Below are 57,671 nucleotides of genomic sequence, written 5' to 3'. Positions count from 1 at the left end.
GTCACGAAATGGTCGAGGACACCGCTTTGCGGCGCATCACGCTTCCCGAGGACATCGCCGCTACGGTCCTCTTCCTGGCTTCCCCCGCCGCCCGCGGCATCACCGGGACCGTGACGCACGTGAACTCCGGTCTGATTCTCGAACCGTAGCCTTCACCGACCCTCCGGTTCCACCAAGTTCGCGGCGTACACGTTCCCGAAGGCCTCACGCCTCCCGAGGCGTCGCGTGTGATGCCGAGCGGGTCGGCCAACACCCGGGCGACGACCTGGCCTGCGGCGCCACGGACAGCGCCTCCGGCGGCGAGGGCTGATGCACGGATGTCGGGGGTGCCGCCCCGTATTTGGCTGCCGCCCCGGTCAAGCGCCGCTCGGACATGCGGGATCGACCAAGGGGCCAACCGGGCGTGCGGGCCGCCGAGGACAACGGCAGCCGGGTCAAGCAGATTGACCGCGGCGACCAGCGCGGTGCCCAGGCCTTCGCCGGCCTGGCGCACCGCGCGGTGCGCACGGTCGTCGTTGCTTTCCAGCCGCCGTAAGAGTTCCGTGACAGCAGTCGAAATCGGCTCCGAGGCACGTGGTTTCGTGCCGACATCTACTGTACGCAGGGCTGCGGGGCGCGGAGCCGGGGCCCATCAGATCGCAGATGAGGCCGGCGTGGCCGCGACGACCTCGGGACGGGCATAGTGCATGGCGGCCGCGCCGAACAGAATCTCCAGCCCAACTCCGGCCGGTGTTGGCGTCGCCGAGTCCAGCGGTTGTCGCAGCCCTGCGACCGCGCAGGGCTGCGACGGGTCGGCTCTTACCCGTAGTGGTGTGTTCCCGGCGTTGCGAGGAAGGTGCGGCCGTCCGGGAGGGCTACTTCAGCCTCGGTGCCGGGTGGGACGGTGACCGTGAGGGCGAACCGGCCGTCTTCGATGCGCCAGGCGGATGTGATCGTGCCGTATGGGGAGTCGAACTGGGCTTCGGCCCAGGTCAGTCCGCCGCCCGGCGTGGGGGCGATCTGGAAGCGGCGGTAGCCCGCGGTGTGCGGGTCGGGGTCGGCGGGTGGACGGATTCCGGCGATGCGGGTGTGGAGGAAGGAGATGACGGCGCCCTTGCTGTAGTGGTTGAGGGACGCGTGCGGGCGCCCGTTCTCGTCGATGCCGTTCCAGTCCTCCCAGATGGTGGTGGCGCCCCGGTTGATCATGGTGAGCCAGGACGGTTCGGTGTCCTGGAAGAGGAGTTCGTAGGCGACGTCCAGGCGCCCGGCGTCGGCGAGCACGGGCAGCAGGTACGGCGTGGCCAGGAATCCCGTGCCCAGGTGTGTGCCCGCCTCGCGGATGAGGCCGACGAGCCGGTCTGCGGCGGCTGCGCGTTGGCTCTCCGGCACCAGTTCGAAGGCGAGCGCCCGTACGTAAGTCGCTTGTGTGTGAGGTGTCAATGTCCCGTCTGCGGCGATGAACTCGGCGCGCCAAGCGGCCAGTACGTTGTCGGCGAGGAGCTGGAACCGCTCGGCGTCCTGGTGATGCCCTGTCAGTTCCGAGATGCGCGCCAGCAGGGATGCGGAGCGGTACAGGTATGCGGTGGCGACCGCGCCTTGGTCGACGGTGCGGAAGTCGTCGTCCACGGCGCCAGGTTCGGTCCATTCGCCCCAGTGAAAGCCCGCGTCCCACAGGAACTGCTCGTGGGGTGCGGGGGCGGGCCGGGCGGCTGCGCGGTCTGGGTGGCGCCGGGTGCGGGCGCGTTCGGCGGCGAAGTCGACCCAGCGGACCATCATCGGCCGAAATTCGATGAGTGCGTCGAGGTCGCCGTAGACGCGGTACAGCTCCCAGGGGACGATGACCGAGGCGTCGCCCCATGCGGAGGAGCCGGCGAACATCTCCAGGATTTCGGCGGGGAGGTGTTGGACGGCGCGGCCGCCGGGGTCGGGGGCGAAGTTGCTGAGGCAGCCGTCGTCCCATTGGTCCGCGGCGAGGTCGCGCAGCCACTTGACCGAGAATCCGGCGACGTCGTACAGGAAGGCGGCGGTGGGGATGTAGAGCATCCAGTCGCCGGTCCAGCCGGCGCGTTCGCGTTGGGGGCAGTCGGTGGGGATGTCGCACGCGTTGCCGCGGAAGCTCCACACCGCGATGTCGTGGAGCCGATTGATCCGGTCGTCGCTGCAGGCGAAGTGCCCGGTGCGACGCAGGTCGGTGTGCACGACGACGCCGGTCACGTCGTCCGTGGCGAGCGCGCGGTGGGCGCCTTCGACGCGTACGTACCGGAAGCCGTGGGTGGTGTGCCGCGGCTCGAACACCTCGTCGTCGCCGCCTGCCGAGACGACCCGATCCACCTGCCCCGCGGGCAGCGGCTCGGCGGTCAGGAACTCCTGGCCGCGCAGATGATCAGTCGTCACATCGCCGTCGACGCCGAGTGCTTCGCCGTGCGTGAGGGTCAGCTCATCCCCTGCGGGGACCGCGGCCCGGACCCATCCGTTGATGTTCTGGCCGAGGTCGACGATCTGAGCGCCGGTCTCCAGCATCCTCACCGACGCCGCGCGCAGTTCCTCCACGCGCCGCACGGGGGGTGCGGGGGAGTCGGTGAGGCGAGCCCACTCGCCGTACAGCCCCTCGGTCACGACCGTCGCCTTGGCCCACGACGACGCGTCGAACTCGGGCGCGGACCAGCCGGGGACGCGGCGCCGCAGGTCGTGGCTCTCGCCGTCCATCAGGTCCGCTGCCTGGATTTCGGCTGCGTAGGTGGTCCAGGAGCCGTCGGTGCCGATGACCGTGACCGAGCCGTCGTCGTGCACGGCGTGCAACTGGCAGAGCAGCGCGGTGCGTTCGCCGAAACTGTCGGCGATGCGCATCGCACCGGCGCGGCCGCGGAACCAACCGTCGGACAACACCGTGCCGAGCGTGTTGGCGCCCTCGGCGACCAGGTCGGTGACGTCGTACGTCTGGACCTGGAGCCGGTCGCGATAGGCGGTGTATCCGGGCGTCAGTTCCAGGTCGCCCACTCGGCATCCGTTGAGGAATGCCTCGTAGATTCCGTGCGCGGTCGCGTACAACCGGGCGAGGACGACCGGTGACGGCACGGTGAAGTCGCGGCGCAGCAGGTACGCGGGCCGCCGTCCTGCCGGAAGTGGCGCTCCGCCTTCGTCCGGTTCGATCCACTGCGCGACCCAGTCGTTCCGCTCCAGAAGCCCGGCCTCCCATGACGAGGGCGCGGACCACTCGCTCTCGCCCTGGTCGGTCCACACCTTGACCTGCCAGACGACCCGTTCGCCGGACCGCGTCGCGGGCCCGGCGTAGGGCACCAGGACGGACTGGTCCGAATCCACGCGGTCCGAATCCCACGCCTCGGTGCGTAGCCGATACGCGAATTGGCGTGACGCGCCGTCAGGCAGGCGCCACGACAGGCGAGGGCGCCGTACATGCAGTCCTAGTGGGGCGTCGAGGTGCTCGACGCGCAGACGACCGGGGCGGGTGGTGGAAAGGGGAGTCGGCTCGATCGGGGTGTTGGGCACGAGGATCCTGCCTGCCGAGATGTCGAATTGGGGGACGGCTTGGCCGTGGGCGCGATGCGGCCATCTTCTGGACGGCGCCTCCTTTCGGCTGCACCGAGGTTGCGCGCGCTACCTTGCGCATCATAGCCATGCTGACGACGACTCCCGCAGAGTATTCGCGTAACCGATACGCAGGTGGTTTGTAGGTGCCTCAGGCACGAGGCTGACCCCTCCCGCCTCGTGGGACTCCGCCATGACCGGGTTGGTGCGATCGACGTCCAGTACCGCCGAGAGCGCCAGTCCGCGACAACGCTGCAGGTCAACGCGCGGACGCTCGCCGCCTTGAGGGCCGAGCGGCGCAAGCTTCGCGAAGAGCGTGTTCGGAGCTTGCCGGAAAAGCGGGCGCCGCACGGGTAGCGCGTGCAACCTATGGGAGCTACGCTCCACGCACTCCGATAGTCAACCCGCGCGACGCGTAAAGCCTGGGCAGTACTACGTCGTCTTTCCATCCCCTTCGCACTCGGTCGATTCCGATGCTCGACTCACCCGCCATGGTTCGGCGGTTGCGCGCCCCCGGCTGACAGGAACTCCCGGAAATGGCCCGACATCGGCCGCCTTGCGTGCGTCCGGTGAGTAGGCCCCGCATCGCGCACCGATCAGAAAGGACCACCTCGTATGTTCGCACCGCAAAGTGCCAGAGGGCGCGCGGCGATCGTGCTCGCCGCGGCCGCCGCGCTGATCGTGACCGGCTGCACCGCCGAGAAGAAGGACGCGCCGCCGAGCGCCTCCGGCGGACCTGCCGCGCCGCCCGCACCCAAGATCGCGCCGGGCGTGACCGCGGACACCGTCAAGATCGGCATCACGTACCCGGACCTGGCCGGTGTCCGGCAGTTCGTCAACATCGACCATGGCGACTACGAGCTTGCATACAACACCCTCATCAAGAAGATCAACGACGCAGGGGGCATCAACGGCCGCAAGATCGTCCCGGTCTACGGCAAGGTCAACCTGATCTCGCCGGCCGCCGCGCAGGAGACCTGCATCAAGCTCACCCAGGACGAGAAGGTCTTTGCGGTCCTTGGCAGCTTCAACGGCGATGAGCCGCTGTGCTACGTGCAGACCAACAAGACCGCCGTCATCGGCGGGCAGCTCACCGCCAAGCGTTACGCCACCGCCCAAGCCCCCTGGTTCGCCTACTACCGGGGCGGAGACGAACTCGCCGACGGCCTGAGCCTAGTGGCGAAGAACAACGAGCTGGCAGGCAAAAAGGTCGCGGTCATATCCAACATCTACGATCAGGCGGTAATGAAGGACACCGTCGTCCCTGCCCTGCTAAAACTGGGGGTCACCCCGGTGGAGACCGCCGTCCTCGACGCCCCCGCGCAGGACCCGGCCGCTGTGGGCCAGCAGACCGGCGTGTTCATCCAGAAGTTCCAGGCATCCGGCGCGGACACAGTCGTCCTGGTGGGCAGCATCGCCGCGTCGTTCCCCCCGGTCCTGGAACAGACCAAGTACCGCCCACGGTTGCTCTTCACCGACGTGGGCCCGGCCATGGGCTACACCAACGACAAAGCCAAGCACGACTTCAGCACATTGACCGACGCAGCTGCGGTCGGCTTCAACGGGCAATGGGACGCGGGAGGTTCAGCGCCCTGCATCGCCGCCGTCGAAGCGGCGGCCCCGGACCTCAAGGGCAAGATCGGTGACCCCGCCCTGCTGCCGAGCGGCTCCCCGACCCCGGGAGCGTCCGTCGGTGCCGCGTGCCAGAACCTGAACCTGTTCAAGGCCATCGCCGACAAGGCCGGCAAGGACCTCAACTACGAGACCTTCCAGAACGCCGGGTTCACCCTCGGCTCGCTGCCGATACCGGGCTTCGCCGACGCCGCCACGTACACCCGCGAAACCCCGCACGGCAACTTGCCGCCACGGCTGTGGAAGTACGACCCCGCAACCCAGAAGTTCGTCGTCGTGACCGGTTGACCTCCAGGGTGCGGCAGTTCCGCTCGAACCGCCGCAGGCGGGACTGCCGCATCCTGGCGCGCGGGCGCGGCTGCGCCGACGGTGAGGGCAGGGAGAGCGAAGCGCCTTCGCGAACGCGAGGGTCTGGAAGAGGAATCCCGAGGCTGGACATTCTGTCTATTCATGAGCCATGGTGACTGGAGATTGACAAGCCTGCTGACCGGGTGAGGCCAGGCCCTGTGCCGAATCGAGGTCGGCCGATCATGCGCTCGGCATGGCACCAGCGCCCGGGAACCCCAAGAGGAGCAGCGCGATATGCAGAGGTTTGAAGGCCGCGTCGCGGTCGTCACCGGCGGTGCCAACGGCATCGGCCTCGGACTGGCAAAGCGGTTCCTGGCCGAAGGCATGCGCGTGGTCATCGCGGACAACGACGACGTGTCACTCAAGCGCGCCCAAGGAGAGCTCGAGGGCATCGGCGAGGTCCTGGGCGTCCGTACCGACGTCGCGGACGCCACCTCCGTCGCCGAGCTCCGGGACGCGGCGGTCGCCCGGTTCGGCGCGGTTCACGTGTTGTGCAACAACGCCGGGGTCGGCGGCCTCCAGCGGTTCGCCCGCACCACCTTGGCCACCTGGCAGTGGACACTCGGCGTCAACCTGCACGGCGTGGTCCACGGTTGCCACGCCTTCCTCCCGGTGCTCGCCGCCCAGGACGAGGCGCACATCGTCAACACCGCGTCGATGGCCGGGTTCGTCACCGGTCCCTACATGGGCCCGTACTTCGCGTCCAAGGCGGGCGTCGTCGCACTCTCGGAGTCGCTGGCCGCCGAATTCGCCACCGAGTACCCGCACATCGGCGTGTCGGTCCTGTGCCCCGCGTACACGGCCACCGACATCCGGCACGACGAACGCAACGCACCCGACGGCCACATCCCGCGCTCTCAGTCCGACCCCGACCTCGATGACCGCCGCGAGGCGACGTACCGCAACATCGAAGCGGGCATCTCCACCGCCGACACCGCCGAACTCGTCGTCCAGGCGATCACCGAGCGCCGGACGCACATCTTCCCCCACCCCGAATGGGTCGGCTACTTCCAACAGCGCGCCGCAGCCATCGCCGCCACGCTCGACTGACCCGACACGCAACCACAGCCGACGGCGGGCTGATGCGCGGAAGACAAGAGCAAGGAGAACGGACATGTTCGAACTGGACGGCAAGAGGGCACGGGTCACCGGGGCGGGCAAACGTCGGCGCGGGTATCGCGCGCCTTGGCACGCCAAGGGGCCGCGGTGGCGGCCAACGGCTACCAGGCCGACCGTGCCCGGCGCGTCGCGGACGAAATCACCGTGTCCGGCGGCCGGGCTCTGGCCGTTCCGTTCGATGTCGCCGAACTGTCCGCGGTCACCGACGGGTTCGCCGCGGCGGCCAGCGAGCTAGACCCCACCGACATTCTCGTCAGCAACGCCGGAACCGGCGGCCCGAACGAACGCATGCAGCAGCATCCGTTCCGCGACATGCCCACCGATTGCCGGCAGGCATCATCGACGTCAAGCTCATCGGTGTCCTCAACTGCTGCGTCGTGGCATGGGAGCCTCTCGTGGGGGCCGTTGTCCAGGCGGCGGGGCCACAGCCGGGTTGCAAGGTGGCATGGCCGTGGCCCGCCGCTGCTTCACTTGGCGCGGATGGTGAGCCTTGCCTCGTCGCAGCCGCCGGTTGTGGCGGTCACGGTGATTTTCGCCGGGGCCACTGGGGCGGATGACGGCGAGGGCGCGGCCTTCGTACGTGGTGTGCGTGTCCGCGGTGAACGGTTCGCGGGTCAGCGGGTTGGCGCTGCCGAGCCCTTGGAGGACGGCGGCCGGTGACCCGCACTGAGACCTGCCGGTCGCGGTCGCGGTAGACGTTGCCGTCGGCGTCGGTCAGAGTGAGCGTGACGTACGCGAGGTCGGTGTCGTCCGCGCGCAGCGTCGTGCGGTCGACGTCGGCCACGAGAGCGAGGGGTCCGGTGGCGGCCTTGCTCGACCCCGTCCTTGTAGGCCACCGCGGTCAGTTCGCCGGGATGGTAGGTGGTGTCGAACTCGGCGCGGAAGCGGTGGGCTTCCCCGGCGGGGGCCTTGCCGACGACTTCGCCGTTGCACAGTAGCTCGACCTCGTCGGCGTCGCTGTAGACCTCGACCTTCACCGGCGATCCGGCAGGGTGGTCCCAGGTCCAGCTCGACACCGTGTCCGTCCACGCCCACGGCCCGGAGACAGTCTCGCGTCCGTAGCCGGACGGGGGCTGCACCGCGATGTAGGGGGCGGTGCGCAGCCCGAAGACGATCTCCCGGTAGTACGAGGCCGGGCGCCGGTGGCCGGTGATGTCGATGTCCCCGGCCCGCGCGGTCAGCAGCAGGAACTGTGCGGGCGAGGTCTCGGGTGTGATCTGGTCGGCGTAGCCGACCATGCCGAGGCCCGGTTCGCCGAGGTAGTCCCAGCCGGTCCAGGTGAAGTCACCCAGCACGTGGCTGTTGTCCAGGACCAGGCGCCAATTGGTGTCGATCCTTTTTGCCACCGTCTCGCTGCCGACGATGATCCGGTTGGGGAACAGCTCGCGGTCCAGTTCGTACCGGGAGTCCGCGTAGTTCATGCCGGCCACGTCCAGGACAGCGAACGCCTCCGCGGTGCGGGTGGTGACCATTTCGGACGCGCTGACGGTGTTCACCGCGTCGTCCATGGCGGCCATCATCGCGTTGAGGTTCGCGTGCTGCGCACCGGCCGGCGCGCCGTCGTTGACCATGGCGACGACGTCGTTCAGGAACGGCAGCATGAGGTTGACGCCGTTGGTGACGTAGCGGGTGTCGTCCAGGGCGCGGACCTTCTCCGCGAGGCGTCGGGCCCATGCCGCCCCGGAGGGGTTGCCGAGTTCGAGGATCTCGTTGCCGATCGAGTACATGATGACGCTGGGGTGATTGGCGTCTTTGCGGACCATGGCCTCGAGGTCGCGTTCCCACCAGGTGGGGAAGTCCAGGCCGTAGTCGCCGTCGGTCTTGTTCTGCGTCCACATGTCGAATGCCTCGTCCATCACCAGCATGCCGAGGCGGTCGCAGGCATCGAGCATCGCCTTGCCGAGCGGGTTGTGGGCGCTGCGGATGGCGTTGAACCCGGCGTCCTTGAGCAGTTGCACGCGGCGTTCTTCCGCGCGGGCGATGGTGGCGGCGCCGATGACGCCGTTGTCGTGGTGGACGCACGCGCCGCGCAACTTGACCGGCTCGCCGTTGATCCGCAGTCCGTGGTCGACGTCCAGTCGCAGCGTGCGGATGCCGAAGACGGCCTGGTCCTGGTCGACGTCACCTGAACCGTCGCGCAGGGCAACGGTGGCTGTGTACAGGGTGGGGGTGTCGACGCTCCACAGTGCGGGACGCTTGACGTAGAGGCGCTGGCGGACCGTGGCCGGCTCTCCGGGGAAGACGGAGACGACGCTGCGGTCGGTGGCCGCAACGGCGCCCGCGGCGTCGCGGATCTCCGTGACGACGTCGACGGTCGTCCGGGTCGGGCCGTCGTGCTCGACGAGCGTGGTGACGAGGACGACGGCCTGGTCCGTGTCGACATCCGGGGTCGTGACCCGGACGCCGTCCAAGGCGTATGCGCGTCATATTGCCGACTGCCAGGTGCACGTCACGGTAAATCCCGGCGCCGCTGTACCAGCGCGAGTCGTGATGGGTGCGGCACTCGACGCGGACTTCGTTGTCCTCGCCGTAGCGTAGGAAGTTGTCCACGGGAACCACGAACGCCGAGTACCCGAAAGGTCGTTGCCCGGCGAACTCGTCGTTGATGTAGACCATCGCGCCGCGGTAGACGCCCTCGAACTCGATCGCGACCCGCTTGTCGCGGTAGTCCTCGGGCACGTGGAACGTTTTGCGGTACTCGTAGGCCCCTTCGGGAAAGAACCCCAAGGTCGCGGTGCCGCCGGGATTCCGCTCGCGAGCCAGCATCGCGTCGTGCGGGAGGGTGACCTCGACGTATGGGGCCGGAGGTCCCATGAACTCTGCGAACGGTCCCGACCTCGGCCGGACCTCCCAGCCCCGGTTGAAGGCACTGCGAATCATGCGCTTCCTTCCTGCGTGGCAAACGAAAGAGGCTCACCTCGGCAGCAGCTCGCCCGCCGCGCCATCGACGAGTCGATGGCGCGCGTCGGTGTCTGGCGTTTGCGGTCAGGTGATGCCTTCATAGGTGAACCAGTCGAAGGCGGCGGTGCCTTCGACGGCGTACATGCCGATCACGCGGCCGGTGAAGCCGGTGGCGACCTCGGTGGACAGGAACCGTCCGTCGAGGTTGGCCAGCGCGGCGAAGCCGTCTCCCGACTCGAAGCCGAGGGTGATCTCGTCGGGATTCCACAGGGCCGTTTCGGTGTCGGTGTCGATGCCCAGGACCACCGGCCCGTCGGGCTTCGGAGCCCGCGCGACGATGGACGCCAGCGGCCCGATCCGTGCGCGGACGATGATCTCCGCTGCGCGTACGGCCACTTCGTAGTGGAAGTGTTCGTCCATGCGGATGCTCAGTCCCGCCTCGGCGCAGCCGTCGGCGTCGACCAGGGCACGTGTCCGGCACCGATGGTGCTGTTGGCGGCGGCCGACGAAGACCGGTTCCTCATGGTCCATGGTCGCGGCAGTGCCGGTGACGGTGAGCCGGCCGGGACGCGAGGTGAGGGAGAGGGCGGCCTCTAGAGGGCGGCGGACGGTGAGCCAGCGCGGGTGCAGGGCGGTGGCGTCGAAGTCGTCGCGGACCAAAGGGCCGCCAGGTCCGGCTGGTGCGCCGGTTGCTGCGGGGGGTGCGGAGGTCAGGTGCGCGTCGACCGGGCCTATGATCGGCCAGCCGTCGTCGTCCCAGGTGACCGAGGTCAGGAAGGTCTCGCGACCGAGTACGTGGAATCCGGGCGTGAGACCACGGGGGCGTACGCCCAGCAGCACCATCCACCAGCTGCCGTCCGGGGCTTCGACCAGGTCGGCGTGGCCGGTGTTCTGGATGGGGTGGTCGGTGCTGCGGTGGGACAGGACCGGGTTCGCCGGGCAGGGTTCCCACGGGCCTTGCGGTGACGGTCCACGGGCGATGGACACCGCGTGCCCCCGCTCGGTACCGCCTTCGGCGAGGAGCAGATACCACCAGTCGCCACGGCGGAACAGGTGCGGCGCCTCCGGGAATTGCAGGCCCGTACCGGACCAGGTGGGATAGGGACCTTCGAGGATCTTGCCGGTGGCGTCGTCAATGCGGCACTGGTTGATCCCGGCGTAGGTGACCCAGCAGTTCCCCTCGTCATCCCAGGCGAGGTCCGGGTCGATGTTGTCGATGTCCACGGTTACCGGCTCCGACCACGGACCTGCCGGATCCTCCGCGGTCACGAAGAAGGTATGCATGCCGGCCATGGTGCTGTTCGTGGTGATGAGCCAGAACCGGCCGTCGTGATGGCGCAGCGTCGGAGCGCAAATGCCCAGCGACGACCAGCCGCGGGTGGCGGAGAGGTCGAGCTGGGAGCGGCGGTCGAGTGCGTTGCCGATCTGCGTCCAGTTCACCAGGTCGGTCGACCGGAAGACCGGGACGCCCGGGAAGTACGAGAAGGACGAGGCGGCGAGGAAGTACTCCGGGCCGACCCGGCACACGCTCGGATCAGGATAGAACCCCGGAATGACCGGGTTCATGGGACCGGTGGCCCGTTCTGACGGCATAGACAGGCTCCTGAAGGGTGGATCGAGCTCCCGGCCCTTTTTTAGTGTATTGACTAAACTATTAGCAAGAGGCGGAGCGCGGCGCCCCATGCCACGTTGGTGGCAGCGCGGCCCGAGCACCGACGATCGCCGCAGCCGTCGTCCACGAATGGGATGACGTCATCCTCGATCGCGGTCGGCGCCTGCTGTCGGCGTGAACCCATGCTCAATGGTTGCGCGTGCTACCTAGCATGGGTAGCCTGCCGTCAAGTAGCGCGCGCTATGCCGGCAACCGGCGCCGCGACCGGTTTCGCCGTACGCCGCTCGACCAGGGCTACGTGAACGTTTTCCGATGGGCCGCCGCGGCACTGGTCCTTGTGCTGCTGACGACGTTCCTCATCCCCCGCTCAAGCCGGTCACCCAGATGGAAGCCGGGCCGTCGGCGAACGACAAGGGAGACAACCGTCCATGACTCGAACGTTCCCGCGGGGCTTCCTCTGGGGTGCGTCGACCGCCGCGCACCAGATCGAGGGCAACAACATCAACAATGACTGGTGGCAGCTCGAACACGCCGCGGCGGACTACGGCGTGCAGTTCAGCGGCGACGCGCTCGACAGCTACCACCGGTACGAAGAAGACATGTCCCTGCTGGCCGAAGCGGGCCTGAGCGCCTACCGCTTCAGCATCGAGTGGTCGCGGATCGAACCAAGCCCCGGGAAGTTCTCGCGCGCCGAACTCGCCCACTACCGCCGCATGATCGAGACCGCGCGGCGGCTGGGGCTGACGCCGGTCGTCACTCTGCACCACTTCACCCACCCCCTTTGGTTCGGGGTCAACGGCGGGTGGCTCGCGGCCGACGCGACCGCGGTCTTCACCCGCTACGTGGAACAGGCGTGCAGCATCCTCGACGGCGTCGAATGGGTCTGCACGATCAACGAGCCCAACATCGTGGCGGTGAACCACGGCCAACTGCGCCGGGTGGCCGAGGGCAAGGAGTACCAGTTGATCGGTGCTCTCCCCGACGCCGAAATCGGCGAAGCCCTCATCGCCGCGCATCGCGCGGTAGCGCCGCTGGTCCGCCAACGGACCGGCGCGAAGGTCGGCTGGACGGTGGCCAACCAGGCCCTGGTGCCCGCGCCCGGGAGCGAGGCCAAGCACGCCGAAGTGCAGCGGCTGTGGGAGGACATGTACCTGGAACCGGCGCGTGACGACGATTTCGTCGGCGTGCAGTCCTACACCAGCCAACTGGTCGACGGCGACGGTGTCGTGCCGCATCCGGAGCACCCCGACAACACCTTGATGGGTTGGGCGTACCGGCCCGATGCCCTGGGGATCGCGCTGCGGCACACCCATGACGTCGTCGGTGACGTCCCGATCATCGTCAGCGAAAACGGCATCGCCACCGCCGACGACGCGCGGCGCATCGCGTACACGTCGGAGGCGCTGGCCGGCATGTACGACGCGATGCAGAGCGGCATCGACGTGCGTGGCTATCTGCACTGGAGTTTGCTGGACAACTTCGAATGGGGGCGCTGGGAGCCGACGTTCGGGCTCGTGGCGGTCGACCGGACGACGTTTGAACGGCACCCCAAGCCGAGCCTCGCATGGCTGGGAAGGACCGCCCAGGCGAACGCCATTTGAGCCGAGTAGGGGGCGCCGCCGGATATTTGGTGCCCCCTCCTGCGGCTGTGTCGCCATGCACCTACTACCGGGTGGGCAGATGGGTGAACCGGTATTGCGTGGACGAGCAGTGGGCCTGGCCTGGTCGCAGTACGGTCGAGGGGTATGCGGGCCGGTTCGGCGAGTCGGGAATCCGCTGGGTCTCCAGGCACACGGCTGCGTGTCGGCCGAAGGGGGCGCCGAGCGCGTTGGCAGTGTAGATCTGGAGCCCAGGTTCGGTCGTCCAAGTCTCCAGAACACGCCCGGACTCAGGGGCGTGCAGGAGCGCCGCGCGACGCAAGCCCACGCCGCCGCGCAGGACGAGGCAGTGGTCAAGGCCGTTCACCGCCGCGACTTGGGGATGGTCGGATCGCACGCGGTCGCCGAGCGAGACGGCGGCTGCCGGGCCTTCGGTGGCCGCGGGGGGCGTGAAGTCGAACGGTGTCCCTCGGACACCCGCCCGCTCGCCGTCGGCGAAGCCCACGCCTGCCCACACCCGCCGGTGGAAGCCGTCCATGCCACCGTGCAGCGTGTGCCCGCGATCATTGGTCGGCAGCTCATACGTAACGCCGTCGAGCACGAACCGCCCGTGCGCGATGCGGTTCGCGTAGCGGCCGACGACCGCGCCCAAGTACGCGTCGTCCGCCGCGTAGTCCGGCACGCGGGCAGACCGAGCACGACGTCCTCGTATCGTCCGGCGCGATCGGGTACCTGGCACTACTGAAGAATCGCCCCGTAGGACAGGACCGCCGCTTCAACTCCAGAGGACGGCGAGGTAATCGACCAGCGATGTACAGGAGTGCCATCTGGAGTGGTGCCGAAGGGTCCTGACGTACCGTCGGGGCAGTTGTGGGGAAGGTCTCGTACGTACGCGCGTTGCTCCCGACGGTGCCTGCCGGTTGCGCGGGAGATCCGCCTTGCTCCGGGCGGCTCATGCTGAGACCGCCGGACCGCTCGTCCCGGGCGCTTCCGTTGCCGGTCCGGTCGTTCGCTTGCCGAGCGGTACGCGGTGTGCGCCTTCGGTCGGTGTGACGGTGAAGACGGCAGGCTCCGCGAAGCGGTGGCGCTCGGCGGCCGATGTGACGGCACGTGCCACGAGAGCGCGTTGACCGACGTCGACGAGCGCGATGACCGAGCCTCCGAATCCGCCGCCGATCATGCGCGCCCCGTGGGCGCCCGCCGCGAGCGCCGCCTCGGCGGCCACGTCGAGTTCGGGTGCGCTCACCTCGTAGTCGTCCCGCAAGGAGCAATGCGACCGAGTGAGATACAGGCCGATGCCGCGCGGATCCTCGCCTCGTTCCAGGAGCGCCACTGCGTCGAGCACACGCGCGTTCTCGGTGACCACGTGTCGGACACGACGCGCGGTGACCGGGTCGAGGGTCGCGAAAGCACGCGGCAGGTCGTCCTCGGTGAGGTCGCGCAACGCCGGGACACCGAGTGCCGCACACGCTTGCGCGCAGCTACGGCGCCGCAGCGCGTACTCCCCGTCCACGAGTCGGTGGGGCGCGCGGGTGTCGATGACGACGAGTTCCAGACCGAACGAGCCCACGTCAAAAGGCACATGGCGCGTGGCCATGGTCCGGGTGTCAAGGAACAGCGCGTGCCGCGCACGTGAGAGCAGCGCGGCGGACTGGTCCATCACTCCGCACGGCATCCCGACGAAGTCGTTCTCGGCGGCTCTGGCCACATCCACCAAGGTCAATCGGTCGAGCCCGAGGTCGAGCAGGTCGTCGACCGCCGCCGCGACCGCGCACTCCAGGGCGGCCGACGAAGAGAGGCCGGCACCCTGTGGGACGGTGCCGTCGACGTGGATGTCCAACCCACCGACGGCCAGCCCACGCCTTCGCATCTCCCAGACCACACCCGCCGCGTACGCGGCGCCCCCGTGTACAGCGCCCGGTGCGAGGACGTCGAGCGGCACCACAGCCGGTTCGCCGCCGAGCTGCGACGAGGCGATGCGCAGCAACTGGTCGGACCTGCGTGCGACGCTTGCGGTGACGCCGAACGGAATCGCCGCAGGCAGCACGAAACCGTCGTTGTAGTCGGTGTGTTCGCCGATGACGTTGACGCGGCCGGGGGCATGCCAAGCCGCTTCGGCGGGGCGGCCGAAGAACTGTGCGAAGCCGGCTCCTGCTGTGATCGCATTGGCTGACATGGCGTCGTTCGCGGGGCCGTTCACGGTGCCTCCGGGCGTTGCGTCGCGGCGCCCCGGGCGTGCGAGGAACCGTGGAACAGCCAGGCGTCGGTGATGACGGTCGTCAGGTCGGGGTGCTGTGGCTTCCAGCCCAGTCGCTCGTGCGCGCGGTCCGAGGACGCAACCAGGACTGCCGGGTCACCGGCTCGACGCGGTGCTTCCAGCGCGGGAATCGGGTGCCCGGTGACCCGCCGGGCGGTGTCGACGACCTCGCGTACCGAGAACCCGATGCCGTTGCCGAGGTTGCAGACCAGGTGTTCGCCCGGCGTGGCGGCAGTCAGCGCCAGCAGGTGTGCGCGTGCGAGGTCCTCGACGTGGATGTAGTCCCGCACGCATGTGCCGTCGTCGGTAGGCCAGTCGGTCCCGAATACCGACACGGCCTCACGGTGGCCCTGTGCCACCTCCAGGACCAGCGGGATCAGATGCGTTTCCCGCTCGTGCCGTTCACCGAGTCCCCGGTACGCGCCCGCGACATTGAAGTAGCGCAGTGACACCCCGCCGAACCCATAGGCTCGCGTGTACGTTTCGATCATCAGGTCGACCGCGAGCTTCGACGCCCCGTACGGGTTCGTCGGCCGTGTCACCGCGTCCTCGACAATCGGCACAGCCTGCGGATCCCCGTATACGGCCGCCGTCGACGAGAACACGAACCGCGGTACTCCGTGGCTGCGAACGGCGTCCAGCAGCGCCAAGGACCCGCCGACGTTGGCGCGCCAGTACGAAGCGGGATCGCCCACCGATTCGCCGACCAACGACTTTGCGGCGAAGTGCAGTACGCCGTCGTAGGCGGTCTCGGCGAGCACCCGTCCCGCCTCGGTGACGTCTCCCGCGACGAACCCTGCGCCCGCCGGGACCGCGTCGCGGTGTCCGGTGGACAGATCGTCGAGCACCGTCACTTCGTGTCCGGCCTCGATCAGCACTGCGGTGGTCACCGAGCCGACGTAGCCGGCTCCGCCGGTCACCAGGAGCCTCATGTGGAGGACACCGCCTCGCGGAGCATCGCGGCGGCTCTTTCCGGCGCGATGTCGTTGACGAAGACGTCCATGCCGGACTCCGATCCCGCGAGGTACTTGAGCTTGCCCGGGGCGCGCCGGGACGAGAAGAGTTCGAGGTGGAGCCGGGCCAGCTCCCGGTCGACCCGCACGGGCGCCTGGTGCCAGGCGGCGATGTAGGGCATGGGGACGCCGTAGACGGCGTCGAGGCGGCGCAGCACGTCGAGGTAGACGCGGGCGAAGTCGTCGCGTTCGGCGTCGTCGAGCGCGGGGAGGTCGGGGACGTGCCGGTTCGGGTACAGGTGCACCTCGAACGGCCAGTGCGCGGCCGCCGGCACGAAGGCGGTCCAGTGCTCGGTTGCGGCGACGATCCGCTCGCCAGAGGCCGTCTCGGCCTCCAGGATCTCGACGTAGAGGTCCCGGCCGGTGCGCGCCCAGTGTGCGCGGACGTTGCCGAGGACGGCCCGGGTACGCGGGGTGACGAACGGGTAGCCGTAGACTTGGCCGTGCGGGTGAGCCAGCGTGACGCCGATCTCGGCACCACGGTTTTCGAACACGAACACCTGCTCGATGTCCGGGAGTTCGGTGAGCGCGGCGGTGCGTTCGGCCCAGGCGTCCACGACGGTGCGAACCCGTTCGGAGGTCAGGTCGGCGAACGACGCGGTGTGGTCGCTCGTGAAGCAGACCACCTCGCACCGACCGCGCCCGGCTCGGCGACCCGGCTGTTCCGGAAAGTCGGCGGCGTCCGAGGTAAACGAGGGGAAACGGTTCTCGAAGACCGCGACGTCGTACGCGAACGCCGGTATCTCGGTCGCCCGGTCGGCCGTGGACGGGCACAGCGGGCACTGGTCGTCGCTGGGCAGGTGGGTGCGGCTCTGTCGGTGCGCGGCGATGACCACCCATTCGTCGCGCAGTGCGTCGTACCGCAGTTCGGAAGCCGTGTGCACGTCCGGCAGGTCACGCCGATCGGCCGGCACACCTTCGGGCGGAGCGGCCTTGTCGAAGTAGTAGAAGAGTTCCCGGCCGTCCGCCAGACGGGCATCGATACGTTCCATGTCGCTTCCCTGGGTCTTCCTCGAGTACCTGCGTCCGGCTCGTCGGTACGGCAGTTCCCACCACGCCTGCCGCTTCGTCGTTCCGTCCACTTCGGCCGCCGCCTCCGCGAACCTGGGCGGCGAAGACACACCCTATGTAGGGCGAGAGGCGGGTCTGGACGAGGCGGGTCGGCACCCGGCCCTCACACGGCAGCTCGGGCCTGCACGCGCCAGGGTTCCGGACCGGGCGGGCCGCGGAGACGTGCCCTGTGACCCATGGCAGTGACCCGCCCCCGAAGAGCCATATCCGGAAAGTAGCGCGCGCTACTTCAGCGCACACTACCTACGGCAGGCAGCCTGCGCAAGTGTCGGAACGGCGTCGACAGAGCCCACGGAAGCACGGCCTTGCGCGCCCCTCGGATGCCGCCAGACGCACGCGGTATCCCGGGCCAGGTAAATAGTAGATCCCATACGCTAAATTGTCGGCGTCTGAAGGCGGTCGTCCTGCGAGCCCGGGCCGACCGTGGTGGATTCGAGCGTTGGGATACGTGCCATGCCGCTGGACGGAACGTACGAGCCGAGCACGCAGAAATGGGTCCGCGATCAGGTGGCCGCGTACGAGGAATCCGGCGGCGTCGAGGGGACGACATTCCGGGGTATGCCCGTCGTGGTATTGACCACCCGGGGGGCGAGGAGTGGCGTACTCCGCAAGACCCCGGTGATGCGCGTCGAGCGCAAGGGCAAATACGCCTTGGTCGCATCCCAGGGAGGTGCTCCCACCCACCCGCAGTGGTACCACAATCTGTCGGCGGATCCGCGGGTGGAACTTCAGGACGGGCCGCGGCGCCAGGACATGGTCGCCCGACAGGTGACCGGCGACGAGAAGCTGGCGTGGTGGGTGCTGGCGGTCCAGGCGTATCCGGACTACGCGGAGTACCAGGAGAAGACCGACCGCGACATTCCCGTCCTCGTGCTGGAGCCCGTGCCCGATGGCCACTGATGCGACGACCCACGCTGACACGCGGCTCGGCACGCGTCGAAGTGCTCGATCAAGTTGCTTGTGACCTCTAGGAGTTGACCGTGCGGTTGAGTACCACCCTGAAGTTCGCCGGCGACGCGGGCGCACTGCTTGACAGGGCTGTGGAATTCGAGGAAGCCGGGGTCGACGCGATATGGGTGACCGAGTCCTACGGGTTCGATTCGGTGGCCGTCCTCGGTGCGATTGCGGCGCGGACGAAGCGGGTCCAGGTGGGCCCGGGCGTGCTGAACGTTTTCTCCCGGACCCCGGCCCTGCTGGCACAAACGGCGGCGGGTCTTGACGCGGCCTCGGCGGGTCGTGCGGTGCTCGGGTTGGGCACGTCAGGACCCCAGGTCGTCGAAGGTTGGCACGGACTGGCCTATGACCGACCGCTCGCGCGCACGCGGGATGTGGTGGAGATCTGCCGGGCCGCGTGGCGTCGCGAAGTGGTGGTCCACAGCGGCGCCACCACGCGTGTGCCTCTTGGACCGCAGCAGGGGACCGGCCTCGCGAAGCCCTTGAAGATGCTCACCCGTCCGGTGCGCGACCGCATCCCCGTGTACCTGGCCGCGCTCGGGCCGAAGAACGTCGAGCTCACCGCCGAGGTCGCCGACGGCTGGCTCACGTTCCTCTTCGCGCCCGAGCGGATGCCGGAGGTGTGGGGCAAGTCGATGGACGCCGGACTGGCCCGCCGCCCGGCAGAGTTGGGACGGCTGGACATCGTCGCCGGCGGTGTGCTCGCCATCGGTGAGGACCACGCGGCCCTGCGGGACCTCGCCCGTCCGATGACGGCTCTGTATGTCGGCGGTATGGGCGCACGCGGTCAGAACTTCTACTACGCGCTCGTCTCCCGCTACGGCTTCGCCGACGCCGCCGACCGCATTCAGGACTTCTACCTCACCGGCCGCCGCGCCGAGGCCGAAGCCGCCGTCCCCGACGAACTCATCGACCTCATCCACCTCGTCGGGCCCGCCGACCATGTGGCGGGCCGTATCGAGGCCTACCGCAAGGCGGGCGTCACCACTCTCGATGTCACGCCGCAAGGCGCAGATCCCGTGGGAGACGTCCGCACTGTACGCGCCCTTCTTGACGCCGCAACCGACTGACCGCATGCTGCGCGTCCACCGCACGAGGCGGCCTTGGCCGGAAGGCCGTGCCGCCGTGGCGGCACGGCGGCATCCATGGGTCGGCGAGCTTCAGCGCCGCATACCGATGCGGTCGAAGAGCACCAGTCCGTCGTTGTACGCCTGGACGCCTGTCACGGCCGGGGCGAAGACGACGGTGCTGGCGGCTTCTTGGTAGACCCAGAAGGGCACATCCTCGTTGAGTCGGACCTGCACCCGGGTGTAGGCGACACGGCGGGTATCGGAGTCGGTGGCGAGGCGGCCTGCGGTCATCGCGGCAGTCACGTCAGCGTTCGAGTAGCCGCTGATGTTGGTGGGGCTGCCGGGGCGTAGGAAGTCGTAGAGCACCGGCTCCGGGTCGGTCATCCACATACCGGAGAGGGCCATGTCGAAGTCGTCGGACAGCAGGCGTCGGATGAGTGTGGGGGTGTCGACATCCTCGATCTGCATCTGCACGCCGGGAAAGCGTTGGACCTGCTGCTGGGTGTAAGAGGCCTGAGAGTCCTGACCTCCGCCCACGAGGAGGAAGGAGAAGCGGAAGGGACGGGTGCCGCCGCCGGTGATCGTGTCGAACGCCGCGCGGGCGGCCTCGGGATCGTTCTCGCGCGGCATGAGCTGATTGCTGGCGAGAGGTGACGTGCTGTCGAACACCCCCCGGGCGGGGGTGCCCAGGCCCTGGAAGAAGCGGCGATTCATCTCATCCGCGCTGAGGCTGTACACGACGGCTCGGCGGGCCGCGGGGTTGTCGAAGGGGGGCCTGCGGGTGTTGAAGACAAGCAGGAGGCCACCGCCGAGTTGGAGACGGACGACACCGAGCTCCAGGTCAGCTGCTTCTTTCGCCTGTGCGGGGTCGCTGAACGAGACAAGGTCGGCATCCTTGGCCGCCACCATGCTCGGCGGAGTCCTTCCTGCCGCGGGCACGCGTATGTCGATCCCGTCGAGGTACGGGCGGCCCGCCTGCCAATAGTTCGGGTTCCTGCGCAGCGTCAGCCGTTGTCCGGGTACGCGTTCGGCGAGGACGAAGGGTCCTGCGCCGACAGGGTGCTCGCGAAGGGACGCCAGATCGGTGAGCGCACGCGGTGACGCGATATAAGCCAGGTTGTTCGCCACGGCACGATCGAAGTGCCGGTTCGGACTGGGAAGTTCGATGTCCAGGCGGAGGGGGTCGACGACGGTGAGCCTGAGTCCGGCGGCCACGACCGCTCCGGCGGATCCGGTTGCGGGATCCGCGTGAGCCTGCCAGTTCGCCTTGACGGCCGCGGCGTCGAACAACTGCCCGTCGGAAAACGTCACCCCTGTTCGGACTATGAGCGTCCACGTGCGGGCGTCGTGATCGGGCGTGAGGGACTCGGCAATGTGCGGCCGAATGGTTCCTGTGGAGGGGTCCGACCAGACAAGGGGGTCATAGAGCGCGGAGAGTACGTTCCCGTAGGCGACGGCGTATGCGGGTGTGGTGAACGGGTCCAAAGACGGCGGATCAGCCGGAACCGACAGCTTGAGCACCCCTCCCTGCCGAGGAGTTGAAAGCGCGTCAGGCCCAGGCCGCGCGTCGGAACCGCAGGCTGTCGTGACGAGTAGAGCCGCGATGACGGCGAGGCCACGCAAGCGGCGGCCGCGTGGGGAAGGAAGCAAGGAACGGATCACGGTTCGCCTGCCAAGGACGGGTCGGGGGTCTACGCGTCGACAACTCCCGAGCGAATGATTGATGCCGCGCGCGTCCAGGTCGACACACAGACCGGGATGGCTGCGACAGGTGCGCGGTCGGCGATGCCGACCACTCTGGGGGCCGGAGTTTAGTCGGGGCGGTCGGCATTGATTGCTTCAAGCTTTTAGTGTATGCATTACGAATTTTTGTCGGCCGCCAGGTGCGGATGCGGGGCGGGCTGGATGGTTGGCGGTGAACCCGCGGAAAATCGACACGTGTCACCAGGGTCGGCGCCCTTGACTTGTCGAATCGACGGGCGCAACCTACTCCGTGAGTAGCACGCGCTACCGAAATATCTCGGTCGCGCCGGCACCGCAGGCGGCCCATGCGCTCGTTCGTCCGTGCACGCCAATGTCGCCGAACACGCGTACGTCCCCGTGCACTTCACGAGAACTGCCGGTCTTCAAGCCCGCACCTCCTGTTCCTGAACCGCCCGCTCCGTGCGACCCGCGGGGCGGTACGTCCTGTCGCACGAACCGGAACCGGATCATGAAGTTCCACTTCCTTGATCGCCTTTCGCCTCGCGATCCGGGCCGGTAACCAGCAAGGGAGAGGAACGCCATGACTGACCAAATCAATGCCGCGAGCGACAGCGCCGCCGGACCAGGACGGCGGACGATACTCGGCGGCCTTGTCGGAGCCGCTGCCCTGACCGCACTTCAGTGGACACCGGCATTCCGCGTCGAGGCCGCCGATGCCGCGGTCCCGGCGCCGCCCGGACTCCCTTCGGGGATCACCGCGTACCTCCAGGGCTACCGCAACTGGTCCGGCGAGACGCGGGTCGACGACGTGTGGACCTGTGCCCCCGCGACGCCCGGCGGCGTCGTCGCTCTCGCCAACTGGGCCCGCGCGCAAGGGTGGAAGCTGCGGGCGAAGGGCTTCAGCCACAATTGGTCTCCGTTGACGATCCAGTCGGGCGCCCCGACGAACATCCTCCTGCTCGACACCACGCAGCACCTGAAGAGTGTCACCGTGAACGCAGGGAACCCCGCCAGTGTCACGGCACAGACCGGCGTGTCGATGATCGCCCTGCTGCAAGCGCTGGAGAATTCCGGGTACGGTGTCACGGCCACACCCGCCCCCGGAGACCTGAGCCTCGGCGGGGTGCTCGCCATCGACGGGCACGGCACCGCGGTGCCCAAGACCGGTGAAACCTTGACCCCCGGCCATACGTTCGGGACGCTGAGCAACCTGATCGTGTCACTGACAGCCGTGGTGTGGGATTCCGCGACGAGTCAGTACAAGTTGCGCACCTTCCAACGCAACGACCCGGCGATCGCACCACTCCTGGTCAACCTCGGCCGCGGCTTCGTCACCGAGGTGACCCTGCGCGTGGGCGCCAACAAGCGTCTCCGCTGCCAGAGTTGGATCAACATCAGCGCCACCGACATGTTCGCCCCGCCCACGACCGCCGGCAGCAACTCCTTCGCCTCGCACGTCAACCGCACCGGTCGCGTCGAGGCGATCTGGTTCCCGTTCACCGACAATCCGTGGCTCAAGGTCTGGTCCGTCGCTCCGGGCAAGCCGCTGTTCGCCAAGCAGGTCGACGCGCCGTACAACTACCCGTTCAGCGACTTCCTCTCCGAGGAGGCCGCCGACCTCCTCGGCCGAATCACCTCGGGCTCGGGCGACTTGACACCCACCTTCTGCCGGACGCAGAGCGGAGTGGTCAGTGCGGGGCTCATCGCCACGACGAGCTGGGACCTGTGGGGCTGGTCCAAGAACACCATGCTCTACGTCAAGCCCACCACGATGCGCGTGCACGCCAACGGGTACGCCGTGCTGACCAAGCGCGCCAACATCCAGAAGGTCGTCAGCGAGTTCTACACCTACTACAAGAGCGCTCTGGACGCGTACGCCGGCCAAGGTCGTTACCCCATGAACGGACCGCTCGAAATCCGCGTCACCGGCCTCGACAGCCCTGCCGACGCCCAGGTTTCCGGTGCCGTGCACCCCACCCTGTCCGCCGTCCGCACACGTGCGGATCATCCGGAGTGGGACGTCGCGGTGTGGCTCGATGTGCTCACCGTCCCCGGCACGCCGCACAGCCAGCAGTTCTACCGCGAGACAGAACAATGGGTGTTCGCGAACTACTCGGGCGCATACGCGCAGGTGCGCCCTGAGTGGTCCAAGGGCTGGGGCTACAGCGGCACCGCGGCGTGGGCCGACGCCACGATGCTGTCGACCACCGTGCCGAACCAATACCGAACCGGTCAATCCGCCGGCAACAACTGGGACAGCGCCGTCACGCAGCTCAACCAGTACGACCCGCACAAGGTCTTCTCCAACGCGTTCCTCAACTCGCTGCTGGACTGATCGGCGGTCCCGAGACCACGGGGAACTCGTCTCGCCGTCCAGTCCTGACGCGCCGCCGGGTCCGCCGATCCCGGTGGGCGGCCGCGGCGGCCCGGGTTGTCCGGGCCGCCGCGGCCGCCATCCGGCAAAAAGTCCAGCCCATCTCTGATCATCATTTAGATAATGGCGTACACTAAATCGGCCGCAAGCATTCGCCGTGCAACACGCAGGCCCTGCTGCGCAGCCGATCAGCCGTGCCCCCTACGTGCCCGTCGGCCGTCGGTCTTCCAATAAGGCAACGCCAGGAGAGATCTGATGACCATTGATGTCCAGCACCTGAACGACGTGCTCCGGCCTGCCGCGCCGCCGCGGGTGGTCGAAGACCTGTACACCCAGGACCAATACGAGCGCATGCTCGCCGTGATCAAGCGGTACGGCCCGTGGCCCACGATCACCGCTCACCACTTCGACTCTGTCGAGGAACTCTTCGCCACGTCGAACGGAGGCGCGGTCGAGGGACTCAACCTCACCCTCGACGACGTCGCATCCGCGCACTTCCGCGGGTTCTTCGCGGAGAGCTCGGTCGCGTACCACCCGGAGCTGCACGACTGCTTCTACAACAACCGCTTCCTGCAACTGGCTCGCGAGTACTGGGGAGCACAGTACGCGCGGCCGACGATGATGCTGTTCAACCTCTGCGGGCCGCACCAGAGCGGGCTGACATCGCACCTCGACGCCGTCACGTTCCGCGGCGTCCGGTTCGAGAACTCTCCGATCTGGCTGCAGAACGTCATGGGCCGCTCCGGGCTGTTCACCGACCATCTGGTGAAGATGGCCCAGGTGATCACCTGGTGGTACCTGGGGGAGAACGGCACGTTCACGTACTGGCCCGACGGGCCCCTCGGCGAACCCAAGCGCCTCGAACACCCCTTGTGGAACAAGGGCGTTGTGGTGCAGAACGAGTCCATGTTCCACCGCGGCGATCCCGTCGGCCGCCCCGACGAACGCGACATCACCGGCCTCAAGCACCGCTCTCTGCTGGGGTACGACGCCGACCGTGACGACTGGGCGATCACCACCGACGGCGAGGTCATCCGCCGCTACCAGCCCAACGAGATGCGGCTGCTGGTGCACTGGAACGCCGAGGTCTACAGCGACCTCGACGAGGTCAAGAAGAGCATGGACCACTCCGACGACCTGACCCACGACATCGTCTTCGAACGCCTCCTCGCCGACATGCACGCCCGCGGAATGAACGTGGCCGAACCCTCGGACCCGCTGCACGACAAGGAGTTCATCCGCGCGCTGATCGCCGCCTACTCGATCAGCCCCACCACGGACTGGGCCACCCAGCCGGCCTGACATGCGCCCACGCTCGTCCCACCTGGTGGAACTCGTCGATCTGGGAGCTACCGGGTGGGACGGCTGGGGTTGCGGGTACGCCGTCCGATCGGCCGGAAGCCCCGCGAGTACGTGGTCCGTCGGCGGCGTCCTCGAATCCAGAAGCGTAGTGACTACACAAAATGATGGCCGAAGCGTTGGCGGCGGGCGGAAGGCATACCGGGTGAGCGTGCGACAGTGGGATCTCTATGAACTCGTTCTGGAGGGCCCCACTCGCGGCAACCCTTTCGTCGACGTGGACCTGTCCGCCCGCTTCACGCTCGGCGGGGAAAGCACCGAGGTCGCCGGGTTCTACGACGGTGAGGGAACGTATCGGGTGCGCTTCATGCCCGAGCACCAGGGGCTCTGGACGTACGAACCAGCCGGCAATGTCACGGACCTGAACGGACGTACGGGCCGGTTCGAATGCGTCGAACCAGGCGAGGGCAACCATCCCGAGCGTTACCCGTTCGAGGGCACGCCTCCGACGAACTGGGACTTCACCCGCTTCGACCCACCTGATGACTTTCCCCGGATTCGGCGTCAAGACGGAGCAGGACTTCGACCGCGCCCTCCAGGTAGTGCAGGACAACGACCCGTACGGCCACCTGAGGTCCATCCACAACTTCGGCACGTTCTACGACCACAACAAGCCCACGGTGACGCACGCCAGCATCCAGAAGGTCACCGCCGTCGAGGCGGCCGGGCGCGCGGTGCTGTACCGCGACGTCTACCGCAAGCCGATCGTCTCCGACGAGGTCAAGTACGAGGGCGACATCCCCGAGCGCTGGGGCTCCATCTCGGCCGAGGAGATGGTGCACCACTTCTGGCAGGGCGCTGTCGCCGGCGCTTACGTCAGCCACGGTGCAACCTACGCGCATCCCGACGACATCCTGTGGTGGGCCGAGGGCGGCGTGCTGCACGGTGAGAGCCCGGCCCGTATCCGCTTCCTCAAGGACGTCCTGGAGACCGCGCCGTCCGGCGGCTGGGCCCTCTTGCGTATGTCGAGAACCCCGACCACATTGCGGGTGCGTGGCCTGACTACTTCCTCGCGTACTTCGGGCGTGCAACGCCCGCGGAGTGGAGATTCGCCATCCCCTTCCTGATCACGGGCGCAGGAGTGCCACCGCCGATCACCGACGGCATGACGTTCCGCGTCGAGATCCTGGACACCTGGAACATGACCGTCACCCCGCTCGACACGCTGTACACCGCCGCAGTCGACGCCGAGAAGGCGATCGCGTACGCGGAGGGCGATGCGACGGTGAAGCTCCCCGCGGACCCGTACCCGGCTCTCCGCATCCAACGGGTGGTGTAGGAACGAAGCGTCAGGACCCGGGGGAAGTCGGGTCCTGACGCGGATTCCGTCGTCCATGCCGTGGCACCTGGGTGACCATGCGATCGGTCGTCGGGATCCGGCCCGGGGCGGTTGTCAGTGGGGCCGGATCTCCTCGGAGTTGCCCAGGAAACGGCCCGCCCGGGGGATCTCGGCGGTCTCGCCGGTGACGACCACGCTCGTGCGCGCGCGGACGTCCGCGGAACTGGAGCCCACCATGAGGTCGATGGTGCCGGGTTCGACGACGAGGCGGTCGGCGGGGTCGATGAGGGCCAGGGCGTTGACGGGGGCGGACAGCCGCACGCGGCGCGTTTCCCCGGCGGGCACCTGAGCGCGGGCGAAGGCCAGCAGTTGCCGGACCGGGCGGACGGTGGAGGCGACGACGTCGCGGGCGTAGAGCTGGACGACTTCCTCGGCCAGGCGGTCCCCGGTGTTGGTGATGTCCACGCGTACGGACAGGTTCTCACCCGCCCGAACTTCGGCGGCATCGGCCACCGCGTCGCCGTACGCGAATTCGGTGTACGTCAGGCCGTGTCCGAAGGGGAACAACGGACGGGACGGACCGTCGATGTACGTGGGTCCGTCGGCGCCGCCGGGCTTGTCGTATCCGCTGCCGGCCCGGCTGCCGTGGAAGATCGGGACCTGGCCGAGAGACGCGGGGAAGGTGACCGGAAGCCGCCCGGCGGGGGCGGTTTTTTTCCAGGACGTCCGCCACGGCCAAGCCCGCGGCTGGGCCCAGCAGCGGCGCCCAGAGCACGGCGTTCGCACAGCGGCTGACTCGGTCCAGAAGGAGTGGGCGCCCACTGGCGACGACCACGGCGGTGGGCACACCCATGGCGGCGACGGCTTCGACGAGGGCGTCCTGGTCGCCTGGTAGGCGCAGGTCCTGGCGGTCGACCTGTTCGCCTGCCGTGACGGGACCCACCCACCCGGTGCGTTCACCGACCACGACGATCGCGACATCCGTCCCGTAAGTGCCCCACGCCGTGCGGGGCGAGCTGGGGAGGCCCTTGGCGAGCGCTTCCGCGGGGTCGTCCGGGTTGCCCATGGCCAGGACGGCGAGTTGTTCGTACGCGGGTCCGCTCAGTTGGGCGACCTTTTCGTCCAACGACATCCGGCGCAGCAGATCGCCGACAGACTTGGGCATTGCTTTCGTCTCCTGTGGTGGTTGGTCGAAGGGCGCACAGGGGTGGTCACAGACGCCGATCAGCCTCGGGCACGACGCGTGTGCGCGCGAGAAGCTCGTCGAGCTGGGATTGCGGGAACTGGCCGCCACTGAACGCGACCATCTGAGTGAGTGTCAGCCCGTACGCGGGTTCGAGTAGGTCTTCGACATCCCCGTCGAAGCCCTCGAACATGGCTCGTAGAGCCTGGCCGCCGATGGGGTGCTCCAGCCATTCCAGGACGGTGTTGTCCTGGGTGATGGGCGTGCTGTGCGTGCCCGCCACCAGCGTCGCGGACTCCGTCCCTTCGCGAACGGACGCGAGCGCGGCCTCGCTGCCATCGACGCTGACGGTGCTGAACATCGCCCTGTCCGGCCCCGGCAGGTGGTCTTTGCCGATGAGGGTCACTCGACCGCGCAGGGGCGTGGCCGCAGATGACCCGCCGACGAAGAACCTGACCAGGCCCGGCTCGACGACCCAGCCCTCGTCCGCGTCCCACAGCGCGAACATGCTCGTGGGCACGTCGACGGTCACTCGGGTCGCCGCGCCGGCCGCGAGGGGGATCCTGCGGAAGGCGACCAGGACGCGGCGGCGCCTTGTCGTTCGCCCGATGACGTCCTGGCCGTACACCTGCACCACTTCGTCGCCGTCAACGTCACCGACATTTGCGACGGTGAACGAGAGCTGTATCGCGCCATCGGTCGATACCTCTGCGGACTCGACGGCCAGGTCCCGGTACTCGAAGTCGGTGTAACTCAGCCCGTGCCCGAACGGGAAGACGACCGGGGAGGCGGTATCGACGTAGGGGGTTGACCGCGCCGCCGCCCAGTACGGGAACGGCGCTGCTCCGGCGGAGCCCAAGAGCGCGATCGGCAGGCGACCCGCCGGGTTGACGTCGCCGAACAGCACGGATGCCACGGCGTTCCCGGCCTCCTCGCCGCCGAAGAAGGAACCGACGATGGCGGGTACGCGGTCGGCCATCCATCCGAGGACGTAGGGTCGGCCGTGGCTGAGGACCACGATCGTGGGTGTCCCGGTCGCGACGACGGCCTCGACGAGTTCGCGCTGCACGCCGGGCAGTGCACATTCGGCGCTGTCCAGGCCCTCGCCCACGGTGCCGAAGGCGTTGATGCCCGACTGGTCTCCCACCACGACCACGGCGACCTCCGCCGCGGAGGCCGCGCGGACCGCGGCGTCGAACCCCGAGCGGTCATCGGTCGCGATCTGGCACCCCGGTTCGTACGTCACCGTCGTCTCGTCGCCGGCGCGCCGACGGATCCCGTCCAGGAACGTCACGACGGGTACCGACTCGACGAGAAGCCCGGCTTCGTCCGCGCCGAGTTTGCCCGCGAACTCCTCGGCGTCCTCCGGTTTCGCCTCCGGGTCGGCGGCGAGGGCGAACCGCTTGGTCATGCTGTCGAGCACCTGGTAGCTGTAGTTCCCCAGCTGTCCCATCGGACGGTGCGCGTTCGGGCCGATGACGGCGATGGACTTCACCGACGCGGCAACGGGCAGCAGGCGCGAACCGTCGACCGGTCGGTTCTGCAGGAGGATGACCGCCTTCTCGGCGATCGTGCGGGCGAGCGCCCGTTCCTCGGCGGAATCGAACGTCTCGGGTACGGCGTCGAGATCGACGTAGGGACGTTCGAACAGGCCCAGGCGGAACTTGGCGCGCAGCACGTTGGCGACCGCGCGGTCCAGGTCGCCCTCGGAGAGAACGCCCGTGCGGACAGCCTCGATCACACGGTCGGACGAAACCTTGTTGTCCAGGTCCAAGTCGATGCCGGCACGGACCGCCTGGGCCACCGCCTGGAGGGTGCCCTCGGCGGTGCCGTGTTTGGTGTGCAGGTGTCCCACCGCGCCGAGGTCGGAGATGACGAGGCCGTCGAAGCCGAGCTCTTCGCGCAGCAGGCGGGTGAGGTGTGCCTTCGAACCGGTCACGGGGACGCCGTCGATGTCGTTGTACGACGGCATGACGCCCCGCGCGCCGCCCGCTCGGATGGCCATCTCGAAAGGCACCGAATGGATCTCCCGCAACTCACGCGGGCCGAGCTGCGCCGGTTGGGTGTTCCTGCCGCCCTCGCTCGCGCTGTAGCCGACGAAGTGCTTCAGCGTGGCCATGATCGGAAACTCGTCATCGGCGTTCTGGAGTCCCCGTACGTAGCCTGCGGCCATGGAGCCGACCAGGTAGGGGTCCTCACCGTACGTCTCCTCGACCCGTCCCCAGCGCGGGTCGCGGGCGACGTCGGCGAGCGGCGACAGGGCCTGGCGTACGCCGAGCCGTGCCATCTGGGTTCCGATGGTCCGGCCCATCTCCTCGACCAACTGCGGTTCCCAGGTGGCCGCTTGCGCGATGGCGTCGGGGAACGTCGTGGCGTCCCGGACCTTCAGGCCGATGAGTGCCTCTTCCGCGAGCAGCACGGGAATACCGAGACGTGTCTCCTCGACGTGCTTGCGCTGAAGCTCGTTTCCTCGGGCCGCAGCCTCACGAGGGGGGAGGCCGAGCGTGCACAATGCCGCAACAGCCCCGCCCCAGCCCGCGTCCGGTGGTGTGTGCACGTCGACGGCCGACCCGAAGGGCGCCGCCGTCTGGGCCGCCTTCTCCTCCAGCGTCATCCTGCCCAGGAGGTCCCGGACGCGTTCTTGCACAGGGAGGGACGCGTCACGGTAGGGGAGGTGGTCCATCGGGCTTCTCCTACTTCAGGGGCAAAGGCGTTGTGCGCGCGGGAGTCCGCCGGTGGTCGGCGGGCCCCCGCGCGTCGGTGCTTGCTCAGGCCGCCGTCCGAGATCAGCTGACCTTGGTGTCGAACTTCTGTGTGGCCGGGTTGAACTTGTACAGGTGAGGCGGCACGGCGCCGTGCGGAGTGTCGCGGGTGTAGGTGGCCGGGTCGACGTACGTCGGGACCTGGTAGGCCCCGAGGTTGAAGCCGGCGTTCTGGAACGTCTCGTAGTTGAGGTCCTTGCCGGCCTTGTCGGCGATGGCCTTGAACAGCCCCAGGTTCATGCAGGCGATGGACGCCGAGGAGCCCGGCGTGGGTTGGCCGCCGGGAACCGTCGCCGGGTCGACGAGCTTGCCCTTCAGTTCGGGAGCGGCCGCCTCGATCGTCGAGATGCAGTCCTTGATGGCAGGGTCGTCCCACTTGACGTCGAAGCCGAGGCCGACAGCGTCGTTCAGGGTGGTGAAGTCGTGCTTCGCCTTGTCGCCGACGTAGCCGTTGGCCTGGCCCACGTCGGTGAACAGCAGTCTGGGACGGTACTTGGTCTGTTCGAGGACCTGCGGGAAGGAGGCGCCCATGCTGCCGACGACCACGACGGTGTCCGCGCCGGAGGCCTGGAACTTCTGGATGAACACGCCGGTCTGCTGGCCCACGGCCGCGGGGTCCTGTGCCGGGGCGTCCAGGACGGCGGTCTCCACGGGCGTCACGCCGAGCTTCTGCAGGGCCGGGATGACGGTGTCCTTCATCACGGCCTGCTCGTTGATGTTGGAGATGACCGCGACCTTCTTGCCGGACAGGGCGTTGTTCGCGGCGAACTGGCTCATACCGTCGCCGAGTTCGTCGCCTCCGCGCCAGTAGGCAAACCACGGGGCCGCGGCCGTCGCGTAGCGTTTGGCGGTGAGCTGGCCGCCGATGGTCGCGGTCTTGTTGGTCTGCACGTAGCACAGCGGCTCGTCGCCGTAGAAGTTGCCGAGCGCGGCGAAGACCTTCTCGTCCCGGGTCATCTTGACACAGGTCTCCCCGGCGGCGGCCGGCGAGATGAGGTTGATCTTGCCGTAGACCGGGACGATCTTGCGGCCGTTGATGCCGCCGTTGTCGTTGATCTTCTTGATCAGCGCGTTGTACGCGACCTCGAAGTTCCCGTAGTCGAGGTTGACGTACTGCCGGACGCTTTCGACGTCGGGGTACGTGATGCCGAGCTTGATGGTGTCCGCGGTCACGCCCGGGGCGATCTTGGGTGCGGGCGGCGCGGCCGGGGCTCCGGACGGACTCGTGGCGTCGTCCTTCTTCTCCGCCGTGCAGCCGGTGACGACCAGCGCGGCGGCCGCGGCGAGGGCGAGCACGGCCCTGTGTCTGGCACGGTGCGCTGTGAACATGAGGCGTGGTCCGTTTCTGGTCATGGTGCGATGCGGCGCAAGGACGGAGAAGAGGTACGGGCTCGCGGGTGGCCGGGTCAGGCGGGCACGGTGGTGTCCGCAGGGGTCGGGCCGGGGCCGGGGGTGATCGGCGCGGTGCCGCTGCGTTCGATGGCGCGTTCGTCGGTGCCGAGGTAGCTGGCCACGACCTTGGGGTCGTCGCGTACTTCGTTCGGTGCTCCGGCGGCGATGATGCGGCCCGTTTCCAGGCAGTAGACGCGGTCGGAGATGCCCATGATCAACGGCATGTCGTGTTCGATGACGAGCATGGAAGCGCCGAGTTCACGGCGGATCTCCTGAATGAGGGGGCCGAAGGCCTCGGTCTCGCGCTGGGCGACACCGGCGGTGGGCTCGTCCAGGCACAGCATCCGTGCGTCGAGGGCCAGCAGGCCGGCGAGTTCGACGATACGGCGGGTGCCGGTGGACAGGTCGCCGATGAACGCGTCGGCGTAGCGGCCCAGTCCGAGGAAGCCGATCAGGTCGTCAGCTTCGGAGCGCTTGGCGCGCTCTCGCTTGAAGGTGTGCGGGAGGTGAAACGCGGTGGACAGCATTCCGGTTCGGCCGCGTGCTTCGAGGGCGATCTGCACGGTCTCGCGGACCGTCAGTTCCGGGAAGAGAGTCGCGGCTTGGAAGGTCCGGCCCAACCCCATCCGGGCCCGGGCGGCCGGAGCCCGCCCCGACACGTCCTTGCCGAGTAGTTCGACGCCGCCCTCGGCCGGGACGAACCCGCCCACGGCGTTCATCAGCGTGGACTTGCCCGCGCCGTTGGTGCCGATCAAGCCGACGATCTCGTTCGCCCGTACCTCGATGGTCACGCCGTCGACCGCCGCCCGGCCGCCGAACCGCACCTGGACGTTCGACGTGGCCAGGATCGGCTTGTCGTCCGGCAGTGGCTCGTGCTCGGACCGCGTGAGCACCATCGGCGGTGCGGTCGCGACCTTGACCGCCTGGGCGGGACCGAGCTTCGTGTCGGCCCACGCGAGGAGGGCGTCTCGTGCGCTGTAGCCGATCTGGACCAGGCCGCCGGGGAAATACAGCAGGAGGATCAAAAGGCCGAGGCTCGACGTCAACAGCGGCACCAGCTCGTTGCCCGGCATGAACGACGGCAGGCCGATGACCCACAGGGATCCGAGCACCGAGCCGGACACCGAGCCCAGGCCGCCGATCACCACGATCGACACCAGCGTCAGCGAGTCGGCACTGAGGAAGTACTTGTCGGCGTACGGCACCGTCTGCACGGCGCCCGCGAGCAGCGCGCCGCCCAACCCGGCGATACCGCCGGCAAGCGCGAACGTCTGGAGCTTCACGCGGGTGGCGCCCACGGTGTACGCCGCCGCCGTGGCCGGGTTGTCGCGTACGCCGATGGTGGTTCGTCCGATGCCGGACTTGCGGAGTCGCGCCACCACCAGCAACACGACAACAAGTACGACCAACACCATGTAGTAGTAAGCTCGTTGGCTCGATACATCGAGTCCGAAGACCGTGCTGCGTGGGAATGACGCGGTGGTCCGCCCCTCGTCGTGGAACACGTCGCGGCGGTACAGGTACTGCTCGGCGGCGACGGCGAACGCGAAAGTGCTGACCGCGAGCAGGAGTCCGCGTACACGCAGCGCGCCCGCGCCGACCAGCGCCGCGAGCCCCGCGGTGAACAAACAGGCCACCAGAACCGCTACCGGGAACACCAGTCCGCGGAAGCTGTACGTGGTGTCGCCGATGTCGATGCGCAACCCGCGGTTCAGGGACGCGGCCGTCAATGCGCCCAGGCCGGCGAACGCCATTTGCCCGAGGGAGAGCTGGCCTGCCCAGCCGGTCAGGATCGTCACCGACGCGGCGCAGATCGCGTACCCGAGGATCACCGTGTAGAGCAGATGCCGGGACGGCTGGGTCACCATCAGCGGGAGGACGATCGCGATCAGGCCCAGGACCAGAAACCCTCCGCGCTCCAGGTTCCGGACCCACCACACCCCGCGCAGCCGTGCGGGGACGGGCTTGACCTTTGGCGCGAACGAGAACGACGAAGCTTCGGTGTCCCGGCCGCGGCTGACGAAGAACACCGCGACCAGGACGATGACCAGGACGGTCATGTCGCTCAGGCCAGGTTGGTCGAGCCAGTTGAACTGCACGAAGGACTGGAGCAGACCGAGCCCGACACCTGCGAGCAGGGCGATGCGAAAGGAGACCATGCGGGCGATCACCGCCGCCGCGAGTGCGCGCAGCAAAGTGGTCGGTCCCAAAGTGGCTATCTGCGTGAGGGACTTGGTCTGCGCGGATATCAATATCAGGCACAGCGTGCCGAGCAGTCCCGCGATGGCCCAGACCGCGGTGGAAACGACCTTGGGACTGATGCCGTTCAAGCGCGCCAGTTCCGGATTGCCCGCGGAGGCCTTGACGGTCTTGCCCAGTACGGTGCCGCCGAGGAACCAACCCAGCACGATCGCCGCGATCGGCACCGTGACCAGGACGCTCAGCTGAGCGCCGCTGATCTGCAGGTCGTCGACCGGGGACCACGTGCCCGTCCAGGGCACCGGGTACGACTCCGTGGTGTAGTCGTCCAAATCCGGGTACGCGGTGACGACGGTGAGCGCGAGCTGCGCCACGCCGATGGTGGCGACCAGCACGATGACGCGCGGCGCCGTGAACAGCCTCCGTACGACGACCAGGTCGACGATCGCGCCGAACAGCGCCCCGACCGCCAGCGACACGATGAGAGCGAGCCAATACGGGACGTCCCAACGCACCACCAGGAGCGCGAAGAGCACCGAGCCGACCAGGCCCATGTTGGCGACCGCGAAGTTGATGACGCGGGTGGAGCGGTGGACAAGCACAATGCCCATCGCGAGGAGGCCGATCACCAGTCCAGTGACGGCGCCGTCGAACAGCAGTTGCAGCGTTGGCATTTCCATGCTGGTCAGCCGCCTTCCTTGCCGAGGAAGACCGCGCGGGCGAGGTCGTCGCGTTCGGCGAGTTCACGGGCGGGTCCGGTGAAGCGGACCTGGCCCTTCTCCAGGAACACCGCACGGTCGGCGATCGCGAGGGCGATGTTCAGCGACTGCTCGACGATGACGATGGTGAGCCCGTCGGCCTTGAGGCGTTCGATGGTCGCCAGGAGGTCCTGCACGACCACCGGCGCCAGCCCGAGCGAGAGTTCGTCGATCAGCAGCACCTCGGGTTCGTGCATCAACACCATCGCCAGCGCCAGCATCTGCTGCTGGCCACCGGACAACGACCCGGCCTGCTGCTTCTGCCGGTCGGCCAAGTCGGGGAAAAGGCCCAGGACGTAGGTGAACCGTTCGTCGCGATGTGCCGCGTCCTTCCGGAAGCGGAACGCGGCCATCTCCAGGTTCTCCCGGATGGTCATGTCCGGGAACACGCCCTTGCCGCCGGGCAGCAGGTGGATGCCGTACCGGCCGCGCTGCTCGGGGGCCACGTACGTGATCGTGCGGCCGTTCAACCGGACCACCCCGCGAGACGGGGTCCCGAGGCCGCAAATAGCTTTCAGAATGGTCGACTTGCCCGCGCCGTTGGTGCCCAGCAGGGCCAGCGTCTCGCCCCGTTTGACATCGAACTCGACGTCGAACAGCACCTGGACGTGGCCGTAGGAGAAGTCCACGTTGCGGACCTGGAGCACCGGAATGTTCTCCGGGTCCTCCAACTGCCGGTCGCGCTCCTCCAGTTCCTCACGGAGCTCCTGAACCACCAGCGACAGGTCGTTCTTGATGAAGTGCGAGCTGCGAACCAGCAGGTACCCGCCGACCAACGTGGAGGGAACGCCCACCACGAGCGTGGCCACGCGCGGGTCGTACGCATTGCTGATGAGCCCGGCGAGCAGAGCGCCGCCGGTGGCGCCGATGAAGAAGATGTAGATCGCCGACAGCGCCGCGCCCATGCCGCGCAGCCGGTAGGGGACCACCGACTGCAATACCGGGCCGACCATGGCGAAGGTGACCGACGACAGGATCGTGGCGGGGATTCCGGCGAGCATGAACGCCCAGCCGTTCGGCATGAACCACTGGATTGGCATGAGCACCGCACCGGGAAGGATCAGGAATCCCAGCAGCGCCATCGCGCGTGCCGGGTCGCGCCGGTAGAGGCGGTCGTACCAGGGGCCCGCGAACGGGAGCGCCACGAGCATAGATGCGCCGCCGATCGAGCCCATCAACCCACGCTCGAACGTGGACATGTGGAAGTGGTCCTCGGCCCACAGGTTCGCGAGCACCCCGCCGGAGAAGAGGCTGAACCCGAGGGCGGAGAACGCGATGATGGCGCCCCTGATCGAGCGGATCTGCATCAGCCGCGCGAACGCTGCCTCCATGGAGATCGGCATCGGCTTGGTGTCCTGGACGACCTCACCGAGCACCGACTTCATTTCGTACTGCCCGCGCGGTGGCTCCGGGAGCCGGAACGCCCAGACCGCGACGAGCAACGCGGGAAGTCCGAGGATGAGGAACGGCCAGCGCCATCCGTCGTCCCCGCCCGCCAGGGCGGCTATGCCGCCGACGGCGAGTGGGCTGAGCGCTCCCGCCGTTCTCGCGGCCCCGGCACTGAGCGTGGCCAGGCGTCCGCGGACCCCGATCGGGTAGGTGTCCGCGTTCATGGACCCGTGCACCGGGAGGGTGCTGGACTTCGCCACTCCGACGCCGAAGCGGGCCAGGAAGAAGAGGAATGCGTTGGCCGCCAAGCCGCATGCGAACACCATCGCGGCGAACGCGACACCCGCCCAGCCGACCACGCGACTGCGCCGACAGCGGTCCGCGAGCCAGCCCATGGGCAGCGCGCCGAGCACGAGGAACGCCCCGGACGCCGCGGAGATGAACACGATCGCGCCGTCGCTCATCCCGAACGCGTCCCGGATGTCTGGCGCGAGGACCCCCAGCGCGGCCGACTCCAACTCGTCCATCGACGCCAGTGCCGTCAAGGTGATGAACGTGGCCGACCCACCCGCGGCCAGACCCTGGCGAAGGGAGAGTTGCCTGTCGCCCACGCCGGGCAGCAGTTCGTCGGCGAACAGCACCTCACGCTGCGCCTCAGACTGGCGCTCTCGGCGTTCTGCCTCCGCATCGATGAGCCCGGCAGCCAGCCCCGCCGCCGACGTCGGCGCCTGCATGGCGTCGATGCCGGGCTCCGGCCTGGAGGGCGCGTTCATGAGCCTGGCCGTTCGGGCTGGAGCCGAAAGAGGATGCACTTCAGCATGGGAGTCTCCGCATGGGACGTTCTGAAGGTTCTGGCGTGGGTCGGCCGAGGGTCGAACCTGGCTTGGGCGCGCGGGACATGTCGCCTCGTCCGCGTATCGGCGCAAACCATGTGGAATCGCTTGGATGACGGCGTATTGCTCGGGCTTACATGTCGTGCGGGTTAACAAGGGAGTGTGTGGAGCGTAGCCGCAATGGGTTGCGCGCGCTACCAATCTGGCTTGAGGTTTTCGGGGAGTTCTGATCACGTGCGGCGGTCAGCCAGGTCAACGCGATGCGACGTTTGGGTGTGACAGGCCGCTGACCTGCGACGTTGCCTCATGGGTCGAGGCCGACCCGCCGGTGGCGCCCAGTGGGGGAGAAGGACAGAAGACCGCCGCGGGGGTGGCGGCGGTCTTCTCTCGGGGTGGGGCAAAGGGGGTTGTTCCGAACATATTTTGCGTAAGTGTTACGCGCCCGATGCCCTGCCGCAACCTCCGCAGGGTTGCCGGCGGACGGCGAGTGAAGACACGACCTAGCCGGCGGTGACGCCGCTGTCGGTGGACAGTACGGCCCCGTTGATGTTGCGTGCCTCGTCGGAAGCCACGAAACACAGGAGCGCGGCGACGTCCTCGGCTTGTGCCATCGGGCGCGGCGTCGTATAGCGCATCATCAGTTCGAAGTCGACGTCCGGCGGCATCTGGTAGCCGCTGACCAAAGGCGTTTCCACTCCGCCAGGGGCGATCGCGTTGACACGCAGCGGGGTTTTGATGAACTCCCAGGCCAGGGAGCGGGTCATCTGTACCAGCGCGCCCTTGGACATGCAGTAGGCCACGGTGTAGGCCTGGCCCATCAGGCCCGCGTTGGACGCCACGTTCACGATATTGCCGTCGGTTTCCAGCAAGTGGGGGATGGCCGCCTGGGACAGGAAGAAGCAGGCGTCGGTGTTGATCGCCATCATCCGCCGATAGTCGACCTCCGAGACCTGGAGCATGTGCTCGGCCCGCGCGACGCCGGCGACGTTGGCGAGAACGTCGAGTCGTGCGTACCGGTCGACCGCTTCGGCCACGGCGGCGAAGCACTCCTGTCGTTGTGCGACGTCGGTGACGCGGCCGACGACTTCGCCGGGAAGCTCGGCCGCGAGGTCGCAGGTCTCCGCCAAGCGGTCGGCGGCGATGTCCAACGCGAAGACGTGGGCGCCTTCGGCGGCCAGCCTCAGCGTCGTGGCCCGGCCGATGCCGGAGGCCGCGCCGGTGACGAGGGCGGTCTTGCCGGCGAAACGGTCGGGGACGGGGGTGAACGGCATGGTCTACTCCTTCAAGTGCCGTCAGGTGGGGTGCAGGACGGGGGCGATTTCTCTGTATGCGAGGTGCGGCGCCCCCGTCGTCTCGCTCGGACTGGGCGCCGCGAACTGCCCCGGATTCAGGCGATGGATGCGGTGGCCTTGCGGTGCTCGGCGACGAGCGCGTCGACGTGGTCGTGGGTGAGGGGACCGCCGAAGTTGGCGATCTTCGTCAGGGGCATGGCCCCGAGCACTTCGCGGATGTTCTCCGGCTTGCCTTCACCCGGTTCGAGGTACGGGGCGATCACCGGGCCCATCAGCTGTGCGCCGACCGGGTCCGCGAGCCACTCGTCGAGGGTGGACATCGCGTCCAGGGCCGGCGCGACCGTGTCCCCCGTGAGGTCCACCAGTTGGCGGGCACGGATGTCGCGGGACGAGAAGCCCACGCGGATCTCGGCCTGACCAGGCTCGATCTTCCAGCGATTCTCGGCGATCGACCAGAAGGCGAAGGCGCGTTCGTCGAGGTGCACGCGTGCCGAGCCGGTCTCGCCGGGCGCGAGGTCGACTTTCGCGAAGCCCTTGAGCTCGTGCAGTGGGCGGTCGATCGAGCTTTCCAGGTCGCGGACGTAGACCTGCACGATCTGCGCGCCGGAGCGGTCTCCGGTATTGGCCACCGGCACCGTGACGTCAAAGGCGTTGTCGCCGGCGGGCACGACGGCGACGTCTCCGAGTTCGAACGTCGTGTAGCTCAGGCCGTGCCCGAAGGGGTAGGCCACGGGCCGGTCGAGGGTGTCGTGGTGGCGGTAACCGACGTAGACGCCTTCGCCGTAGCGGACATGCCGTTCGCCGCCGGGGAAGAACAGGTACGAGGGAGCGTCCTGGAGGCGCAACGGGATCGTCTCGGCGAGTCGACCGGTCGGGTTGGCGAGGCCGAACAGCAGGTCGGCGACGGCCGGCCCGCCGGCCTGGCCGCCCAGCCACGCCTCCAGCAGCGCAGGCGCATGCGCCTGCCAGGGGGCGACCGAGACGGCGGAGCCGTTGGACAGCACGACGACCGTACGCCGGTTCACCTGGTGCACGGCCTCCAGGAGAAGGATCTGATCGGCCGGCAGTTCGAAATCGGTCCGGTCGAAGCCCTCGGATTCGGCGGTGGGCGGCAGGCCCAGAAACAGCACGGCGACTTCCGCCTCACGTGCGGCGCGTACGGCTTCGGCGGTGAGGGCGGCACGGCTTTCGTCGTCGGCCTCCTCGTCGACGCTGAAACCGGGGGCAAACGACACGCGATCCACCCCGGCGAGGGCCGTGATCGCGTCGAGGGCGTTCTCAAGCCGTGTCGGTACCACCTGGGAGCTGCCTGCCCCCTGGCAGCGGGGGGTGCGGGCGAACTCCCCGATGACCGCAATGCGGTGGTCGCCATCCGGGTTGAGCGGAAGCAGGTCGCCGTCGTTCTTGAGCAGTACGGCGCCGGCCGCCGCGGCTTCGCGGGCGATCCGGTGGTGGGTGTCCTCGTCGAACGTGCCGGGTTCGTCCCGTGCCTTTGCCGTGGCGTCCGCGAGGCGGATCACCCGGGCGGCGGCGGCCTGAAGTTGCTCGGCGTCGACTGTCCCCGCCTCGACCGCGCGCACGATCAACTCGTCGCTGTGGGTAGGGGGCATCTCGACGTCCGTGCCCGCGGCGAACGCGCGGACGCGGTCGACGACGGCCACCCAGTCGGACATCACGACACCCTCGAAACCCCATTCCCCGCGCAGCACTTGGGTGAGCAACCAGGTGTTCTCGGTGGCGTAGGTCCCGTTGATCTTGTTGTAGGCGGCCATGACGGTCGCCGGTCGGGCGTCCTTGACGATGTGCTCGAACGCGGCGAGGTAGATCTCCCGCAGCGTGCGCTCGTCGATGTCGGCGCTGATCTGCTGCCGGTCGGTCTCCTGGTTGTTGGCCGCGAAGTGCTTTACCGAGGTGCCCACCCCTTGGGACTGCACTCCGTGCACATACGCCGCGCCGAGTCGCCCGGCGAGGAACGGATCTTCGGAGAAGTACTCGAAGTTGCGTCCGCACAGTGGGTGGCGCTTGATGTTCACACCGGGCCCGAGCAGAACCGACACCCCGGCCGCGCGTGTCTCGCGACCAAGTGCTTCACCGACGCGCCGCAACAGGTCGGTGTCCCACGTGCAGGCCAGTGTCACGGCGGGCGGGAAGCAGGTGGCGGGCGCGCTGTTGCCGATGTTCATCTGGTTGTCGTCGGGTTCGCGACGCAGCCCGTGGGGGCCGTCGGAGACCATCACCGGGGCGATGCCTGCTTCCTCGATCCCTTGGAAGTGCCAGACGTCCTCGCCTGAGGTCAGAGACGCCTGCTGTTCAAGCGTCAGCGTGGCGGCCTTGACGGCGGCGTCGTCCACGGGACGGGTGGTCTCAGTCATAAAGGGGCCTTCGTTGGTCGGGCCGGCGGCCGGCGAGGTTGGTCAGGTCGGACGGTGAGGCGCGCACGACAGCGCGGATCCGTGGAGCGGCGCACCGTTGCGCTGCCCGGCGAACGCGACGACGTGCGGCCTTGGTTCGTCGGTCCAGGCGGCATACCCGGCCCCGTTGAGGTGCAACTTGTCGCGGGTGTACTCAGGGCGAAGTCGCGCCGGGCCGTCCGCGAGGGTGCAGTCGGCCTACGAGGGTGCGGATGCGTCCGCGAGGGTGAGCAGGTGGTTGCGGTCGTCGTCGGAGAGCGGGGCGTACAGGAAGAACTGGCTCATCGGCATGGGAGCGGCCATGCGCAGCAGCCGGGCGTTCTCCTCGGCCTCTTCCTCGTCCTTGGGGGCCGGGGCGGCCGCGCTGAGCCGGGCGGTGAGTTCCGGGCCGACGACCGGATGGGCGAACCACTCGCCGAGCGAGGACTCGATCGTGAGGGGCTGCGCCTCCGGTGCGTCGCCAGGAAGAGTGAGTACGGCCTCCGCCGTGACATCGACGGCGTTGTCGGCGATCTGGATGGTGTACTCGCCGCCGGCGACAGCCCATCCCGACTGCTCGACGTTGTAATAGGCGAACGCCCGTCGGTCGAGCGTGAACGTCACGCGCCGCGACTCGCCCGGTTCCAGGGCGACCTTGGTGAAGGCGCGTAGCTCGCGGGCTGGCCTGCGGACCGGGCCGGCGCAGGTGGCGACGTACACCTGGACGACGTGCTTGCCGGCGCGGGTGCCGGTGTTGGTGACGGTCACGGCGACTTCGGCGGTGTCGTCGCCGGTCAGGGTGGCCTCCAAATGGTCGGTTGCAAAGGTGGTGTAGCTCAGGCCGTGGCCGAACGGGTAGCGGACCGGCAACGCAATGCTGGTGTAGTGGCGGTACCCCACCATGACGCCTTCGCCGTACCGCACGTGCCCCAGCTCGCCGGGGAAGTTCAGGTACGACGGGTTGTCCGCCAGGCGGAAGGGGATCGATTCGGCGAGCCGTCCGGACGGATTCGCCGCTCCGAACAGCAGGTCGGCGAGCGCGCCGCCGCCGGCCTGGCCGAGCAGCCACCCTTCGAGGATCGCGTCGACGTCGTCGTGCCAGCCTTCGAGCGAGACCACGCCGCCGTTGGAGAGGACCACGACCGTGCGACGGGCTGCCGCCGCGACGGCGCGTATCACCTCGACCTGGGCAGCGGGCAGGTCGATCGTCTCGCGGTCGTATCCCTCGGACTCGTCCGCCTCCGCCAGGCCGGCGAACACCACGGCCACATCCGCCTCGCGTGCCGCCGCCACGGCCTCCTCGCGCAGGGCCGCGTCGGTGCCCTTGAGCGTGAACCCCTGGGCGAAGCGCACGGCATCCGGGCTCGACGCGAGCCCCCTGATGGCATCGAGCGCGGCGTCCGTGCGAGTCGCGTTGATGTGCGAGCTGCCGCCACCCTGGTAGCGCGGGGCGGTCGCGAACGCACCGATCACCGCGATCCGCGCGTCTGCCGCCAGAGGCAGAGTGCCGCCGTCGTTCTTGAGCAACACCGCGCACTCTGTGGCGAGTTGCCGGGCGAGGGCGTGATGCGCGTCGACGTCGAAGTCCTCGGTGTTCCCGGACGACGTGGCCTCCGCGCCGGTCGCCTTTGCCGCAAGGGCAAGGATCCGCCGCACGCTCCGGTCGACCACGGACTCGTCCAACTCGCCCGCACCGACGGCCGCGAGCACCGCTGCCTCACCGACACCCCAGTCCATCGGCATGGCCAGGTCCATCCCGGCGGTGAGTGCCGCCACGCGGTCGTGCACCGCGCCCCAGTCGGAGATGACCAGGCCGTCGAACCCCCATTCGTCGCGCAGGACTTCGGTCAGCAGCCAGCGGTTCTCGGCGGCGAACACGCCGTTGATGCGGTTGTAGGAGCACATGACCGTCGCCGGTTTGGCGTCCGTGACCACGCGCTCGAACGCCGGGAAGTAGATCTCGCGCAGCGTCCGTTCGTCGACGTCCGCGCTGACATGGACGCGGTCGTTCTCCTGGTTGTTCGCTGCGAAGTGCTTCAGCGAGGCCCCGACGCCCGCGGACTGTATGGCTCGCACATGTGCGCTGGCCAACACCCCGGACAACAAAGGGTCTTCCGAGTAGTACTCGAAGTTGCGACCGCAGAGCGGCGAGCGCTTGATGTTGACTCCGGGCCCGAGGACGACGTCGATACCGTACGTCCGAGCCTCGCGCGCGACCGCCTCACCGACCTGGGCGGCCACCTCGGGGTCCCAACTGGACCCCACGGCGACCGCGGGAGGGAAACACGTCGCCGGCAGGCTCTCGTTGATGCCCAGATGATCTGCGGCGGTTTGTGGTGGCCGGACCCCATGAGGACCGTCGACGAGCACGATGGGCGGGACGTCTGCCTCGCGGACCGGGTGGCTGGTCGTGTGGTCCCGTCCCGTCAGGATTCTTGCCTTTTGCTCAAGGGGCAGGGCGGCGGGGTCGATGGTCGGCAAGAGGGTCCTTTCGGTGGTTCGATGCGCGCTTTGCGGTTGGGTTTCACACGAGGCAGACGTGCGCCCGGACGGCTTCCCGGAGCGACCGCGCAAGTAGCGCGCGCTACTCGCTCGCAGGCTATGATGTCCGGGTAGCGCGCGCAACATGCGCCGAGCTTTGGAAGGGGAACCCAGTGCCGGATCTGGCCGCCGCCCGACGTGTCACGGCGGTGGACATCGCCAAGGAGGTCGGGGTCTCCCGCGCCACCGTGGGTTTCGTCCTGAACAACACACCGGGCAAAAAGATCTCGGACGCCACGCGCGCCCGCGTTCTCGACGCGGCGGCCCGTCTCGGCTACCAGCCCAACCGCGCCGCGGCCGACCTCGCCCGTGGGCGCAGCAAGATCATCCTGCTGGTTCTGCCCGGTCGGCTCCTCGGATCCAGCCTGCAGGCGTCGCTCGACGAGAGCGCCCGTGTCCTGGCGGAAGCGGGGTATGCGCTGGTGACGCAGACCGGGGGGCCCGGCGGGGCCCCGCCGCTGTGGGAGACCCTGAACCCGGACGTCGTGATCGGATGGACGACCTTCACCGACGACGAAGTGGCGTCCATGCGACTTGCGGGTGTGCGGCGCATCGTGCCGCGCCCCGGGGAGTCGGCACGCTACGACCAGGCGCCTGGTGTCTCCGAAGGCGCGCGGATGCAGGTCGATCATCTGCACGAGTTGGGGCACCGGCGCATCGCGCTGGCGTCGCTCGCCGATTCCCAGATGCTCGAACTCCAGCGCACGCGCGCGGAGGCTGCCGTGCGGCGCGCCGAGGACCTGGGTATGGAGGTGGTGGGGGTGCGCGCGGTCGCCCACGCCGACGGTTCGTCCGCGGACGCCGTGCGCGCATGGGCCGCTGATGGCGTTACCGCGGTTGTCGCGTACAACGACGATGTCGCGGCCACGGTGGCGGGTGCGGCGATCGCAGCCGGCCTGCGCATCCCCGCGGACCTGGCGGTGATCGGACACGACGACAGCCCCATGGCCGAGCTGTTCTACCCGCCGCTTTCGAGCGTGCGGATGGACACGGTTGAAGCCGCCCGCTACCTCGCCGAAGTCGCGCTCCACGAAGCCGACGGTCGCCCCCTGACGTCCACGTGGACCGAACTCGACACGTACGTCGTCGCCCGCAAGTCGACCACCGGTTAACCCGTACGCCGGCAACGCAGCGGTCCGCATTGCCTGTTGCCCCGCGCCCTAACCGTGCGGGGGGCACCACTTTTCGCCTCGTGAGACCGACACCTGACGTCGGCCTGCCCGACGTGAGTCGCCTCGCAAGAGCGCTCTCGGAGGCGCGCAAGTGGCCACGGAGCGGGGACCAATGCCGGTGGTGTTCAGCGTGTCGGCGAGGGCTCCCCGGCCAGGGGCTGCTCGGCCCAGATGGTCTTTCCGGACTGCCGGTATCTGCCGCCCCGGCGGCGGGTGAGCTGAGGTACCAGGAAGAGGCCGCGGCCGCCTTCGTCGGTGCTGCCATCAGCAGCGTGTCGTCGTCGCGTGGGATGTCGGCTGCGGTCTCCCGGCTGGTCGTGGCCTGCTTTGTCCAAGTCCCGGTGTGCGCAGTCGAATCGCTCCGCCGGCTCCCAACCCCCCGCGATCGCTTCGCGCGCTACACGAAGGCGCAGGCGCCGATGGCGCGCCTGGCGTCCTCGAGGATGCGCATGAGCGCGAGCGAGGCTTCCAGGGGCACAGTCGCGCTCTCCGTGTGGCCTTGCAGCACTCGATCACGAACTTCATAAGCTTGCGCGACGAACGCGGCATCCGAACTGTCGATCAGATGCTGCTCTTTGCGTCCATCTCGCAAAACGGTGATGCGCGTCGCCGCGTGGAACGGTGGCGCAATGACGATTTCGCCCGCGGAGCAGACGATGCGGCCCCTCATGGGCAGCCATTGGGTGAGCGACGTACGCAGATCGGCTTCGGCTCCGTTCGGCCACGTCATATGGAGCTCGGCGTGGGCGTCGAGGTCGTTCGCGGACAGGGTGCCGGTCACGGTGGTCGATGTCGGCTCGCCGAGCAGCAGGTACGCCAGAGCCACCGGATAGATGCCCAGGTCCAGCAGTGCGCCGCCACCGCGCTGCGGGTCCCACAGGCGGTGTGTGGGGTCGTAGGGCTGGGGAAATCCGAAGGTGGCCTCGATTGTGCGGACTTCGCCGAGCGCACCGCTGTCGATGATGGAGCGGGCCTTCTGGATCAGCGGGTTGAACCACATCCACATCCCCTCCATGAGAAACACTTTCGCGGCGCGTGCCTGCGCGACAAGGGCATCGGTCTCGGCGAGGCTGGCGGTGAGGGGTTTTTCGCAGAGGACCGCCTTGCCGGCGGCGATGGCGAGTTCCGCGACGGAGCGGTGCTGGGCGTGCGGGGTGGCGACGTAGACGGCCTGCACAGCGGGGTCGCCCACGAGTTCGGCGTAGCTCCCATAGGCGGCGGGGGCACCGAGTTTGGACGCCAGGCTCTCGGCTCTCGCCAGGTCCCGCGAGCCCACCGCCGCGATGCTCATGCCGGGCTGCCGGGTGATGATCGCGCCCACTTGCTCGGCGATCGTGCCGGTTGCCGCCACGCCCCAGGAGAAGCTTCCGGATTCAGCGCTCACGGTGTGCCCTTCGGTCGGCCGAACTCGCTTGCAGGGGTAGGCGGCTGCGCATGATGGTTGCGCGCGCTACTTGGGCATCGTAGCCTACCGGTGGTTAGCACGCGCTACCCGCGGAGATTGCTGCCGCCACGCGGCCTCGCCGGGAACGACCACCGACAAGTGAAGGCCATCTGAATGAACACACACATCCGTGCATCGGCCGGTCAGGAACCGTGGGACGCGCCCGAACTGACGTCCGTGAACCGCTTGCCGATGCATGCCGTGCCGCACCCCGAGCGAATGCCCCTCGACGGGGTCTGGGACTTCCAACTCCTGTCCGGTCCCCGGGCGGAACGCGCCGCCACATGGCAGAGCATCGACGTTCCCGGGCTGTGGACGATGCAGGGCACGGAAGATCGGCCGCACTACACGAACATCGCCATGCCGTTCGACGCGCCGTACCCGCACCCGCCCCGGGAGAACCCGACCGGTGTCTACCGCCGTCGGTTCACCGCGGGGGACTGGGCCGACCGACGTGTGGTCCTGCACGTCGGCGCGGCGGAAAGCGTGCTGCTGGTCCGGCTCAACGGGGTGGATGTCGGGGTGAGCAAGGACTCGCACCTGGCGGCGGAGTTCGACGTCACCGACCACCTGTGCGCCGGCGACAACGAGCTCGAACTCACCGTCGTGAAATGGTCCGACGCCAGCTACATCGAGGACCAGGACCAGTGGTGGCACGGCGGCATCCCACGCTCCGTGTACATCTACACCACCGGCACGACCTACCTCGCGGACCTGCAGGCGGTTGCCGACTTCGACCCGACGAGTGGCAAGGGCGCCCTCTCCGTCACCGTGGACGTCGCCGAACGGTTTGGCCCCGTCCCCGAGGGATGGACGGTGCGTGCGCGCCTCGTCGCTCGGTCCGAACCCGCCGAAGCGCCGGTTCCTCCGACGCGCTTGCTGGTCGTGCCGCCCCGGGAGCGCCCCGGAAACCACCCGGACGAGCCGCCGTTGTCTCAGGTCCCTGACGGCGTGCTCGACCTGTTGACCCTCTTCCCGGCGGGTGCATCGCTGACGGACCAGGAGCAGGCGATCGCACGCCTGGTCCACGAGAGCGCATTCCCGCCCAGGGGAGGGCTCGTCCGTCTCCATGCCGCGGACCTCGACGTCCGGCCATGGTCCGCGGAAGACCCGCATTTGTACCCGATGGACGTCGAACTCGTCGCCCCGAGCGGGGAGATCGCCGAGCGAGCCACGATCAGGGTGGGGTTCCGGCGGGTGGAGATCCGCGGCCGGGACCTCCTGGTCAACGGCCGCCGCGTGTGGATCCAGGGCGTCAACCGGCACGACTTCAACCCCCGTACCGGCCGGGTGATCTCGCACGAGCAGATGGCGTCGGAACTGGCGTTGCTCAAGCGGTTCAACGTCAACGCGGTCCGCACTTCGCATTACCCGAATGACCCCGCCTTCCTGGACCTGTGCGACGAGTACGGCTTGTACGTCGTCGACGAGGCGAACATCGAGGCGCACGGCCACGCCGCCACAGTGTGCGAAGACCCCCGATACCTGAGCGCCTTCGTGGACCGAGTCTCGCGCATGGTGCGCCGGGACAAGAACCACGCGTGCGTGATCATGTGGTCGCTCGGCAACGAGAGCGGCTACGGCGTCAACCAGGACGCCGCCGCGGGGTGGGTGCGGTCGTACGACCCGACGCGCCCGCTGCACTACGAAGGGGCGGTCGCCGCCGACTGGCACGAAGGTCACCGCGCCACCGACGTGGTCTGCCCGATGTACCCCACTCTGGACGCCCTCCGGGCGTACGCCGAACACCCGCGCGCCGACCGGCCGGTGATCCTGTGCGAGTACGCGCACTCGGAGGGCAACTCCACCGGCGGACTCGCCGACTACTGGGACCTGTTCGAATCCACCCCGGGCCTCCAGGGCGGATTCGTCTGGGAGTTCGCCGACCACGGTCTCGACCCCGACGGGGATGGCCGCCACCGCTACGGCGGCGATCTCGGGGACCTGCCCAACGACGGCACCCAGTGCATCAACGGCCTGGTCTTCGCCGACGGAAGCCCACAGCCCGCGCTCTACGAGGCCCGCCACCTCTTCGCTCCGGTGCGGGTGGTGTCCGCGAGGGCCGAAGCGCAGCAAGGGCGGGTGGTCCTGCGCAACCGCCAGGCCTTCCGTGACCTGTCGAACCTGTTGGTCGAACTTCAGGTCGAAACCCTCACCGGCCCCGGAAGCGTCGTGACGCTTCCGTCTCCGGCGATCCCTCCCGGCAGCGAAGGGGCAGTGGAACTCCCGCCTTCGGTGGTCGCCGCGCTGGTCGAACCGGACGCGGTCGCGCTCACCTTGACGCTACGTCTCGCGGACGCCGAACCCTGGGCGGTCGAGGGTACGGAGATCGTCCGCCTTCAGGTGCCGCTGGGCATACCAGCGGCGCTACCTACGGTCGGCATCCCCGCGGGCCGTGTACCTGTCGACGAAGAAGGGTTGCTGACACACCCTTTGCTCAGTGCGCCGCCCACCCTGTCCTTGTGGCGGGCGCAGACCGACAACGACCTGTCACCCTCCCTCGACCGGCGCGCCGTTCGCTCCGGGCTCTTCCACGTCACCCGCACCCTGGCGGACCTGACAGTCACGGGCCCGACCGCGACCCTCGTCAGTCATTACACCGCGGCCTACGGCGCGACGATCACACACCGCCAGCACATCACCGCGGTCACGGATACCTGCTTCCGGCTCGCCGAGACGATGGTCGTCCCCGACGAGCTGGATGACATTCCCCGGCTCGGGATCACCTTCGCCACGATCCCCGGTTTCGAGCAAGCCTCGTGGCTGGGTCTCGGACCCCACGAAGCGTACCCCGACCGCAAACGCTCCGGCCTGCTGGGCCGGTTCACTTCCTCGGTCGACGAGCTGGCCGTGCCATACCTGCGTCCGCAGGAGAACGGCGGCCGGGCCGACGTCACCGAACTCGTCCTCACCGCCGAGACGAACCAGCGCATCACCGTCACGACGGACCGGCCCGTGCAGATGAACGTCTCCCACTTCCAGCCCGCCGATCTGGAGAACGCGCGGCACACCTGGGAACTCAAGCCGCGCCCTGAGACTTTCGTCCACCTCGACCTCGCCCACCGCGGACTCGGCACCGCCGCGGTCGGCCCGGACACGCACCCGAACCACCGCCTCCGTGCCGGGGAGTACCACTGGACCTGGCAACTCGAACTCGGGTGACGCCAAATCATGCGCGAAGCGGTGCCCCTCCGACTCGGAGCGGCACCGCTTCGCGTCTGCGGTGGTGAAGTCGTGCTGTTCCCAGCGGTGCTACGACTTCAAGCCGAGGCGGTCCACGAAGATGACGCGGGCGTTGTAGTGCTCGACACCCGTGACCTTGTCGTTGTATCGGCTCGGGGTCGACGGCCCAGATCTGGGTGAGCACGGCCGGGTAGTCCCGCTGCACCGCGTACTTGACGATGTACCGGCCGATCTCCAGCGGCTCGATCCGCATCGAGACGTTCTGGAACTCCTTGAGCCGGCTCAGCATGAACTTCGCGACCGCGACCGAGGACGGGTTCTGCGGCACCACGTACGTGAAGTCGACCTTCTTGCCCTCGGCTGCGAGTTCGTCGAACAGGCGCTGCGCCTCGGCCTTGTTCTGCGGCGCCTGGGTGTCCGCCGGGTCGGTGAAGGCGCCGGTCGAGCCGAAGACGCTCTTCGCGGGCTTGTACCCGTTGTCGAGGGTCTTGGGGATTTCCGCGGGGTCCAGGGCAAGGGCAACTGCTCGTCGGGCGCGCAGATCGTTGAACGGCGGACCTGACCGGGGTGCCGCCCGCGCTGATCGTCACGACGCAGTACGACATGGGGCGCGACGACGCTCACGCGTACGCGGGATTGGTCACCAAGGCAGGCGGCACGATCGAGGTCCTTGAGTCAAGGGCGCGGTGCACGGCTTCCTCTCCTAGTACGCGCAAGTGCCCGCCTCGTTGGACGCGCTCGACCAGGCCTGCGACGCGCTGCGTGCCGCCCGGGCCGCACGGTCTCCACGTGCGTGTTCCGCCTCAGGCTGCCGGTTCGGCGACCGGAGTGCGGGGCTCGGGATCGGCGTCAGGCGCCTTGCCTCCGGTGGCCGGGGTGCGGCCCGAGCGCATCAGTACGGCGATCACTGCGCCCAGCGCTCCCGCCGCGGCCACGGCCCACAGCGACATCGTCCAGCCGGTGTCGGTGTACACCTGCGGAATGTCGCTCGTCACCGTTCCCTGACCGGTCGGACTGGGGGACGTCATCTGGAACGTGTTCGCGGACAGGATGGCGGTGATCGCGGCTGTGCCCACCGCGGCGCCGAACGACTGGGCGACCGCGAGCATGCCCGCGCCGATCGCCGATTCCCGCTCGGGGACCGTCTCGACGATGAGGTTGTTGGCCGCCGAGTAGTAGAAGCCGAAGCCAATGCCGTAGATGCCGTAGAAGATCAGCACGGTCACCCAGTCGCCGTGCCGCAGCGCGAGGAGCGCCGAGGCTCCCGCCATGATCGCCATGCCCGCGATCAGCGGGCTGCGCAGGCCCGAACGACGCCCCCAAAGCCCGGCCGCGGGCCCCGCCGCCATGCTGGTGACCGCCATTCCGATGGTGATGTGCGCGGCGAACGCGAGCAGGCTGAACCCGAGGGCGTAGCCGAGATCGCCCTGGAAGGTGATGGCCTGGCGCATCACCTCGACGGGTTGGCCGGCGGCGGCCGCGGCGCCCTGCAGGATCTGGTTCTTGATGGCTTCGCCGTCGGTCTGCGCCATGTACGGGACGATGTAGCCGATGCCGCCGATCACCATGTTGGAGAGGAAGCCGACGGCCAGAACCATCGAGACCTTCGGGGAGCGAAGCAGACGCGGATTCATCATCGGCATAGGCGTCTTGGTCTCCCAGACCGCGAACAGGGCAAGGACGACCGCGCCGGCGGCCAGGTAGCCCCAGGCGCTCGGGCGTCCCCAGCCCCACACCTGGCCGTTGCTCAGGTACACCAGGGCGAGTGCCACGCCGCCGCCGAGCAGGATCGCGCCGGGCCAGTCGAGGCGCTCGCGCACGCGAACGCTGCTTTCCGGTACGACCAACCACATCAGCGGGATGATGACGGCGCCGTATACGACCAGGAACCAGAACAGCGAGCGCCAGCTGTAGTGGTCGGTGAGCGCCCCACCCACGAACGGGCTGAGGATGCCGGAGAAGCCGAACCCGGCGGCCAGCGCGCCGACTGCGATCGGGATGTGACGACGGGGCAGTAGGTCGCGGATCAGGCCGACGGCGATCGCGGTCATCGCGAACGCGGTTGCCTGCAGCGCCCGGCCGAGCAGGAACAGTGCCCAGGAGTCGGTCACGGCGCACAGGACCGAGCCGGCCAGGAAGCTGACGCTGCACTGGAGCATCACGCGGCGCTTGCCGTACAGGTCGGCGAGCTTGCTGACGAGCGGGGTGGTGGCCCCGCCCACCAGGGCGATGATGATCACCATCCAGCTCAGGTTGCTGCCGACCTCGGGCCACGTCGTGCCGACCTTCTGCACCGCCGGCAAGACCATCGCGTACTGGAGGGGCACGACCTCGGCGAACAGGATGATGACCGCGGCGACGGAGATGATCCGTCGCGTGGACGCGCCGTCCAGGCGGTCGACACCCGCCGTTCCGGTGCTTCTGTCGTCCGGTGGTTCCGTGGTGCGTTCGTTGCCGGCCATGGATCCTCTTCTCGGCGGCGCACGAGGCGCCCGCCGCGGACCGGCGGGGGTCGTACGCGTCGCGTGTTCAGGGAGATTTCGCGCCCCGGAAGGGCTACCGGGACAAGCCAGATGTGCGGTCGGCGTTGATGCCGACGACCCCGAGGGCGCCGAGAAATTAACATATGTAATACGCAAAATGAAGGGCGCTTCAGGAGCTGCCCTGTCCGGACTTTGCGTGGCAGCCGCCAACGTGGTCGCCACGACGCCGTGGCGTCGGCGGGTCGCGCTGCCGGGCGGCCTCGGCGATGCGCATGTCTGGCCCATCGAAGGGAGATCGTCTATAAGTGTAACGCGTACGTAAAACGAGGAGTCCGCAGTGGGATGCAGGTCTTCGTGCATACGAACGTACTTGCCTGCGGGCTTCCGGCGTTCGGCCTGCACATCGAACTGCAGTGGCACGTACCGACTTAGAGATGCAGAACCCGTTCCGTTGTGTACTCGGATCAGAGGAGCCAGACATGTACGACCTTGACGGCCGCGTCGCGCTGATCACCGGTGCCGCTCAAGGGCAAGGAGCCGCAGAGGCGCGTATGTTCGCGCGGTGCGGTGCCCGGGTGTTGCTGGCCGACATCCAGAAGGATGCGGTGGCGGAGCTGGCCGCGGAGCTGGGTGACCGCGCGGCGTACGTGCGCCACGACGTCAGCGACGAGATGGACTGGACGGCGGCGGTCGAGGCGGCCGTGTCCCGGTTCGGCCGACTGGATGTCCTGGTCAACAACGCCGCCGCCATGCGCCTGGTGGCCATCGAAGACGAATCCCCCGACGCCTTCCGCCGCATCCTCGACATCAACCTCGTGGGCACGTTCCTCGGCATCCGCGCCGTCGCCCCGACGATGCGTTCCGCGGGGGGAGGAGCAATCATCAACGTGGCCTCGGCCAGCGGAGTCCAGGGCCAGGCGTGGGCCTCCGCCTACTCGGCCTCCAAATGGGGGGTACGCGGACTCACCCGCACCGCGGCGCTTGAGTTGGGGCCCGCCGGAATTCGGGTCAACGCCCTGGTGCCGGGGCCGATCCGCACCGCGATGCTGCCCGGGGACCGCAGCGGCGCCGAACAGGACACCCGGTTCGGCGGGCTCCCGCTCGGCAGGGCGGGGGAAGTCGACGAGATCGCGCACATGGTGGCGTTCCTCGCCTCGCCCGGCGCCTCGTACATCACCGGCGCCGACTACTATGTGGACGGTGGCTTCACCGCGGGACCGGCCGCGTCGCCGCGTCCCACCGCGCCGATGATCTTCCACTGACCTGTTGCGCGCGGCGATGCGGCCGTCGGGGCGCGTACCTGAGGTCACACGCGGTCCGCACCGATGCGGCGCGGTGAAAGGGACGAAGGATGACTCAGGTATCAGGAAGCGCTCCCACACGTGGGCGCGGTCGTCCGGCACGCCTGTCCCGCGACCAGATCGTCGACGCCGCGGTTGCGTTGGTCTACGAGGACCCGGCCACTCCACTGACCATCAAGCGGGTGGCGGAGGCCGCGGACTCGGCGCCGATGGCCTTGTACCGGTATTTCCCGGACCGCGACGACCTGTTGCACGCGGTCGCGGACCGCGTCGCGACGGGTATGAGCTTCGAGCCGCCCGTCGGCGCGTCGTGGCGGGAGCAACTGCGCAACTGGATGACCATGAGCATGGAGTACCTGCGGCCCTACCCGCAGCTGCTGCCCTACATCGCCTCTACACGCCAACCGGCGTGGCTGCCGTCCTTCGTCCTCTTGACGGAGATGCTCGAGCCGTTGTCCCTGGGCGAGCAGGATCTGGCTTTGGCGATCACGCTCATCGGCACGACCATCGTCGGGCAGGCCACCCTGGCCAGTAAGAGGAGGCCGATGTCCGACATGCTCCCGACACTGCGCCAAGCTCTCGACAAGGCGAGTGCGGACGAACAGGTACGTGTGGCGCCGATCCTCGACGCGTTGCCGGCCGCGTTCGGACGCCTGGATGACGTGGTCATCGAGTCCACCATCGCCGCGGTCGAGGCGCTGAGTCCCAAGGGGGGCGGGGCGGGCCGCGCGTCGAAGCGGGGCCGCAAGGGCCCGATGAACCCGCTTTTCAGTAACCCCTCGCCGGCGTAGTACTTCGGGGAGTCCGATCGGCGCATCGGCGGAGTTGACGCGCCGATCGGACATTCCACACCCGGCGCCGGGGTCAAGCCAGGTCGGGCGGGGTCGCGGGGCGATCCATCGTGAACTCGCGCCGTCGAATGCGCCATCCGCCAGGAGTACGCACGACGTGGTCGACGAATCGCCCCGTGGTGTTGACCCTGCCGCTGTCCCCCGCGCCGGTCCGGATCATGCCGAGCATGTAGTAGTGCACGGCAGCGCCTTCCGGCGTCGGTCGGATCCACATGTTCGTCACCACGTGCCAGGCGTGACCCGCGGTCCAAATCCCGGTGTCGCGGGCGTGCAGGATCTGCGCTGCGAGACCGTTGTACTCGCCCACGCCGACGAGTTCGGTCACCACGTCGTCGGTGAAGACCTCGGAAAACCGCTCGTACTCGGCGTAGTCGGAGAAGTGGCAGAACTTCGCGGGCAGTTCGGCGATCTCCAGACGGTCCGCCGCAGACAGCTCCGTCGGCGGCGCCGAACGGGCGCTACTGGTTGCGGTCATCAGGCGGTCGCCACGGGATTGCGCAGCGGGTCGCCCATCCGTGCGTACGCCTCCGCCATGCTCCCGCCCACAAACTGCTCCCAGGCGTCGCTTCCGACGTCCGAAAGTTCGCCGCGCCAGAATTCGACGGGTGCCAGGCTGCCTTCAAAATGCGGCATGTCGGAGGAGAAGACCGCGACATCGGGAAGGCTCTCGAACAGGTCGACGGGGGATTGGGCGGCCTGGGGCAGCGGACTGACGCGGACGTTGCGTTGCACGTATTCGCTGGGCTTCAGGGGCAGTTCGTACGGACCGAGCAGGGCGGCCGAGCCGGGCGCCGCCCGCCCGTCCATGTTGGCGACCGCGAACGGCAGCCAGTCGATGCCGGTCTCGCACAGCAGGACGGTCAACGCGGGATGGCGTTCGAACACGCCGCCGAAGACCAGCGCGTTCAGGTAGACCTGGGCGGCCTGGAAGGACTGACTGGTGCTCATCCGCGTGATCAGCGCCGGGTCCTGGGTGTTGGCGTACGCGGGGTGATAGCGCGGCGGCATCATCCCGACGTGGAGCACCGCGACCATGCCCAGGTCCGTCGCCGCCGACCAGACCTTGTCGAACTCGGGGTGGTACGGCGGGATGTTGTTGCTGAATTCGGTGGTGACGTGGAAGGCGCGGCTGCCGAGCGCGCGCATCCGCGCCATCTCGGAGACCACCCAGTCGAGGTCGTCGAAATGCGTCACCGTCACCGGCAGGAGTCGGTCCCGGTGTGCCGACAGCGCTTCACTGAGATGGGTATTGAGCGCCCACGCGGTGTCGCGGGCGAGCGCGGGATCGCGCAGGCAGGCCATGAGCGTGTACCCGGCGCCGCTGATGACGTTCTGCAGGGCTATGCCCTGGGCGTCGAGCGCCGCGATCCTCGCGTCGCCGTCGACCGAAGGGTGTTGGCAGTGACCGTTGATGGTCGCCGGGCCGTCCTCGGGGTACATCGCGCGAAGGAACGGCGTCACCAGCCGGTCCAGGGGTACGCGTTCGGACGACGGGGCAAACGGACGGATCCCGTCGGAGACGAAGTACGCGAAGTGCTCGGGGCTGCGGAGCGCGAACTCCGGCTCGTGCTCCGGAAGGAGATCGGGCAGCCGCCGCTTGAGCGAGGGGAAGGCGTCGAGCCAATCCGGCGCCGGTTCGAAATGAGAGTCGACGTCATAGACGATCACGGCGGAATCCCTCCTGCAACCCAGATTTAGCGTGGACGTTACGCTAAACACGTGGACGTCACAATGCCTGTGGTGGAGCCTGTTTCAGGCTGACGCCCGCGTGCTCAGGCCGACCGGACACTGTGGACATAATGTCCAGTCAGTTGATGCTCCGTGGTTCGAACCCAGAGCTTGTGCGTGAGGAGCTGCCGTGTTCGTCGCATCCGATCCCCGCTACCCTCTGCTCCCGCCGGAACTCGCTGCGATCATGCAAGCGACCCCGGCGTCCGGGCAGGTCACCGCAGAGACCCTCGCCACGACCAGGGCACGCGCCGTCGCGGGGATGACCGGGCAACCGCGACCCGCGGTGCACACGATCGTCGACCGCGCGATCCCGGGACCTGTAGGACCGGTGCCCATTCGGGTGTACAAGCCTGGACCAGGCGCGGGCTTCCCCGTCTTGGTTTTCGCGCATGGCGGCGGGTGGGTCATGTGTGACCTGGAGACGCACGACGCGCTCTGCCGGGAGATCGCCAACCGTGCGGGAGTGGTTGTCGTCGCCGTGGACTACCGCCTTGCGCCCGAGCATCCGTTTCCGGCTCCCCTGGAGGACTTCTATGCGGCGGCGACTTGGGTCGTGGAGAACGCTCGCCAGGTAGGTGGAGACCCGAACCGGGTGGCCGTCGGCGGGGACAGCGCCGGTGGCAACCTCGCGGCGGCGGTCTGTCTGCTCGCCCGGGACCGCGGTGGACCACGCTTCTCGATGCAGTGGATGGCGTACCCAGGCCTTGACGGGGTATCAGAACGCGAGTCATGGACAACGTTCGCCGAGGGGCCGTTGCTCTCCGTGTCGAACGCCCGAGCCATGTGGCGGATGTATGCCGATGGTACGGATCTTCGTGAGCCGTACATCTCCCCACTGCACGCCGAGACTCTTGAGGGCCTGCCCCCGGCGCTCATCGTGGCGCCGGGCTACGACCACGGGCACGACGACGCGGTGGCATACGCCAAGGCGCTCGAGGCGGCCGGCGTCCCGGTGACCTTCCATTCGTTCGAGGGCCTGTGCCACGGCTTCCTGTCGTACTACGCGCAGGTGTCGGCATGCTCGGCAGCGCTGGACTACTGCTGTGATGTCGTGCGCACGGCACTCACGGCTCCCCGCCTGCCAGAAGGTGCACCGGGCAGACACGGTGACCAGTGAATGGATGCAACATCAAGACACGTGTCTCGTCGGGACCGTACGCTGGCGGTATGCCTGCCTCGACCCACCCATCGTCCGAGTCCAAGGGACGCTCGCCGAGCCTGGACATGCGCGCCCGGCAGAAGATCTACACGCGCCAGCGGCTGATCGCAGCGGCGAGCAACCTGTTCGAGACAAAGGGCTATGAGGCCACTACGGTCGACGACATCGTGGCCGAGGCCGGGGCGGCCCGAGCAACGTTCTACCTGCACTTCACCGGCAAACCCGACATCGTCGGCGCGCTGGCCGACCGCATCTGGGCGGACACCGAAGCAAAGTTTGCCGCATTCGGGGAGCTACCCGACTGGTCACATGCGACAATTCGGGCTTGGCTCGAAGCGTACCTCAGCGAAGGCGAAGTGAATCGCAAGGCGCTGGGTATCTTCGCGGAACAGCTGCCGCACACGCTTCGTCGCCAACACCAGGACCACGTGACCAAGTTCGTGGCATTGCTCATGACGCCGCCCGAGCGCTGGGCGCACTTCTCGAAGCCAGAAGGAAAGCGCCGTGCCTACCTGCTGATCACGCAGCTGGGGACGTTCATGCCGTCCTGGATGGCGGGCCGCTGGACGCGCGAGCGTTCCGCGATGCTCGACACCCTGACAGCTGTGTGGCGCAACACTCTTGAGGCCGAGCGGCTCTGAACAAAGCGAAGGCGTTGGTCGCCCGCCCCCTGCACGGGCGACCAACGCGGTTCAGGAACCCGCGGCGGCCGATTCGATGGCGGCGAGCAGGTCCGGCGTCAGCTCGGTGAGCGCCTCGGCATTGGCGGCGACCTGCGCGGCGGACGTGGCGCCTACGAGTACGGACGGCACTGTCGGCTGCGCGGCGAGCCACGAGAGCGCGGCTCCCACCATGGTGAGGCCCGCCTTGTCGGCCACCTTGCGCAGGCGCTCGACGGCCGCGAAGTTCTGCGGTGTGGCCACGGAGGTGAAGTACGGCAGCGAAGCGAGCCGCGAGCCCTCGGGATAGTCGGCGCCTTGCCGGTACTTGCCGGTCAGCAGCCCCGACGCCAGCGGGAAGTAGGGGATGACGCCGACACCGAACTGAGCGGCGGCGGGTACGAGTTCCCGCTCGGCGTCGCGCGTGAGGAGGTTCCATTCGGCCTGGACGGCGACGAACTGCCCGAGATTGTTGGCGCGTCCCACGTGGACGGCGTCCGCGAGCTGCCAGGCGGCCAGGTTGGATGCGGCCGTGTAGCGCACCTTACCGGCGCGTACCAGATCGTCCATCGCGTGCAGGGTCTCGTCGATCGGTGTTTCCGGGTCCGGGTAGTGCTGGTAGTAGAGGTCGATGTAGTCCGTGCCGAGCCGACGCAAGCTGTCCTCGCAGGCCCGGATGATGTGTCGCCGCGACGACCCGCCACCGTACGGTCCAGGCGCGATGGGGGCCCCGAATTTCGACGCGATGACGACGTCGTCTCGGCGGCCGCCGAGAGCCTTGCCGAGGAGTTCCTCGGACTGTCCCTCGGCGTAGATGTCCGCTGTGTCGAACAGGGTGATGCCGGCGTCCAGGGCGGCGTCGACCACTTCGGTCGCGGCGGCCTGGACGATCTTCATGCCGAAGTTGTTGCACCCCAGCCCGAGGGACGACACCTTGAGGCCCGAGCGGCCGACGCTTGAGTACTGCAACACGTGCTCCTTGATCAATGGTGGAACGGGTCGCCCCCGAGATCACTCGGCGGCGAGGTGGCCGTAGAGGCCACGTAGTTCGCGTTTGAGGATTTTGCCGCTGGGGTTTTTGGGGAGGGTGTCGGTGACGACGATGTATTTGGGGACTTTGAAGCCGGCGAGGT

Annotated in this window: 39 protein-coding genes and 5 pseudogenes (1 of these 44 running past the window's edge); 18 read left to right on the top strand and 26 right to left on the bottom strand. The window is 68.4% G+C overall.

Annotated features, from left to right (window positions below):
- Positions 1-149 carry the end of an SDR family NAD(P)-dependent oxidoreductase gene (locus tag ACWD12_RS34490; protein ID WP_450102887.1) on the top strand. The gene continues 673 nt to the left of window position 1, outside the view, so the window shows 149 of its 822 coding nt (coding positions 674-822); its start codon lies beyond the left edge, outside the window; the stop codon is at positions 147-149.
- A gap of 182 nt (positions 150-331) precedes the next feature.
- Here the strand turns inward: ACWD12_RS34490 and ACWD12_RS34485 are convergent.
- Positions 332-493: pseudogene (locus ACWD12_RS34485) on the bottom strand (ROK family transcriptional regulator); the annotation flags it as partial.
- A 305-nt stretch (positions 494-798) separates the two neighbouring features.
- Entirely contained in the window at positions 799-3,486 is a 2,688-nt protein-coding gene (locus tag ACWD12_RS34480) for a family 78 glycoside hydrolase catalytic domain (RefSeq protein ID WP_450102886.1), read from the bottom strand.
- Between the two features lie 654 nt (positions 3,487-4,140).
- Between ACWD12_RS34480 and ACWD12_RS34475 the strand changes: the two genes are divergently transcribed.
- The 3 genes and pseudogenes from ACWD12_RS34475 to ACWD12_RS34465 form a co-directional block, all read left to right on the top strand.
- Positions 4,141-5,445 (top strand): ABC transporter substrate-binding protein, encoded by a 1,305-nt coding sequence (locus ACWD12_RS34475; protein ID WP_450102885.1) that lies wholly within the window; start codon positions 4,141-4,143, stop codon positions 5,443-5,445.
- A 294-nt stretch (positions 5,446-5,739) separates the two neighbouring features.
- On the top strand, positions 5,740-6,555 hold the full coding sequence (locus tag ACWD12_RS34470; RefSeq protein ID WP_358362662.1) for an SDR family NAD(P)-dependent oxidoreductase: 816 nt from the start codon (positions 5,740-5,742) through the stop codon (positions 6,553-6,555).
- Between the two features lie 132 nt (positions 6,556-6,687).
- Positions 6,688-6,978: pseudogene (locus ACWD12_RS34465) on the top strand (SDR family NAD(P)-dependent oxidoreductase); the annotation flags it as partial.
- Positions 6,979-7,144: 166 nt separating this feature from the next.
- On the opposite strand, the gene ACWD12_RS34460 reads toward ACWD12_RS34465, so the two are convergent.
- The 4 genes and pseudogenes from ACWD12_RS34460 to ACWD12_RS34445 form a co-directional block, all read right to left on the bottom strand.
- Positions 7,145-7,408 carry a hypothetical protein gene (locus tag ACWD12_RS34460; protein ID WP_450102884.1) on the bottom strand — a complete coding sequence of 88 codons (264 nt, stop codon included), beginning with the start codon at positions 7,406-7,408 and terminating at the stop codon, positions 7,145-7,147.
- An 88-nt stretch (positions 7,409-7,496) separates the two neighbouring features.
- Positions 7,497-9,035, bottom strand: a pseudogene (locus ACWD12_RS34455) (glycoside hydrolase family 2 TIM barrel-domain containing protein); the annotation flags it as partial.
- An 88-nt stretch (positions 9,036-9,123) separates the two neighbouring features.
- Positions 9,124-9,390 (bottom strand): annotated as a pseudogene (locus ACWD12_RS34450) (sugar-binding domain-containing protein); the annotation flags it as partial.
- A gap of 219 nt (positions 9,391-9,609) precedes the next feature.
- Positions 9,610-11,118, bottom strand: coding sequence for a glycoside hydrolase family 43 protein (locus ACWD12_RS34445; protein ID WP_450102883.1), 1,509 nt, complete (start codon positions 11,116-11,118; stop codon positions 9,610-9,612).
- Positions 11,119-11,565: 447 nt separating this feature from the next.
- Between ACWD12_RS34445 and ACWD12_RS34440 the strand changes: the two genes are divergently transcribed.
- Positions 11,566-12,738, top strand: a complete 1,173-nt coding sequence (locus ACWD12_RS34440; RefSeq protein ID WP_450102882.1) for a glycoside hydrolase family 1 protein — start codon at positions 11,566-11,568, stop codon at positions 12,736-12,738.
- Positions 12,739-12,802: 64 nt separating this feature from the next.
- On the opposite strand, the gene ACWD12_RS34435 is transcribed toward ACWD12_RS34440, so the two are convergent.
- The 4 genes from ACWD12_RS34435 to galT all read right to left on the bottom strand — a co-directional run bounded on the left by ACWD12_RS34435 (position 12,803) and on the right by galT (position 16,997).
- Entirely contained in the window at positions 12,803-13,417 is a 615-nt protein-coding gene (locus ACWD12_RS34435) for an aldose epimerase family protein (RefSeq protein WP_450102881.1), read from the bottom strand.
- A 270-nt stretch (positions 13,418-13,687) separates the two neighbouring features.
- Complete coding sequence (gene galK, locus ACWD12_RS34430) at positions 13,688-14,911, bottom strand: galactokinase (RefSeq protein WP_450102880.1); 1,224 nt, start codon at positions 14,909-14,911, stop codon at positions 13,688-13,690.
- Positions 14,912-14,931: 20 nt separating this feature from the next.
- Complete coding sequence (gene galE / locus ACWD12_RS34425; RefSeq protein ID WP_450102879.1) at positions 14,932-15,924, bottom strand: UDP-glucose 4-epimerase GalE; 993 nt, start codon at positions 15,922-15,924, stop codon at positions 14,932-14,934.
- Positions 15,921-16,997, bottom strand: coding sequence for a galactose-1-phosphate uridylyltransferase (gene galT, locus ACWD12_RS34420; protein WP_450102878.1), 1,077 nt, complete (start codon positions 16,995-16,997; stop codon positions 15,921-15,923). The genes galE and galT overlap by 4 nt, the downstream gene beginning before the upstream one ends.
- Positions 16,998-17,529: 532 nt before the next feature.
- On the opposite strand from galT, the gene ACWD12_RS34415 reads away from it, so the two are divergent.
- Positions 17,530-17,976: a nitroreductase family deazaflavin-dependent oxidoreductase gene (locus ACWD12_RS34415; RefSeq protein ID WP_450102877.1), complete on the top strand. Its 447-nt coding sequence runs from the start codon at positions 17,530-17,532 to the stop codon at positions 17,974-17,976.
- Between the two features lie 80 nt (positions 17,977-18,056).
- Positions 18,057-19,100, top strand: a complete 1,044-nt coding sequence (locus ACWD12_RS34410) for an LLM class F420-dependent oxidoreductase (RefSeq protein ID WP_450102937.1) — start codon at positions 18,057-18,059, stop codon at positions 19,098-19,100.
- 90 nt (positions 19,101-19,190) lie between these two features.
- Here the strand turns inward: ACWD12_RS34410 and ACWD12_RS34405 are convergent, their stop codons facing one another.
- Entirely contained in the window at positions 19,191-20,621 is a 1,431-nt protein-coding gene (locus ACWD12_RS34405; RefSeq protein ID WP_450102876.1) for an ABC transporter substrate-binding protein, read from the bottom strand.
- Between the two features lie 763 nt (positions 20,622-21,384).
- Between ACWD12_RS34405 and ACWD12_RS34400 the strand changes: the two genes are divergently transcribed.
- The 5 genes and pseudogenes from ACWD12_RS34400 to ACWD12_RS34380 all read left to right on the top strand — a co-directional run bounded on the left by ACWD12_RS34400 (position 21,385) and on the right by ACWD12_RS34380 (position 25,816).
- Positions 21,385-23,139 carry a cholesterol oxidase substrate-binding domain-containing protein gene (locus ACWD12_RS34400; RefSeq protein ID WP_450102875.1) on the top strand — a complete coding sequence of 585 codons (1,755 nt, stop codon included), beginning with the start codon at positions 21,385-21,387 and terminating at the stop codon, positions 23,137-23,139.
- Positions 23,140-23,433: 294 nt separating this feature from the next.
- Entirely contained in the window at positions 23,434-24,480 is a 1,047-nt protein-coding gene (locus tag ACWD12_RS34395; RefSeq protein WP_450102874.1) for a hypothetical protein, read from the top strand.
- Position 24,481: 1 nt separating this feature from the next.
- Positions 24,482-24,865: pseudogene (locus ACWD12_RS34390) on the top strand (DUF5060 domain-containing protein); the annotation flags it as partial.
- Between the two features lie 154 nt (positions 24,866-25,019).
- Positions 25,020-25,604, top strand: coding sequence for a hypothetical protein (locus tag ACWD12_RS34385; RefSeq protein ID WP_450102939.1), 585 nt, complete (start codon positions 25,020-25,022; stop codon positions 25,602-25,604).
- Positions 25,520-25,816 (top strand): DUF5605 domain-containing protein, encoded by a 297-nt coding sequence (locus ACWD12_RS34380; protein WP_450102936.1) that lies wholly within the window; start codon positions 25,520-25,522, stop codon positions 25,814-25,816. Before ACWD12_RS34385 ends, ACWD12_RS34380 begins: the two co-directional genes overlap by 85 nt.
- 114 nt (positions 25,817-25,930) lie before the next feature.
- On the opposite strand, the gene ACWD12_RS34375 is transcribed toward ACWD12_RS34380, so the two are convergent.
- The 9 genes from ACWD12_RS34375 to ACWD12_RS34335 form a co-directional block, all read right to left on the bottom strand.
- The gene (locus tag ACWD12_RS34375; RefSeq protein WP_450102873.1) at positions 25,931-26,383 is read right to left on the bottom strand and encodes a fibronectin type III-like domain-contianing protein; all 453 of its coding nucleotides are present in this window, start codon (positions 26,381-26,383) and stop codon (positions 25,931-25,933) included.
- Entirely contained in the window at positions 26,298-26,882 is a 585-nt protein-coding gene (locus ACWD12_RS34370) for a glycoside hydrolase family 3 protein (RefSeq protein ID WP_450102935.1), read from the bottom strand. Before ACWD12_RS34370 ends, ACWD12_RS34375 begins: the two co-directional genes overlap by 86 nt.
- Positions 26,883-27,027: 145 nt before the next feature.
- Entirely contained in the window at positions 27,028-29,682 is a 2,655-nt protein-coding gene (locus ACWD12_RS34365; RefSeq protein WP_450102872.1) for a beta-glucosidase, read from the bottom strand.
- Positions 29,683-29,785: 103 nt separating this feature from the next.
- Positions 29,786-31,090: an ABC transporter substrate-binding protein gene (locus ACWD12_RS34360; RefSeq protein WP_450102871.1), complete on the bottom strand. Its 1,305-nt coding sequence runs from the start codon at positions 31,088-31,090 to the stop codon at positions 29,786-29,788.
- Positions 31,091-31,167: 77 nt separating this feature from the next.
- On the bottom strand, positions 31,168-34,032 hold the full coding sequence (locus ACWD12_RS34355) for an ABC transporter permease subunit (protein ID WP_450102870.1): 2,865 nt from the start codon (positions 34,030-34,032) through the stop codon (positions 31,168-31,170).
- Positions 34,033-34,037: 5 nt separating this feature from the next.
- Positions 34,038-36,272 (bottom strand): MFS transporter, encoded by a 2,235-nt coding sequence (locus ACWD12_RS34350; RefSeq protein ID WP_450102869.1) that lies wholly within the window; start codon positions 36,270-36,272, stop codon positions 34,038-34,040.
- 560 nt (positions 36,273-36,832) lie between these two features.
- The gene (locus ACWD12_RS34345) at positions 36,833-37,603 is read right to left on the bottom strand and encodes an SDR family NAD(P)-dependent oxidoreductase (RefSeq protein ID WP_450102868.1); all 771 of its coding nucleotides are present in this window, start codon (positions 37,601-37,603) and stop codon (positions 36,833-36,835) included.
- Positions 37,604-37,719: 116 nt separating this feature from the next.
- The gene (locus ACWD12_RS34340; protein WP_450102867.1) at positions 37,720-39,996 is read right to left on the bottom strand and encodes a beta-glucosidase; all 2,277 of its coding nucleotides are present in this window, start codon (positions 39,994-39,996) and stop codon (positions 37,720-37,722) included.
- Between the two features lie 237 nt (positions 39,997-40,233).
- Entirely contained in the window at positions 40,234-42,495 is a 2,262-nt protein-coding gene (locus tag ACWD12_RS34335) for a glycoside hydrolase family 3 C-terminal domain-containing protein (RefSeq protein WP_450102866.1), read from the bottom strand.
- A 173-nt stretch (positions 42,496-42,668) separates the two neighbouring features.
- Here ACWD12_RS34335 and ACWD12_RS34330 point away from each other — a divergent pair, with 173 nt between their 5' ends.
- Positions 42,669-43,667: a LacI family DNA-binding transcriptional regulator gene (locus tag ACWD12_RS34330; protein ID WP_450102865.1), complete on the top strand. Its 999-nt coding sequence runs from the start codon at positions 42,669-42,671 to the stop codon at positions 43,665-43,667.
- 457 nt (positions 43,668-44,124) lie between these two features.
- Here the strand turns inward: ACWD12_RS34330 and ACWD12_RS34325 are convergent, their stop codons facing one another.
- Positions 44,125-45,111 (bottom strand): Gfo/Idh/MocA family protein, encoded by a 987-nt coding sequence (locus tag ACWD12_RS34325; RefSeq protein ID WP_450102864.1) that lies wholly within the window; start codon positions 45,109-45,111, stop codon positions 44,125-44,127.
- Positions 45,112-45,390: 279 nt separating this feature from the next.
- On the opposite strand from ACWD12_RS34325, the gene ACWD12_RS34320 reads away from it, so the two are divergent.
- The gene (locus ACWD12_RS34320; protein ID WP_450102863.1) at positions 45,391-48,333 is read left to right on the top strand and encodes a glycoside hydrolase family 2 TIM barrel-domain containing protein; all 2,943 of its coding nucleotides are present in this window, start codon (positions 45,391-45,393) and stop codon (positions 48,331-48,333) included.
- 7 nt (positions 48,334-48,340) lie between these two features.
- Here the strand turns inward: ACWD12_RS34320 and ACWD12_RS34315 are convergent, their stop codons facing one another.
- Entirely contained in the window at positions 48,341-48,865 is a 525-nt protein-coding gene (locus ACWD12_RS34315) for a hypothetical protein (RefSeq protein ID WP_450102934.1), read from the bottom strand.
- Between the two features lie 292 nt (positions 48,866-49,157).
- Positions 49,158-50,816 (bottom strand): MFS transporter, encoded by a 1,659-nt coding sequence (locus ACWD12_RS34310; protein WP_450102862.1) that lies wholly within the window; start codon positions 50,814-50,816, stop codon positions 49,158-49,160.
- 500 nt (positions 50,817-51,316) lie between these two features.
- Between ACWD12_RS34310 and ACWD12_RS34305 the strand changes: the two genes are divergently transcribed.
- Together ACWD12_RS34305 and ACWD12_RS34300 are read left to right on the top strand one after the other, a co-directional pair.
- Positions 51,317-52,099 (top strand): SDR family NAD(P)-dependent oxidoreductase, encoded by a 783-nt coding sequence (locus ACWD12_RS34305; protein ID WP_450102861.1) that lies wholly within the window; start codon positions 51,317-51,319, stop codon positions 52,097-52,099.
- 89 nt (positions 52,100-52,188) lie between these two features.
- Complete coding sequence (locus ACWD12_RS34300; protein WP_450102860.1) at positions 52,189-52,929, top strand: TetR/AcrR family transcriptional regulator; 741 nt, start codon at positions 52,189-52,191, stop codon at positions 52,927-52,929.
- Between the two features lie 73 nt (positions 52,930-53,002).
- On the opposite strand, the gene ACWD12_RS34295 is transcribed toward ACWD12_RS34300, so the two are convergent.
- Both ACWD12_RS34295 and ACWD12_RS34290 read right to left on the bottom strand, forming a co-directional pair.
- Entirely contained in the window at positions 53,003-53,464 is a 462-nt protein-coding gene (locus ACWD12_RS34295) for a nuclear transport factor 2 family protein (RefSeq protein WP_450102859.1), read from the bottom strand.
- Positions 53,464-54,657, bottom strand: a complete 1,194-nt coding sequence (locus ACWD12_RS34290; protein WP_450102858.1) for an amidohydrolase family protein — start codon at positions 54,655-54,657, stop codon at positions 53,464-53,466. The genes ACWD12_RS34295 and ACWD12_RS34290 overlap by 1 nt, the downstream gene beginning before the upstream one ends.
- 247 nt (positions 54,658-54,904) lie before the next feature.
- Here ACWD12_RS34290 and ACWD12_RS34285 point away from each other — a divergent pair, with 247 nt between their 5' ends.
- Both ACWD12_RS34285 and ACWD12_RS34280 read left to right on the top strand, forming a co-directional pair.
- A complete protein-coding gene (locus tag ACWD12_RS34285) occupies positions 54,905-55,837 on the top strand; it encodes an alpha/beta hydrolase (protein ID WP_450102933.1) in 933 nt (310 codons plus the stop codon).
- 50 nt (positions 55,838-55,887) lie between these two features.
- The gene (locus tag ACWD12_RS34280) at positions 55,888-56,520 is read left to right on the top strand and encodes a TetR/AcrR family transcriptional regulator (protein ID WP_450102857.1); all 633 of its coding nucleotides are present in this window, start codon (positions 55,888-55,890) and stop codon (positions 56,518-56,520) included.
- A gap of 51 nt (positions 56,521-56,571) precedes the next feature.
- Here ACWD12_RS34280 and ACWD12_RS34275 read toward each other — a convergent pair whose 3' ends face one another.
- Positions 56,572-57,507: an aldo/keto reductase gene (locus tag ACWD12_RS34275; RefSeq protein WP_450102856.1), complete on the bottom strand. Its 936-nt coding sequence runs from the start codon at positions 57,505-57,507 to the stop codon at positions 56,572-56,574.
- Positions 57,508-57,671 lie beyond the last annotated feature (164 nt).

It is taken from the genome of Streptodolium elevatio (genome assembly GCF_053592165.1).
The sequence above is the reverse complement of the archived record's forward strand: the minus strand, read 5'-3'. Positions and strand labels throughout refer to the sequence as shown.

Excerpts from the sequence above, each read along its gene's own strand:
- ACWD12_RS34310 (WP_450102862.1), bottom strand. The coding sequence starts at position 50,816 with ATGGCCGGCAACGAACGCACCACGGAACCACCGGACGACAGAAGCACC.
- ACWD12_RS34445 (WP_450102883.1), bottom strand. The coding sequence starts at position 11,118 with ATGCCGTCAGAACGGGCCACCGGTCCCATGAACCCGGTCATTCCGGGG.
- ACWD12_RS34300 (WP_450102860.1), top strand. The coding sequence starts at position 52,189 with ATGACTCAGGTATCAGGAAGCGCTCCCACACGTGGGCGCGGTCGTCCG.
- ACWD12_RS34280 (WP_450102857.1), top strand. The coding sequence starts at position 55,888 with ATGCCTGCCTCGACCCACCCATCGTCCGAGTCCAAGGGACGCTCGCCG.
- ACWD12_RS34305 (WP_450102861.1), top strand. The coding sequence starts at position 51,317 with ATGTACGACCTTGACGGCCGCGTCGCGCTGATCACCGGTGCCGCTCAA.
- ACWD12_RS34365 (WP_450102872.1), bottom strand. The coding sequence starts at position 29,682 with ATGGACCACCTCCCCTACCGTGACGCGTCCCTCCCTGTGCAAGAACGC.
- ACWD12_RS34475 (WP_450102885.1), top strand. The coding sequence starts at position 4,141 with ATGTTCGCACCGCAAAGTGCCAGAGGGCGCGCGGCGATCGTGCTCGCC.
- galE (WP_450102879.1), bottom strand. The coding sequence starts at position 15,924 with ATGAGGCTCCTGGTGACCGGCGGAGCCGGCTACGTCGGCTCGGTGACC.
- ACWD12_RS34385 (WP_450102939.1), top strand. The coding sequence starts at position 25,020 with ATGACTTTCCCCGGATTCGGCGTCAAGACGGAGCAGGACTTCGACCGC.
- ACWD12_RS34415 (WP_450102877.1), top strand. The coding sequence starts at position 17,530 with ATGCCGCTGGACGGAACGTACGAGCCGAGCACGCAGAAATGGGTCCGC.
- ACWD12_RS34285 (WP_450102933.1), top strand. The coding sequence starts at position 54,905 with ATGCAAGCGACCCCGGCGTCCGGGCAGGTCACCGCAGAGACCCTCGCC.
- ACWD12_RS34360 (WP_450102871.1), bottom strand. The coding sequence starts at position 31,090 with ATGTTCACAGCGCACCGTGCCAGACACAGGGCCGTGCTCGCCCTCGCC.
- ACWD12_RS34470 (WP_358362662.1), top strand. The coding sequence starts at position 5,740 with ATGCAGAGGTTTGAAGGCCGCGTCGCGGTCGTCACCGGCGGTGCCAAC.
- ACWD12_RS34355 (WP_450102870.1), bottom strand. The coding sequence starts at position 34,032 with ATGGAAATGCCAACGCTGCAACTGCTGTTCGACGGCGCCGTCACTGGA.
- ACWD12_RS34350 (WP_450102869.1), bottom strand. The coding sequence starts at position 36,272 with ATGAACGCGCCCTCCAGGCCGGAGCCCGGCATCGACGCCATGCAGGCG.
- ACWD12_RS34440 (WP_450102882.1), top strand. The coding sequence starts at position 11,566 with ATGACTCGAACGTTCCCGCGGGGCTTCCTCTGGGGTGCGTCGACCGCC.
- ACWD12_RS34340 (WP_450102867.1), bottom strand. The coding sequence starts at position 39,996 with ATGACTGAGACCACCCGTCCCGTGGACGACGCCGCCGTCAAGGCCGCC.
- ACWD12_RS34320 (WP_450102863.1), top strand. The coding sequence starts at position 45,391 with ATGCCCCTCGACGGGGTCTGGGACTTCCAACTCCTGTCCGGTCCCCGG.
- galK (WP_450102880.1), bottom strand. The coding sequence starts at position 14,911 with ATGTCAGCCAATGCGATCACAGCAGGAGCCGGCTTCGCACAGTTCTTC.
- ACWD12_RS34370 (WP_450102935.1), bottom strand. The coding sequence starts at position 26,882 with ATGGGCAACCCGGACGACCCCGCGGAAGCGCTCGCCAAGGGCCTCCCC.
- galT (WP_450102878.1), bottom strand. The coding sequence starts at position 16,997 with ATGGAACGTATCGATGCCCGTCTGGCGGACGGCCGGGAACTCTTCTAC.
- ACWD12_RS34345 (WP_450102868.1), bottom strand. The coding sequence starts at position 37,603 with ATGCCGTTCACCCCCGTCCCCGACCGTTTCGCCGGCAAGACCGCCCTC.
- ACWD12_RS34395 (WP_450102874.1), top strand. The coding sequence starts at position 23,434 with ATGACCATTGATGTCCAGCACCTGAACGACGTGCTCCGGCCTGCCGCG.
- ACWD12_RS34295 (WP_450102859.1), bottom strand. The coding sequence starts at position 53,464 with ATGACCGCAACCAGTAGCGCCCGTTCGGCGCCGCCGACGGAGCTGTCT.
- ACWD12_RS34400 (WP_450102875.1), top strand. The coding sequence starts at position 21,385 with ATGACTGACCAAATCAATGCCGCGAGCGACAGCGCCGCCGGACCAGGA.